Annotated in this window: 56 protein-coding genes (2 of these 56 only partly in view); 27 read left to right on the forward strand and 29 right to left on the reverse strand. The window is 69.1% G+C overall.

The features are described from left to right. The 3 genes in view from AAFN86_RS09565 to AAFN86_RS09575 are tightly spaced (at most 20 nt apart) and all read right to left on the reverse strand, a layout consistent with a single transcriptional unit that may run on beyond the window. Nucleotides 1–923, reverse strand: the 5' portion of a protein-coding gene (locus AAFN86_RS09565) for an ABC transporter substrate-binding protein (protein WP_347543073.1). Its footprint begins 85 nt before the window's first position; only the first 923 of its 1,008 coding nucleotides appear in the window; it begins with the start codon at nucleotides 921–923; its stop codon lies beyond the left edge, outside the window. Between the two features lie 20 nt (nucleotides 924–943). Beyond that, the gene (locus AAFN86_RS09570; RefSeq protein WP_347543074.1) at nucleotides 944–1,681 is read right to left on the reverse strand and encodes a class II aldolase/adducin family protein; all 738 of its coding nucleotides are present in this window, start codon (nucleotides 1,679–1,681) and stop codon (nucleotides 944–946) included. Then, nucleotides 1,678–2,478, reverse strand: a complete 801-nt coding sequence (locus AAFN86_RS09575) for an ABC transporter ATP-binding protein (RefSeq protein WP_347543075.1) — start codon at nucleotides 2,476–2,478, stop codon at nucleotides 1,678–1,680. Before AAFN86_RS09575 ends, AAFN86_RS09570 begins: the two co-directional genes overlap by 4 nt. A 102-nt stretch (nucleotides 2,479–2,580) precedes the next feature. Between AAFN86_RS09575 and AAFN86_RS09580 the strand changes: the two genes are divergently transcribed. From AAFN86_RS09580 to AAFN86_RS09615, 8 genes are all read left to right on the forward strand, one after another. Then, nucleotides 2,581–3,294: a GntR family transcriptional regulator gene (locus AAFN86_RS09580; RefSeq protein ID WP_347543076.1), complete on the forward strand. Its 714-nt coding sequence runs from the start codon at nucleotides 2,581–2,583 to the stop codon at nucleotides 3,292–3,294. Between the two features lie 54 nt (nucleotides 3,295–3,348). After that, complete coding sequence (locus AAFN86_RS09585) at nucleotides 3,349–4,131, forward strand: SDR family oxidoreductase (protein WP_347543077.1); 783 nt, start codon at nucleotides 3,349–3,351, stop codon at nucleotides 4,129–4,131. Continuing rightward, the gene (locus AAFN86_RS09590; protein ID WP_347543078.1) at nucleotides 4,131–5,258 is read left to right on the forward strand and encodes a pyridoxal phosphate-dependent aminotransferase; all 1,128 of its coding nucleotides are present in this window, start codon (nucleotides 4,131–4,133) and stop codon (nucleotides 5,256–5,258) included. Before AAFN86_RS09585 ends, AAFN86_RS09590 begins: the two co-directional genes overlap by 1 nt. 11 nt (nucleotides 5,259–5,269) lie before the next feature. Next, a complete protein-coding gene (locus tag AAFN86_RS09595) occupies nucleotides 5,270–6,151 on the forward strand; it encodes an alpha/beta hydrolase (RefSeq protein WP_347543079.1) in 882 nt (293 codons plus the stop codon). Beyond that, nucleotides 6,148–7,353 (forward strand): hydantoinase/carbamoylase family amidase, encoded by a 1,206-nt coding sequence (locus AAFN86_RS09600; protein ID WP_347543080.1) that lies wholly within the window; start codon nucleotides 6,148–6,150, stop codon nucleotides 7,351–7,353. Before AAFN86_RS09595 ends, AAFN86_RS09600 begins: the two co-directional genes overlap by 4 nt. Next, nucleotides 7,350–8,264, forward strand: coding sequence for a cupin domain-containing protein (locus tag AAFN86_RS09605; RefSeq protein WP_347543081.1), 915 nt, complete (start codon nucleotides 7,350–7,352; stop codon nucleotides 8,262–8,264). Before AAFN86_RS09600 ends, AAFN86_RS09605 begins: the two co-directional genes overlap by 4 nt. A 57-nt stretch (nucleotides 8,265–8,321) precedes the next feature. Continuing rightward, complete coding sequence (locus AAFN86_RS09610) at nucleotides 8,322–9,287, forward strand: tripartite tricarboxylate transporter substrate binding protein (RefSeq protein ID WP_347543082.1); 966 nt, start codon at nucleotides 8,322–8,324, stop codon at nucleotides 9,285–9,287. 209 nt (nucleotides 9,288–9,496) lie between these two features. Continuing rightward, nucleotides 9,497–11,083, forward strand: coding sequence for an ABC transporter substrate-binding protein (locus AAFN86_RS09615; protein WP_347543083.1), 1,587 nt, complete (start codon nucleotides 9,497–9,499; stop codon nucleotides 11,081–11,083). A 413-nt stretch (nucleotides 11,084–11,496) separates the two neighbouring features. Here AAFN86_RS09615 and AAFN86_RS09620 read toward each other — a convergent pair whose 3' ends face one another. From AAFN86_RS09620 to AAFN86_RS09630, 3 genes are all read right to left on the reverse strand, one after another. Beyond that, nucleotides 11,497–12,318 carry a methyltransferase domain-containing protein gene (locus AAFN86_RS09620; RefSeq protein WP_347543084.1) on the reverse strand — a complete coding sequence of 274 codons (822 nt, stop codon included), beginning with the start codon at nucleotides 12,316–12,318 and terminating at the stop codon, nucleotides 11,497–11,499. A 177-nt stretch (nucleotides 12,319–12,495) separates the two neighbouring features. Continuing rightward, on the reverse strand, nucleotides 12,496–14,109 hold the full coding sequence (locus AAFN86_RS09625; RefSeq protein ID WP_347543085.1) for an MBL fold metallo-hydrolase: 1,614 nt from the start codon (nucleotides 14,107–14,109) through the stop codon (nucleotides 12,496–12,498). A gap of 6 nt (nucleotides 14,110–14,115) precedes the next feature. Then, the gene (locus tag AAFN86_RS09630) at nucleotides 14,116–14,877 is read right to left on the reverse strand and encodes a glucose 1-dehydrogenase (RefSeq protein WP_347543086.1); all 762 of its coding nucleotides are present in this window, start codon (nucleotides 14,875–14,877) and stop codon (nucleotides 14,116–14,118) included. Between the two features lie 217 nt (nucleotides 14,878–15,094). On the opposite strand from AAFN86_RS09630, the gene AAFN86_RS09635 reads away from it, so the two are divergent. The 4 genes from AAFN86_RS09635 (at nucleotide 15,095) to acdA (ending at nucleotide 19,156) form a co-directional block, all read left to right on the forward strand. Next, nucleotides 15,095–15,847, forward strand: a complete 753-nt coding sequence (locus AAFN86_RS09635; protein ID WP_347543087.1) for a helix-turn-helix domain-containing protein — start codon at nucleotides 15,095–15,097, stop codon at nucleotides 15,845–15,847. Between the two features lie 374 nt (nucleotides 15,848–16,221). Beyond that, nucleotides 16,222–17,127 (forward strand): hydrogen peroxide-inducible genes activator, encoded by a 906-nt coding sequence (locus AAFN86_RS09640; RefSeq protein ID WP_347543088.1) that lies wholly within the window; start codon nucleotides 16,222–16,224, stop codon nucleotides 17,125–17,127. Nucleotides 17,128–17,159: 32 nt separating this feature from the next. Then, a complete protein-coding gene (locus AAFN86_RS09645; RefSeq protein ID WP_347543089.1) occupies nucleotides 17,160–17,933 on the forward strand; it encodes a DUF533 domain-containing protein in 774 nt (257 codons plus the stop codon). A gap of 5 nt (nucleotides 17,934–17,938) precedes the next feature. Continuing rightward, nucleotides 17,939–19,156 (forward strand): 3-sulfinopropanoyl-CoA desulfinase, encoded by a 1,218-nt coding sequence (acdA, locus tag AAFN86_RS09650; RefSeq protein WP_347543090.1) that lies wholly within the window; start codon nucleotides 17,939–17,941, stop codon nucleotides 19,154–19,156. A gap of 162 nt (nucleotides 19,157–19,318) precedes the next feature. On the opposite strand, the gene AAFN86_RS09655 is transcribed toward acdA, so the two are convergent. From AAFN86_RS09655 to AAFN86_RS09665, 3 genes are all read right to left on the reverse strand, one after another. Further along, a complete protein-coding gene (locus AAFN86_RS09655; RefSeq protein ID WP_347543091.1) occupies nucleotides 19,319–19,450 on the reverse strand; it encodes a hypothetical protein in 132 nt (43 codons plus the stop codon). Between the two features lie 252 nt (nucleotides 19,451–19,702). Next, complete coding sequence (locus tag AAFN86_RS09660; protein ID WP_347543092.1) at nucleotides 19,703–20,215, reverse strand: hypothetical protein; 513 nt, start codon at nucleotides 20,213–20,215, stop codon at nucleotides 19,703–19,705. 199 nt (nucleotides 20,216–20,414) lie between these two features. Continuing rightward, complete coding sequence (locus AAFN86_RS09665) at nucleotides 20,415–21,944, reverse strand: hypothetical protein (protein WP_347543093.1); 1,530 nt, start codon at nucleotides 21,942–21,944, stop codon at nucleotides 20,415–20,417. A 366-nt stretch (nucleotides 21,945–22,310) separates the two neighbouring features. Between AAFN86_RS09665 and ykgO the strand changes: the two genes are divergently transcribed. Further along, nucleotides 22,311–22,436, forward strand: coding sequence for a type B 50S ribosomal protein L36 (gene ykgO, locus AAFN86_RS09670; RefSeq protein WP_188966940.1), 126 nt, complete (start codon nucleotides 22,311–22,313; stop codon nucleotides 22,434–22,436). Between the two features lie 70 nt (nucleotides 22,437–22,506). Here the strand turns inward: ykgO and AAFN86_RS09675 are convergent, their stop codons facing one another. Beyond that, nucleotides 22,507–22,884 (reverse strand): hypothetical protein, encoded by a 378-nt coding sequence (locus tag AAFN86_RS09675; RefSeq protein WP_347543094.1) that lies wholly within the window; start codon nucleotides 22,882–22,884, stop codon nucleotides 22,507–22,509. 142 nt (nucleotides 22,885–23,026) lie between these two features. Between AAFN86_RS09675 and AAFN86_RS09680 the strand changes: the two genes are divergently transcribed. From AAFN86_RS09680 to AAFN86_RS09690, 3 genes are all read left to right on the forward strand, one after another. Next, nucleotides 23,027–24,475, forward strand: a complete 1,449-nt coding sequence (locus AAFN86_RS09680; protein ID WP_347543095.1) for an FAD-linked oxidase C-terminal domain-containing protein — start codon at nucleotides 23,027–23,029, stop codon at nucleotides 24,473–24,475. Between the two features lie 73 nt (nucleotides 24,476–24,548). Next, nucleotides 24,549–25,727 (forward strand): glycolate oxidase subunit GlcE, encoded by a 1,179-nt coding sequence (gene glcE / locus AAFN86_RS09685; protein WP_347543096.1) that lies wholly within the window; start codon nucleotides 24,549–24,551, stop codon nucleotides 25,725–25,727. A gap of 57 nt (nucleotides 25,728–25,784) precedes the next feature. After that, on the forward strand, nucleotides 25,785–26,423 hold the full coding sequence (locus AAFN86_RS09690; protein ID WP_347543097.1) for a hypothetical protein: 639 nt from the start codon (nucleotides 25,785–25,787) through the stop codon (nucleotides 26,421–26,423). Nucleotides 26,424–26,981: 558 nt separating this feature from the next. On the opposite strand, the gene AAFN86_RS09695 is transcribed toward AAFN86_RS09690, so the two are convergent. Next, entirely contained in the window at nucleotides 26,982–27,338 is a 357-nt protein-coding gene (locus AAFN86_RS09695; RefSeq protein ID WP_347543098.1) for a hypothetical protein, read from the reverse strand. 130 nt (nucleotides 27,339–27,468) lie between these two features. Here AAFN86_RS09695 and AAFN86_RS09700 point away from each other — a divergent pair, with 130 nt between their 5' ends. Then, nucleotides 27,469–28,542, forward strand: a complete 1,074-nt coding sequence (locus tag AAFN86_RS09700; protein WP_347543099.1) for a tartrate dehydrogenase — start codon at nucleotides 27,469–27,471, stop codon at nucleotides 28,540–28,542. 147 nt (nucleotides 28,543–28,689) lie between these two features. Beyond that, complete coding sequence (locus tag AAFN86_RS09705) at nucleotides 28,690–28,929, forward strand: hypothetical protein (RefSeq protein ID WP_347543100.1); 240 nt, start codon at nucleotides 28,690–28,692, stop codon at nucleotides 28,927–28,929. Between the two features lie 260 nt (nucleotides 28,930–29,189). Here the strand turns inward: AAFN86_RS09705 and AAFN86_RS09710 are convergent, their stop codons facing one another. Together AAFN86_RS09710 and AAFN86_RS09715 are read right to left on the reverse strand one after the other, a co-directional pair. Further along, entirely contained in the window at nucleotides 29,190–29,897 is a 708-nt protein-coding gene (locus AAFN86_RS09710; protein ID WP_347543101.1) for an amino acid racemase, read from the reverse strand. After that, nucleotides 29,894–30,655: a sulfite exporter TauE/SafE family protein gene (locus AAFN86_RS09715; RefSeq protein ID WP_347543102.1), complete on the reverse strand. Its 762-nt coding sequence runs from the start codon at nucleotides 30,653–30,655 to the stop codon at nucleotides 29,894–29,896. The genes AAFN86_RS09710 and AAFN86_RS09715 overlap by 4 nt, the downstream gene beginning before the upstream one ends. A gap of 74 nt (nucleotides 30,656–30,729) precedes the next feature. On the opposite strand from AAFN86_RS09715, the gene AAFN86_RS09720 reads away from it, so the two are divergent. After that, nucleotides 30,730–31,560 carry a sulfite exporter TauE/SafE family protein gene (locus AAFN86_RS09720; protein WP_347543103.1) on the forward strand — a complete coding sequence of 277 codons (831 nt, stop codon included), beginning with the start codon at nucleotides 30,730–30,732 and terminating at the stop codon, nucleotides 31,558–31,560. Here AAFN86_RS09720 and AAFN86_RS09725 read toward each other — a convergent pair. The 6 genes from AAFN86_RS09725 to AAFN86_RS09750 form a co-directional block, all read right to left on the reverse strand. Then, nucleotides 31,553–32,410 (reverse strand): PHB depolymerase family esterase, encoded by an 858-nt coding sequence (locus tag AAFN86_RS09725; RefSeq protein ID WP_347543104.1) that lies wholly within the window; start codon nucleotides 32,408–32,410, stop codon nucleotides 31,553–31,555. The two genes, AAFN86_RS09720 and AAFN86_RS09725, sit on opposite strands and share 8 nt — an antisense overlap. Before the next feature lie 138 nt (nucleotides 32,411–32,548). Next, a complete protein-coding gene (locus tag AAFN86_RS09730; protein WP_347543105.1) occupies nucleotides 32,549–34,177 on the reverse strand; it encodes a long-chain-fatty-acid--CoA ligase in 1,629 nt (542 codons plus the stop codon). Between the two features lie 77 nt (nucleotides 34,178–34,254). Continuing rightward, on the reverse strand, nucleotides 34,255–35,430 hold the full coding sequence (locus AAFN86_RS09735; RefSeq protein ID WP_347543106.1) for an MFS transporter: 1,176 nt from the start codon (nucleotides 35,428–35,430) through the stop codon (nucleotides 34,255–34,257). 18 nt (nucleotides 35,431–35,448) lie between these two features. After that, a complete protein-coding gene (locus tag AAFN86_RS09740; protein WP_347543107.1) occupies nucleotides 35,449–38,520 on the reverse strand; it encodes an efflux RND transporter permease subunit in 3,072 nt (1,023 codons plus the stop codon). Nucleotides 38,521–38,532: 12 nt separating this feature from the next. Next, entirely contained in the window at nucleotides 38,533–39,615 is a 1,083-nt protein-coding gene (locus AAFN86_RS09745) for an efflux RND transporter periplasmic adaptor subunit (protein ID WP_347543108.1), read from the reverse strand. A 65-nt stretch (nucleotides 39,616–39,680) separates the two neighbouring features. Further along, a complete protein-coding gene (locus AAFN86_RS09750) occupies nucleotides 39,681–40,313 on the reverse strand; it encodes a TetR/AcrR family transcriptional regulator (protein ID WP_347543109.1) in 633 nt (210 codons plus the stop codon). A gap of 175 nt (nucleotides 40,314–40,488) precedes the next feature. Here AAFN86_RS09750 and AAFN86_RS09755 point away from each other — a divergent pair, with 175 nt between their 5' ends. Both AAFN86_RS09755 and AAFN86_RS09760 read left to right on the forward strand, forming a co-directional pair. After that, on the forward strand, nucleotides 40,489–40,905 hold the full coding sequence (locus tag AAFN86_RS09755; protein ID WP_347543110.1) for a rhodanese-like domain-containing protein: 417 nt from the start codon (nucleotides 40,489–40,491) through the stop codon (nucleotides 40,903–40,905). 42 nt (nucleotides 40,906–40,947) lie between these two features. Next, a complete protein-coding gene (locus tag AAFN86_RS09760) occupies nucleotides 40,948–41,415 on the forward strand; it encodes a DUF3237 domain-containing protein (RefSeq protein ID WP_347543111.1) in 468 nt (155 codons plus the stop codon). Nucleotides 41,416–41,504: 89 nt separating this feature from the next. On the opposite strand, the gene AAFN86_RS09765 is transcribed toward AAFN86_RS09760, so the two are convergent. The 3 genes from AAFN86_RS09765 to AAFN86_RS09775 all read right to left on the reverse strand — a co-directional run bounded on the left by AAFN86_RS09765 (nucleotide 41,505) and on the right by AAFN86_RS09775 (nucleotide 43,891). After that, nucleotides 41,505–42,464 (reverse strand): tripartite tricarboxylate transporter substrate binding protein, encoded by a 960-nt coding sequence (locus tag AAFN86_RS09765; protein ID WP_347543112.1) that lies wholly within the window; start codon nucleotides 42,462–42,464, stop codon nucleotides 41,505–41,507. Between the two features lie 65 nt (nucleotides 42,465–42,529). Continuing rightward, a complete protein-coding gene (locus AAFN86_RS09770; RefSeq protein WP_347543113.1) occupies nucleotides 42,530–43,204 on the reverse strand; it encodes an amino acid ABC transporter permease in 675 nt (224 codons plus the stop codon). Between the two features lie 6 nt (nucleotides 43,205–43,210). Beyond that, a complete protein-coding gene (locus AAFN86_RS09775) occupies nucleotides 43,211–43,891 on the reverse strand; it encodes an amino acid ABC transporter permease (RefSeq protein ID WP_347543114.1) in 681 nt (226 codons plus the stop codon). 65 nt (nucleotides 43,892–43,956) lie between these two features. Here AAFN86_RS09775 and AAFN86_RS09780 point away from each other — a divergent pair, with 65 nt between their 5' ends. Beyond that, on the forward strand, nucleotides 43,957–44,541 hold the full coding sequence (locus AAFN86_RS09780) for a hypothetical protein (protein ID WP_347543115.1): 585 nt from the start codon (nucleotides 43,957–43,959) through the stop codon (nucleotides 44,539–44,541). Between the two features lie 41 nt (nucleotides 44,542–44,582). Here AAFN86_RS09780 and AAFN86_RS09785 read toward each other — a convergent pair whose 3' ends face one another. Together AAFN86_RS09785 and AAFN86_RS09790 are read right to left on the reverse strand one after the other, a co-directional pair. Beyond that, nucleotides 44,583–45,323: an amino acid ABC transporter ATP-binding protein gene (locus tag AAFN86_RS09785; protein WP_347543116.1), complete on the reverse strand. Its 741-nt coding sequence runs from the start codon at nucleotides 45,321–45,323 to the stop codon at nucleotides 44,583–44,585. Beyond that, nucleotides 45,323–46,162 carry a transporter substrate-binding domain-containing protein gene (locus tag AAFN86_RS09790; protein WP_347543117.1) on the reverse strand — a complete coding sequence of 280 codons (840 nt, stop codon included), beginning with the start codon at nucleotides 46,160–46,162 and terminating at the stop codon, nucleotides 45,323–45,325. The genes AAFN86_RS09785 and AAFN86_RS09790 overlap by 1 nt, the downstream gene beginning before the upstream one ends. A gap of 150 nt (nucleotides 46,163–46,312) precedes the next feature. Here AAFN86_RS09790 and AAFN86_RS09795 point away from each other — a divergent pair, with 150 nt between their 5' ends. After that, a complete protein-coding gene (locus AAFN86_RS09795) occupies nucleotides 46,313–46,507 on the forward strand; it encodes a hypothetical protein (RefSeq protein WP_347543118.1) in 195 nt (64 codons plus the stop codon). A 155-nt stretch (nucleotides 46,508–46,662) separates the two neighbouring features. Next, nucleotides 46,663–47,841 carry a mandelate racemase/muconate lactonizing enzyme family protein gene (locus tag AAFN86_RS09800; RefSeq protein WP_347543119.1) on the forward strand — a complete coding sequence of 393 codons (1,179 nt, stop codon included), beginning with the start codon at nucleotides 46,663–46,665 and terminating at the stop codon, nucleotides 47,839–47,841. 416 nt (nucleotides 47,842–48,257) lie between these two features. Here the strand turns inward: AAFN86_RS09800 and AAFN86_RS09805 are convergent, their stop codons facing one another. The 5 genes from AAFN86_RS09805 to AAFN86_RS09825 form a co-directional block, all read right to left on the reverse strand. Next, a complete protein-coding gene (locus AAFN86_RS09805; RefSeq protein WP_347543120.1) occupies nucleotides 48,258–48,929 on the reverse strand; it encodes an NUDIX hydrolase in 672 nt (223 codons plus the stop codon). After that, the gene (locus AAFN86_RS09810) at nucleotides 48,922–49,734 is read right to left on the reverse strand and encodes a nitroreductase family protein (RefSeq protein WP_347543121.1); all 813 of its coding nucleotides are present in this window, start codon (nucleotides 49,732–49,734) and stop codon (nucleotides 48,922–48,924) included. The genes AAFN86_RS09805 and AAFN86_RS09810 overlap by 8 nt, the downstream gene beginning before the upstream one ends. A gap of 21 nt (nucleotides 49,735–49,755) precedes the next feature. Beyond that, a complete protein-coding gene (locus AAFN86_RS09815; RefSeq protein ID WP_347543122.1) occupies nucleotides 49,756–51,807 on the reverse strand; it encodes an acetate--CoA ligase family protein in 2,052 nt (683 codons plus the stop codon). A gap of 13 nt (nucleotides 51,808–51,820) precedes the next feature. Continuing rightward, complete coding sequence (locus AAFN86_RS09820) at nucleotides 51,821–52,243, reverse strand: hypothetical protein (RefSeq protein ID WP_347543123.1); 423 nt, start codon at nucleotides 52,241–52,243, stop codon at nucleotides 51,821–51,823. A gap of 311 nt (nucleotides 52,244–52,554) precedes the next feature. Continuing rightward, nucleotides 52,555–53,469 carry an SDR family NAD(P)-dependent oxidoreductase gene (locus AAFN86_RS09825; protein ID WP_347543124.1) on the reverse strand — a complete coding sequence of 305 codons (915 nt, stop codon included), beginning with the start codon at nucleotides 53,467–53,469 and terminating at the stop codon, nucleotides 52,555–52,557. Nucleotides 53,470–53,593: 124 nt separating this feature from the next. Between AAFN86_RS09825 and AAFN86_RS09830 the strand changes: the two genes are divergently transcribed. The 3 genes in view from AAFN86_RS09830 to AAFN86_RS09840 are tightly spaced (at most 49 nt apart) and all read left to right on the forward strand, a layout consistent with a single transcriptional unit that may run on beyond the window. Next, a complete protein-coding gene (locus AAFN86_RS09830) occupies nucleotides 53,594–54,361 on the forward strand; it encodes an ABC transporter ATP-binding protein (RefSeq protein WP_347543125.1) in 768 nt (255 codons plus the stop codon). Then, nucleotides 54,351–55,118: an ABC transporter permease gene (locus AAFN86_RS09835; RefSeq protein WP_347543126.1), complete on the forward strand. Its 768-nt coding sequence runs from the start codon at nucleotides 54,351–54,353 to the stop codon at nucleotides 55,116–55,118. Before AAFN86_RS09830 ends, AAFN86_RS09835 begins: the two co-directional genes overlap by 11 nt. 49 nt (nucleotides 55,119–55,167) lie before the next feature. Beyond that, nucleotides 55,168–55,412, forward strand: the start of a protein-coding gene (locus AAFN86_RS09840; protein WP_347543127.1) for an ABC transporter substrate-binding protein. The gene runs 715 nt beyond the window's last position; the window shows 245 of its 960 coding nt (coding positions 1–245); the start codon lies at nucleotides 55,168–55,170; the stop codon falls past the right edge of the window.

Consider the following 55,412-nt stretch of genomic DNA (forward strand, 5'->3'; position numbering starts at 1 on the left):
TCATTGCGAAGAAAGAAGTCATGCGCCTTCTGGATGGTCGGCATGTCGATCCAGAACAGGCCGTTGGTCGCGGCGGGCCCGGCGACCATCAGCTTGCCGGCTTCCTCCAGCATGAATTCCTGATGCGGGCGGGCCAGCGTGGGTGCGACGGCCATCACCGTGTCGACGCCGAGCTTCTGGTCGCGCAGCGCATCGCGCCAGCCGCGGATGGACGCCTGCATGAAGGCCTTGACCATGTCCGGCTTGTCGCGAGCGGTCTGCTCGCTGACGATGACGGTGTCACGCGGGAAGGTGATGCCGTGGTCGTCGGGGACGAAGCTCCGCAGCTTGTCGCGGCCCATGCGCGTCATCAGCGTGTAAAATTCATTGTAGCGCGTGGCGGTGACGACATCGATCTGCCCGTCCACGAAGGGCGTCACGCTGACCTGCTGCGGCTGCATGGTGAAGTCGCCCGGCCGCAGCCCGGCCTGGGCCAGCATGCCCAGCAGCACGAAGTTCGCCCCCGTGTACCAGGTGGTGATGGTCTTGCCCCGGAAATCCGCCAGCGTGCGGATCGGCCCATCGGCGCGCGCGACGAAGACGAAGGGCGTCTGCTGGTGCATCACGCCGGTGCAGACGATGGGCAGGTTGCGCTCGCGCGCGGCAAACACGCTGTCCGTGCCGCCCGACAGACCGAAGGTGTCGGCGCCGGAGGCGACCAGGTTCTCGGTCAGCAGGTTCGGCCCGCCGGGGTTGATCGTCAGGTCGATCCCGGCCTCGCGGTAATAGCCCTTCTGCACGGCGACGTAGAAGCCGGCGAACTGCGTCTGGGTCAGCCATTTCAACCGCAGCGTGGCGCGCGTCAACGTCTGCGCGCCGGCGCGGGGAATGGCGGGCAGGGCGAGCGCCGCCCCGAGGCCGGTCAGAAGAAGTCGCCTGTTCATGGTGGTGGCTCCTTGGGGTGTCATGCGCGGTAGGATGGATCTTCGCGGTCGAGCAGGCGCAGGAAGCCCGGCCATTCGCGCTCGCCTGGAATCTTGATGTCGCCCTTGAGGTCCCAGAACTGCCGCGCGGCATGTTCGCAGACCTCATGAGGCGGCGCGATGATCGGCACGCCGGAGGCCTGCATCATCAGCTGAATCTTTGCCGCGCGCTCGAAATAGTATTGCAGCATGAAGGCCTCGCCCGGCGTGCGACCCAGCGTCAGCATGCCGTGGTTGCGCATCAGCATCACCGGATGATCGGCGAAATCGGCGATCAGCCGCTGCTGCTCGTCGAGATCGATCGCGACGCCCTCGTAATCGTGAAAGGCCTGGCGGTTGTAGAAGCGCATGGCGAATTGGCTGAGCGGCAGCAGCCCGTCCTTCTGCGCCGAGACGGCAAGCGCCGCATCCGAATGCGTGTGCAGCACGCAGGCGGCATCCTCGCGCGACTTGTGCAGCGCGCCATGGATGACGAAGGCGGCGACGTTCACGTCATGCGGGCTGTTCGACAGCTTGCGACCGTCAATGTCGATCTTCACCAGGGATGACGCCGTGATCTCCGCGAACATCAGCCCATATGGGTTGAGCAGGAAGGCGCCGGGTTCGCCCGGCACGCGCAGCGAGATGTGGTTGTAGATCACATCATCCATGCCGAGCCGTGCGACCAGCCGGTAGCAGGCGGCGAGGCTGATGCGGGCTTCCGCCTCGGCAGGGGTCATGCGGCGGTCTCCGCGACGAAGGATTTCATGGCTTCCTCCTCGATCGCATCGAGCACTTCGCGCTTGATGGCGGTGAATTCGGGGGAGGTGACGAGTTCGGCCTTGCGTGGCCGCGGCAGGTCCACCTTGCGCATCAGCTTCACGCGGCCGGGCCGCGCGGTCATCACCAGCACGCGGTCGCCGAGGAAGATCGCCTCATCCACGTCATGGGTGATGAACAGGATGGTGCGGCGATGGCGCTGCCAGATGTCGAGCAGCCAGCGCTGCATCATGCTGCGCGTCAGCGCGTCGAGCGCACCGAAGGGCTCGTCCAGCAGCATCAATTCCCGTTCGAACAGGAAGGTGCGCATGAGTGCGACGCGTTGACGCATGCCGCCGGAGAGTTGATGCGGATACTGCTTCTCGAACCCCGCCAGGCCGAATTCCGGCAGCATGGCGCGGGCTTCGGCGCGCATCGCGGCGCGGTTCGCGCCTTCGATCTCGCGTGCCAGGATCGCGTTGTCCACCACGTTGCGCCAGGGAAGCAGCAGGTCCCGCTGCGGCATGAAGGACACGCGGCCGAGCAGTTCCTTCGCGTGGCAGCCATTCCCCTTGAAGCGCAGGATGCCGCCGTCGTCGGGTTCTTCCAGGCCGGCCACGATGTTGAACAGCGTGGATTTCCCGCAGCCGCTGGGGCCGACCACGGTGACGAACTCGCCCGGTTCGACATCCATGGCGAAGCCGTCCAGCGCCTGCACGGCGCCGAAGCGTTTGCCGATCGACTGCATTTCCAGCAGCGCTGTGGTGGTGGTCTGCAAAGCCCCGCCTTCCGTCCTTGCATTCATACTGGCGGCTGGCCGTGGGTTGTGGAATACATAAATAGCAGTATGTGCACACAAGATTGGTCCGTAGGAATACAGATGCGCGGAAAACAGGCAGCCGGGCGTGCAGATTGGCCAGAAAAGGGGCGCGCCTCCGCCCGCATCGAGACCTTCCCCGCCACTCTCGCCAACACGCTGCACCGCCGCCTGGAAACCGAGATCGTCGCCGGCCGCATCGAGCCCGGCAGCCGCCTGGACGAGCAGGAGATCGCCGAGCGCTACGGCTGTTCCCGCACCCCGGTGCGCGAGGCCTTCCGCCTGCTTGCCGCCGATCGCCTGGTGGAATTGCGGGGACGCCAGGGTGCTGCTGTGCGGTCCATCGGCGCCCAGACGCTGATCGAGATGTTTCAGGTGATGGGCGAACTCGAGGGACTCTGCGCCCGCCTCGCCGCGCGGCGTGTCACCCAGGCGCAATCCCAGGCACTGCAAGCCATCCATGCGCGCCTGGTCGCCGCCGCCGGCGACAGCGTGGACGTGTTCTACGACATCAACGCCGAATTCCACGAAGCCATCTATGAGGCCGCCAACAACGCCTTCCTGGCCGATGAGACGCGCCGCCTGCGCAACCGCGTCGCTGCCTATCGCCGTCGCGTCACGCATATGCCGACGCGCGTCGAGGATACGATTCGCGAGCATGAGGAGATCATGGAGGCAATCCTCGCCCATGATCCGGAGGCCGCGCACCGGGCCATGCGGGCGCATCTGACCCTGCTGGGCGAGAACCTGCTGGACCTGATCGCCGGGCTCGGCTGATCTCTGGTATGCGGATTGCCTATCCGACGTATACATAACTCTGCGGAGATTCCCTTGCAGCTCGACCTCACCGGCAAGACCGCCCTGATCACCGGGGCTTCCAAGGGCATCGGCCTCGGCTGTGCGGAGGTGCTGGCCGAGGAGGGCTGCAACCTGCACCTCGCCGCCCGCAACGGCCCGGCGATGGAGGAAGCCGCCGCGCGGCTGCGCGCGGATCACGGGGTTCGCGTCACCGTGCATGCGCTCGACCTCGGCTCGACGCCGGCGATGGAAGCCCTCGCCGAGGCGGCGGGCGAATCCGACATCCTGATCAACAATGCCGGCGACATTCCCGCCGGCCCGCTGGACAGCGTGACGGACGAGGCGATCCGCCGCGGCTTCGACCTCAAGGTCTTTGGCTACATCACCCTGACACGCTGCTTCTATCCGCGGATGAAGGCGAAGGGCGGCGGCGTCATCATCAACGTCATCGGCAATTCCGGCGAGAACTGGGACGCGGCGTATTTCGCCGGCTCCACCGGCAATGCCGCGCTGATGTCCTTCTCCAAGGCGATCGGCGGGCGCAGCCTGGATGACGGCATCCGCGTCGTCGGCATCAATCCGGGTCCGGTCGCCACCGACCGCATGCTGAAGATCATGCGCATCAAGGCGCGCGACATGCTCGGCGACGAATCCCGCTGGGAGGAGCTGTACGCCAAATACCCCGGCAAGCGCCCCGCCACAGTGCGCGAGACGGCCGATCTCTGCGCCTTCATGGCGTCCCCGCGCGCCGGCTACATCACCGGCACGGTGGTGACCATCGATGGCGGCATCGCCGCGCGGGGTTCGGTGATCTGATGTCCGGCGCTCTGGTCCGCAACCGCTACTTTGACACGCTGACGGCCACGCCCGGCCTGGCCTGGATGGGCCAGAACACCAACCACATCCCGGCCCATCCGGCAGTGTTGGCGGCGATGCATGCCTCGATCGACGCCGCCGAATTCAACGCCTATGCGCCGCCGCTGGGCTTCGAAGCCCTGCGCGCCGCGATCGTCGCTGATCTCGGCGTGACTGGCGCCGAAGCGCTCGTCACCGAAGGCGGCGTCAACGCGCTCGCCTTAGTCTGTCGCGCGCGCTGCCGCCCGGGCACCACCTTCGTCACCACCGACCCGACCTGGAAATGGCCCTGCCTGTTTGCCCGCCAGGCGGGAGCGGAGGTGATCGAGATCCCGATCTACGACCCCGCCTGCGATTTCCGCCTGACGCCCGACGCGCTCCGCGCCGCCTGCGACGCGCGCACCGCCATCATCTACATCGTCGATCCCAACAACCCGCTCGGGATCCGCTACACGCGGGAGGAGATCGCCGCCTTCGCCGCCATCGCGAAGGAATTCGGTGCGCTGTTCGTGCATGACTGCACCTATCGCGACTTCGCCGATGGCCACCATCCCGCGCTGCTGGAAGCCCCCGACAACGCGGTCGTCTCGGTGTCCTTCTCCAAATGGCTTGGCCTCGCGGGGCTGCGCATCGGCGCGCTGGTCGCCCCCGCCGCAATGCTGGAGGATTTCGCCGCCCAATCCACCGGCGTGCTGGGTGCGAGCGTCATCGCGCAGCGTGCCGCACTGGCGGGGCTCGCGGTGAAGCCCGAATGGATGGCGACCGTCCGCGCCACGACGCGCGCCAACAACGCGCTGATCCGTGACGCCGCACTCGCCATCCCCGGCTTCTCCGTCCCGGTCTGGCCCTCCCACGGCAATTTCATCGTCATCGAGACCGGCGGACTGCAGCCCGAAGCCCTGGTCGAGGCCGCGAACCGCGAGGGCATCATGATCCGCCAGGGCGCCTATCACACCGCGCGCTTCGGGCATCGCTTCGTCAAGGTCAGCACTTCCGTCCCGCGCGACTGGGCGGAAAAGCTCGCCGACCGCCTGCCCGTCCTGGTCGAGACGGCGCGCAGCCTGAACGACCTGCCGCCGCAATTCTGAAGGACCGCATCATGCCGCGCATCACCACGCCGGACGGCATCGCCCTGCATTATGAGGAAGCGGGCGAGGGCGTGCCCATCCTCTTCATTCACGAATTCGGCGGCAATCACGCGAGTTGGGAACCGCAGATGCGGCATTTCAGCCGCCGCCATCGCTGCATCACCTATGCCGCGCGCGGCTATCCGCCATCGGACGTGCCGGCCGACGTCGAGCAGTATTCCCAGGCCATCGCGGTGGCCGACGCCATCGCCGTGCTGGATGCGCTGAAGATCTCCAAGGCGCATATCGTCGGCCTGTCCATGGGCGGCTTCGCCACGGTGCATTTCGGCCTGCGCCACCCGGACCGCGCGCTGTCGCTGACCGTCGCCGGCGCCGGCTATGGCTGCGAGAAGGAATTCGAGGAGTATTTCCGCGGCGTGTCGCGCGAAGTTGCCGACCGCTTCGAGAAGGACGGCGCCCGCGCCTTCGCCCCCATCTATGCCGAAGGCGCGAGCCGCGTGCAGTTCCAGGACAAGGACCCGCGCGGCTGGCGCGAATTCGCCGATCGCCTGGCGACGCATTCCGACATCGGCGCCGCGCTGACCATGCGCGGCGTGCAGGTACGCCGGCCGTCCTTCTGGGACCTCGAAGCCGAACTCAAGGCCATGGAGGTGCCCACGCTGGTGATCGTCGGCGATGAGGACGACCACTGCTTGCAACCGGGCATCTTCCTCAAGAAGACCATCCCGGCCTGCGGCCTGTCGGTCTTCCCCAAGACCGGCCACACGCTGAACCTGGAGGAACCCGACGCCTTCAACGCCCTGCTCGCGTCCTTCATCGCCCAGGTCGAGGCCGGCCGCTGGCGCAAGCGCGACCCCCGCGCGCTGCCCGGCCAGATCATGCGCACGACATGAGCGAAAGCCGCCTCTGGCAACGCCTGATGCGCCTGGCCGAGATCGGTGCGCGCGGCGATGGCGGCGTCGATCGACAGGCGCTCAGCCCCGGCGAGATCGACGCCTGGCGTCTGCTGCTGTCCTGGGCGACCGAGGCCGGGCTGGAGCCGTCCACCGACGCTGCCGGCAACCTGTTCCTGACCAGGCCGGGCCGTGACCGCGCCCTGCCGCCGGGGCTGATCGGCAGCCATATCGACACCCAGCCCACCGGCGGCAAGTTCGACGGCGCCTTCGGCGTGCTCGCGGCGCTGGAAGCTGCGACGACCCTGCCCACCCCGGCCCGCGACCTGACGGTCGTCGCCTGGATGAACGAGGAAGGCAGCCGCTTCGCCCCGGGCATGATGGGCTCGGAGGCCTTCGCCGACGTGCGGGACCTCGCCACCATCCGCGCCGCACGCGATGCGGCGGGCATCAGCGTCGGGGACGCGCTCGATGCGCTGCACGCCGCCTTCCCCGACATGCCGCGCCGCCCGCTCGGCTTCGCGCCGGCCTTCTATATCGAGCCGCATATCGAACAGGGACCCGTGCTTGAAGCGCAGGGCATCCCGCTCGGCATCGTCACCGGCATCCAGGGCAAGATCACCTGGGAGGTCGTGATCGACGGCGAGGAAGGCCATGCCGGCACGCTCGACATGGACCGCCGCCGCGATGCGGTGATGGCCTTCGCGCGCATCGCCACGCGGATGCAGCGCGATGTGGGCGAGGCCGATCCGATCGTGAAGTTCACCATCGGCCGGGTGACGGTGCAGCCCAATGCGCCATCCGTCGTCGCCGGGCGCGTGGTCTTCCGCATCGACCTGCGCCATCCGGATAACGCCGCGCTGCAGGCCCATGCCGCGCGGCTGGAAGCCGCGGCACTGGCCGAGGCACCACCCTGCGCCGTGACCGTCACGCGCCTCGTCGATGCGCCCTCCAACGATTTCGATGCGGGCCTGCGCGACCGGCTTGCGGCGGCGGCGGCACGGCTCGGCCTGCCCGCCATGCCGATCCTCTCCGCGGCCGGGCATGATGCGCGGCACCTCGCGCCGCTCTGCCCCGCCGCGATGATCTTCATTCCCTGCCGCGAGGGCATCAGCCACTCGCCCGAGGAATGGGCCGAGCCCGATGATGTGCAAGCCGGCGCCGCGCTGCTCGCCGCCGTGGTCGAGGAACTGACGACATGACCGACATGGCCGACCTGCCCGTGCAACACGCGCAGGCACCGGGTAGCGCCGCCGCGGCGCGAGCGCGTTTCTTCAATTCGGGCAACGCCTTCAACATCAAGCTGCCGGCCGTGCCGGCGGCGGATTTCGCCGCCCAGGCCGCCGCCGCCTTCGAACCTAGTGCGCCCACCGGCATCATCGCCTGCGACCAGTCGGCTGCGATCGGCTGCGCCTTCCCCGCGACCAGCCCGCTGATGCTCGCCCGCTACGCCGTGATCCGCGCGGGGGAGACGCTCGCCCTCGACACCCACGCCACCGGGCTGATCGGCTGCGTGCTGCGCGGCGCCGGCACGGCGCCCGGCTTCGCCTGGGGCGCGGGCGACATCTTCCTGCTGCCCGGCGGCGCGCAGCCTTTGGCCGCCACCGAGGATGCCGTGCTCTGGCTGGTCGGCAACGAGCCGCTGCTCGCTTTCGAAGGCCTGCGCGAAGGCCCCGCGCCGCTTGCCCCGGTGCACTACGCGGCGGCGGAGATCGAACGCCAACTCGCCATCATCGGCGCCTGCACCACCAATGCGGCGACCTCGGGCCTGGCCGTCATCTTCTCATCGGACGGGCTGGAGGCGTGGCGCAACATCACGCCGAGCATGACGCTCTCGCTCAACACCCTGCCGCCGGGCGAGCACCAGCGCGCGCACCGGCACAATTCCGCGGCGATCACCCTGGTCCTGCAAGGCGAGCACTGCCATTCCATGGTCAGCGGCGAGCCGCGCCCGTGGAGCCTCGGCAACACCCTCGTCACGCCGGCCGGCGACCCGCATTCACACCACAATGCCGGCCGGGTGCAGGCGCGCTTCCTCATCGTCCAGGATGGCGGGCTGCATTACCACGCGCGCACCATGGGGTTCGAATTCCTCGAAGCCGCGCCGGGCTGACCCGCGTCTGGCCCCGCCCTTGCTGGGGGTTCCGCGCCTTTGCGCCGGGAGCCCAGCATGCAGCGCCGTTCCGTCCTTGCCCTCGCCACCACCTGCCTCGGCGCGCCGCATCTGGCGCGTGCGCAGGCAGGCACGATCCGCCTCATCGTGCCCTTCGCACCTGGCGGCGCCTCCGATGTCACCGCGCGGATCATCCAGCCGGGCCTCGCCGCCGGCCTCGGCCGCAGCATCGTCATCGAGAACCGCGCCGGCGCATCAGGCGCGGTCGGCACCCGCGTGCTGGTGGCCGCACCGCCCGATGGCAGCGTGATCGGCATCTCCAACACATCCCCCAACGGCATCGTGCCGCTGGCGATGACGCCCAAGCCTTATGACGGCGACGCCGACTTCACCCATATCGCCATGGTCGCCGACACGCCGACGGTGATGCTGCTGCCGGGCAACAGCCCGTTCACCAGCTTCACGCAACTCCGCGAGGTCGCGCGCAGCCGTCCCAACGGGGTCAGCTACGGCAGTTCGGGTGCAGGCGGCATGCAGCATCTGCAGGGGGAGATGATGGCGAAGTTGTCCGGCGGCACCTGGGTCCACGTCCCCTATCGCGGCACCGGCCCCGGCCTGCAGGCGACCATCGCGGGGGAGGTGGATTGCTTCCTCACGCCGCTCGCCGGTACCACCGGCGCCATTGAAGCAGGGCAGGTCAAGGCGATCGCCGTCTCGACACCCGAACCATTCGCCCCGCTGCCAGGCGTGCCGACCTATCGCGCGCTCGGTCTGCCGGACCTCACGGTGTCCTCCTGGACCGGCATTTCCGGCCCGCGCGGCATGCCGCAGGCAGTCGCCGCCGAGATGCATGCAGCGATGCAGAAGGTGCTCGCCGATCCCGATACCGAACGGCGCCTGGTCGTGGCGGGGCTCTATCCGCTCGGGCGTCCTGTCTCCTCGGCCGAATACCAGCAGGTCCACATCGACTTCGCGCGCGTCTGGGGCCCGGTGGTGCGGGAGGCGCGGATCACCATCGACTGATGCCGGCCTGTCTGTCGGCTCGCTCGATGTCAGCGCTTCGTCCCGCGCGCCGCGGGCAAGCGTCTCCGACGAGACGCAGCACTCGCGGGCTTCCCCCTTGAGCCGGGACGGGCAGGGGGCGCAGGCTGCATCCCACGACGCCTGCCCGAGGACCCCGCCAGACCCGGTGCGCCGACCACATCCGCACCCCGCGAGAGGAACCCACCGCCATGCAGCGACGCACCCTGATCCGATCCGCTGGCGGCCTCGCCGCGACCCTCGCCGGGCCGCGCCTGCTGCGCGCGCAATCGGCCACCACGCTGCGCTTCACCCCACAGCAGGACCTGGTGACGCTCGATCCCGTCACCACCACCGCCTATGTCTCGCGCAACCATGGCTACATGGTCTTCGACACGCTCTACGGCATGGATTCCGCGTATCAGGCGACGCCGCAGATGGTCGATGGCCACCGCATCGAGGATGACGGCAAGCTGTGGACCCTGACGCTGCGCGACGGCCTGCTGTTCCATGACGGGGAGCGCGTGCTCGCACGCGATTGCGTCGCCTCGATCCGTCGCTGGGCGCGGCGCGACCCCTTTGGCACCACGCTGATGGAAGCGACCGACGAGCTTTCAGCGCCGGACGACCGCACCATCCGCTTCCGCCTGAAGCAGCCCTTCCCGCTGCTGCCGATCGCGTTGGGCAAGGCTTCGGTGCCGGTCTGCGCCATGATGCCGGAACGCCTCGCCAACACCGATCCATTCCGCCAGGTGCCGGAGCTGATCGGCAGCGGCCCCTTCCGCTTCGTCGAGAGCGAGCGCGTGCCCGGCTCGCAGATCGTCTATGCGAAGTTCGACAGCTACGTGCCGCGGCGGGACGGGCCGGGCGGCTGGACCTCCGGCCCCAAGGTCGTGCATTTCGACCGCGTCGAATGGAAGGTTCTGCCCGACCAGGCCACTGCCACCAACGCGCTGGTGCAGGGTGAGCAGGATTGGCAGGAATACGCCTATCACGACCTGCTGCCGCAGCTGCGCCGCGCGCGCGGCGTGACGGTGCGCGTGCTGGACCCCTCGGGCTTCGTCGGCATGGTGCGGATGAACCACCTGCAGCCGCCCTTCGACAATCCCGCCATCCGCCGCGCGCTGTGGGGGGCGATCGACCAGACCGCCTGCATGCAGTCGCTGGTGGGCGACGATGCAAGCCTCTACCACGTCCCCTGCGGCTTCTTCGGCCCAGGCACACCGATGGCCTCGGAAGCCGGGCTCGAACCGCTGAAGGGCCCGCGCGACTACGACCGCGTGAAGCAGGCGCTGCGCGCCGCCGGGTATCGCGACGAGAAGGTGGTGTTCATGATCCCCTCCACCTCCGCCCCCAACGCCGCGATGGGCGCGGTGATCGAGGACCAGTTCCGCAAGGCCGGCCTGAACGTCGAGATCTATTCGGTCGAGTTCAACGCCATGCTCCAGCGCCGCAACCGCAAGGGTCCGGTCAGCGACGGCGGCTGGTCCGCCTTCATGACCAACTGGGCCGGCACCGATTGGCTGAACCCGGCCGGTCACATCGCGCTGCGCGGCAATGGGGAGGCAGGCTATGCCGGCTGGGCCACCATGCCGCGCATCGAGGAACTGCGCGACGCCTGGTTCCGTGCGCCCGACCTCGCGGCGCAGCAGGCGGTCTGCCGCGACATCCAGATCGAGGCGATGCGCGAGGTGCCGTATTACCCGACCGGGCAGTATCTCCAGCCCACCGCCTTTCGCAGCAACCTGACCGGCATCCAGGAAGGCTTCGCGACGTTCTGGAGCGTGCGGCGCGGGTGAGCGGGAGGGGGGGCAGGCGACGCCCCGTGCGCGCGAGGATTGGAGGGGCGCTGCCCCTCCAAGCCACCCCGCCAGGGACCAACGGGTCCCTGGACCGCGGGATTCTTGCCGGTTTGATTGGACGGTAACCCTGTTTGGGCAGGTGCCACGACTTTCGTGTGGGGGATGATGCGTCGTGCCCGGGCTCTGGACCCTGTCCGCGCATAAAGCCCACAGCGCGCTTTCCGCTTTGGGCCGGCCCCAATGCCAGGCGCCAGGTTTCCGAGGTCCAGGAGACCGTTGCCCCCTGGCGAGGCCAGGCTTGAACAGCGGCCTTTTCGGCTGGCGTGTCCGTGTCTAGTGGATAAAGGCTAACGCTTGGTGCCCATGCTCAAGTTCGGCGAAGTGCTACAAGCCGACATTCGCGCCAGCTCCTACGCACGACCACTACCGATCAGCATCTCGACGCTCATGCGCAGCTTGCCGTTTGACTCGTACCGCAACAGACGCGAACGCACTTCCTCGCGCACAGTGTGGCGGTCCTTGGCGCCAAGCCGCAAATAGGCCTGCGGTATGGAGCCGATACCGGCTTCTATCGACTCCCAATAATCCTCGAAATTCTCGAAACTGTCATCGCGCGATGTGCGCTCAACGTGGACGTCGCGGAAGCCTGTGCCGACAAGCATAGCTTCCAGCCGTTTCGGATCATGCAGCGCAAACGAGAGAAACAAAACGTGGCGTAGTTCCGGCAGGAAGCGGCTGAGGACGTCCGCAAGATTACCCCACATGGGTGCGCGATCCGGGGTGGAGATCACACATATCGCCACCCTACCGCCCGCGCGTAGAACCCGTCGGAATTCCCCCACGCCCCGAGCTGGATCCGGAAAGAATTGCAAGCCCAGCTGGCAAACGACGGCGTCGAAGCTGGCGTCGCGGAACGGCAATGCTTGGCCATCGGCCGCGACCGGTACAAACGGCGACCCGTACAACCCAGCACGTGCGCTCGTAAGCATCTCGGGCGAGATGTCCGCACCGACCACGACGCCCTCGGTGCCGACAAGCGGAAGCGCAATCCGCGCGGCCTCGCCTGTTCCGGTGGAGACGTCGAGAACGCGGCACTTTGGTCCCACTCCGGCGGCAGCGAGCACCGCCGGAATAAAGAGCCTCGACCATCGTCCGGTCCAACGTTCGTATGCCGAAGCATTGACCGCCTTACCCGGTGCGGCATGGAAACCGGCCCCGAACGTCGTGCTCATTGCTGTCGCCACCCCACGTCAGAAGACGCCTGCAGTTCGGATAGAACCAGCAACTGAATGATAGCACACCCCGCCCGGTAGGACGTCACTGCGCTGCGGGATTTTCGATGCGCACTATGCCTGTTGTCGGTCAGAACCCGCCTTAGGTGCCGGGTACCAAGCGTTCGATTTTATCCACTACCGACCGCTGCGCCGATTGGACTCCAGCGCCTGCCGCAGCGCCGCCATCAGCCGCTCCCGCGCCGCCGGATCGGTGCTGCGGTCGATCGCGTCCTCGATCCCCAGCAGCAGGGCCGCGCGCGCATTGTGCCAGTCGGGGCGTCCGGCCGCCTCGGGGTTGGCGCGTCGCCGCGGCGCATCCTGGCGCACCGGTGCGGCAGCCTTCGGCAGCAGGAAGCGTTCGTCGAGCACCGGCATCAGCACCTGCGCGGCGCCAGCCTGGCGCTCGCCTTCCACGCGACGCGCCAGCGCGTCCATCGCGGGTTCCTCGCCATGGACCAGGAAGACCCCGCCGGTCACCGGCCCGCGCGCCTTCAGCCAGGCCAGAAGTTCCGTCGCATCGGCATGGCCGGAATAATCGCGAATCTCGCGGATCTGCGCGGCGACGCGGATGGTGTCGCCCTGGATGCGCACCTCGCGCCGCCCGTCCTGCAGCAGGCGCCCCAGCGTGGCTTCCGCCTGGTATCCGGTCAGCAGCACCGTCGCCTCCGGCGACCACAACCATTGCTTGAGGTGGTGGCGGATGCGCCCGGCATCGCACATGCCCGATCCGGCGATGATGATGTGGAAGCCGGTGACCGAGGCGATGCGGCGCGATGCCTCGCCGGTCTCGGTGAAGTTCAGCAGCGGGGACCGCAGGGCGCGCTTCACCGAACGCCCATCCTCGAGCACCGCGGCGTGTTCGAGGAAGACTTCGGTGGCGCGGATCGCGAGCGGGCTGTCCACGAAGATCGGCGCCTGCGGGATGCGCCCGGCCTGCATCAGCGTCACCAGGTCCCAGCAGATCTCCTGCGTGCGCTCGACCGCGAAGGCGGGGATCAGCAGCGCGCCGTCGGGCTTCACCGCTTCGTTCACCAGCGTGGCGAGGCGCTCGCGGCGCGTGGCCTGGTCGACGCAGGGCTTGTCCTCGTCGCCATAGGTGGATTCGACGAAGACGTGGTCCAGCGCCTCTGGCCCTTCCGGGTCGCGATGGAACACCGCGCAGTCGGGGCCGAGATCGCCCGACACCAGCACGCGCAGCGGCGGCGCCCCCGCCTCGGTGAATTCCAGTTCGATCGAGGCCGAGCCGAGCATGTGCCCGGCATTCCACCAGCGTGCGCGCAGGCCTGGCAATTCGTCGAAGGACAGCCAGCGATCCATCGGCACCGAAGCGAAGGCGCGGATGGCGGCGACCGCATCGGCGGCGGTGTAGATGGGTTCGACCGGCGCGCGTCCGCGCCGGCGGTTGCGGCGGTTGAGGTGATCGACCTCCATCTCCTGCACATGGCCCGAATCCGGCAGCATGACGGCGCACAGATCGACGGTCGGCGCGGTGGCGTGGATGCGGCCCCGGAAGCCTTCCTTCACCAGCTTCGGCAGCAGGCCGGAATGGTCGATATGCGCGTGGGTCAGCAGCACCGCGTCGATCTCGCGGGGGTTGTAGGGGAAGGGCTCCCAGTTCAGCGCCTTGAGCGTCTTGGGTCCCTGGAACATGCCGCAATCGACCAGGAAGCGGGTCTTGCCGGTTTCGAACAGCAGCGACAGGCCGGTGACGGTGCGGGCTGCGCCGCAGGCGCGAACGGTGACAGGCATGTGCTTCTACTCTGCCGTGACGCCGCCATCGACCGGCAAGGCGATGCCGGTGATGCCGGAGGATGCCGCCGAGAGCAGGAACACCGTCGGCCCGGCGATGTCCTCCGGTTCCATGATGCGGCCGAGCGGAATGCGCGCCCGCGTCGCCGCGACGAATTTCTCGTCCGCCATCAGGTCGGCCGCGAGCGGCGTATTCACCAACCCCGGGCAGACCGCATTCACCCGGATGCCCTTCGGCCCGAGTTCCAGCGCCATCGCCCGCGTCAGCCCCATCACCGCATGCTTGGTCGCGGCATAGAGGCTGCGGTTGCGCGACCCCACCAGCCCGGCGACCGAGGCCATGTTGACGATCGACCCGCCGCGCCCGGCCGCCACCATGCCGCGCGCGACCGCCTGCGCGACGATCGCCGCACCTTTCACATTCAACGCGAGGACGCGGTCCATCTCCGCCTCGGAGGCGTCGAGGAAGGGTTCGCGCGTCACGCTGCCGGCATTGTTGACCAGCCCGTCCAGCACCCCCGCTGCCGCCACGGCGTTGCGGATCGCCGCCGGGTCGGCCGCGTCGAAGGGCAGCACTTCGGCCACCCCGCCCGCGGCTGCGATCTCCGCCGCCGCCTCATCGAGCCCTGCCCGACGCCGCGCGGCGAGCACCACCGTCGCACCGCTTGCCGCAGCCGCCAGCGCAACGGCCCGACCGATCCCCATCGAGGCGCCGGTGACGAGGATCCTTTTGCCATCGAGACGGAAAGCGGGCGTGGCCTGGCTCATGGCTGAATTCCTCGGAACGAAGCGAACCAGCAGTGTCCGCACGCCACGCCGCGGCGCAAGCCGCGCGGCAGTTCCAACATGGCGCCTTCGCGCAGTATGTGGCATATATTCGTTAGTTCTTGATCTACCTCAACGGTGCGGGGACACTGACAAGCGTGGTCACCAGACCATGGGTAGCCCGCGGCCAATGAACCGCCGAGCCAGGTGAACGGGTAACATGCATCCTCTCGACAGTACCCGCGCGCTGATGGACGGCCTTGGCGGGGAAGCTGACGTCTGCCTGAAGTGCGGATCCCGCTCGATCGGGCTGTGCGCCCCGCTCGATATTGCCGCCCTCGACGACATGGCCGGGGAGAGCGAGCGACACACACTCGACCCGCGTGAGGCGGTGTTCCACCAGGGCGATCCGGCCCGCTACGTCTATACCCTGACCGAAGGCATGGCGCGGCTGACCCGCGTCCTTCCCGATGGTCGCCAGGCGGTGATCGGCTTCCGCTTCGCCGGCGACATCCTTGGCTTCACCCCCGCCACCGAATACGCCTTCGGCGCGGAGATGCTGACGCGCGGCACCGTCTGCCGGCTCGACCGTCGGCGGCTCGAACAGCTGTTCCGCCGCTACCCGGTGCTGGAGCGCCGCTTCCTCGACCTCTGCATCAAGGAACTCGCGGCGAGCCAGGACCATATCCTCGCTTTGGGCCGCTTCAGCGCCGAGGAACGGGTCGCCGCCTTCCTCGTCTCGCTGGCCGAGGCGCAGGAGCGTCGCAAGCATGTTGGCCCGGTCTTCGACCTGCCGGCGACGCGCGCCGATATCGGCGAGTTCCTGGGTCTGACGCTGGAAACCGTCAGTCGTGCCATCTCCTCCTTTCGCAAGCGCGGCTGGATTCGGCTGCATGGCCATTCGGGCCTCGAACTGTTGGACCGCCAGTCGCTGATCGGCCTGGGCAGCGGCGAAGGCTCCGACGCGGCCTGAGGCGAAGCCTCAGGCTGAGTCTTTTTTGATCCCTCAGACGGCGGGCGGCCGGCATCCGCCGGCCTTGCCTTCGCGCCGTGTTCGGGCGTGCCCTGGATGGCTTGCGGGTTGGGCGCGGTCGCGCTGTGCGCTCCCGGATCGAGGCATGGCCTCGATCCGCATGCCTGTTTGACCATCGGAGGCGAGCGGCTGGCAGTCACGGGTCTCGCCTTGATGCCGTGGGCTGGTGCGCGGGCGGTTTGGGTGCGGCCGCGCCGTGCGCTCCTGGGTGTTGAATGGTTGCGCTTTGCGTGCGACCTTCGCTTCCGGCGCGCATGGCCGCCCTGCATTCCCGCCCCTGGCGGATCGCGCGTTCGGCGTAATGTTCATCGCCGATGACCTCCCTGCCCAGTCCCCAACAACTCCGCTACCTCGTCGCCCTGGCCGAGCACGGCCATTTCGGCCGCGCCGCCACCGCCTGCGCTGTGACCCAATCCACCCTGTCCTCGGGCATCTTCGCCCTGGAACGTCAACTCGACGCCGCCTTGCTGGAACGCACTGGCGGCAAGCGCCCGGTCTTCACCCCGCTCGGCCGTGAATTGGTCGGCCGCGCCCGCACCGCGCTTGCCGCCCTGACCGCGCTGGTCGAGACGGTGGACACCGCCCGCGATCCGCTCACCGGCCCGCTGCGCCTGGGCACCATCCCCACCATCGGCCCCTTCCTGCTGCCCCGCCTGATGCCCCGCCTGCGCGACACCTTCCCCCGCCTGCGCCTGTGGCTGCGGGAGGACATCACCGATCGCCTGGTCGAATCCCTCGATGGCGGCAGGTTGGACCTCCTTCTCCTCGCCTTGCCTTGCGACTGCGGCGACATCGAATCGGTGACCATCGCGGAGGATCCCTTCCACGTCGCCATGCCCCCCACCCACGCCCTCGCGCAGATGACCGAGATCCTCCCCGCATCGCTGGCCGGCGAACGCCTCATGCTGCTGGAAGACGGCCACTGCCTGCGCGACCACGCCTTGTCCGCCTGCGGCCTGCCCGGTGCCGCGACCTCCGAGGAATTCGCCGCCACCTCCCTGCACACCCTCGTGCAGATGGTCGGCGGTGGCCTCGGCCTCACGCTGCTGCCCGGCATCGCCGTCACCGGCGGTGTCACCGCCGGGGCGAATGTGGCCACCCGCCCGCTCGTCGGCGCCTTCGGCCGCCGCATCGCGCTCGCCTGGCGCGCCCGCAGCCCGCGTGCCGAGGAATTCCGCGCCCTCGTCCCGGCCATTGCAGCGGCCCTGCACGGATCGTAAGCAGGAACCGACTCGCAGAAGGGATCGGGCCGATGGCGCAATTCGACCTCGGCGGCGTGCTCGGTGCGGTGCTCGGCGGCGGCCGCCCAACCCGCGGGCGCGGCGGCAACCAGCAACTCGGCCGCGCGCTGGCGATGCTGGCCGGCGTCGCCATCGAGGCGATGACCAAGGCCCAGCAAGCCCCATCGCCGGCGCCGCCACCCCCGCAGCGCGGGCGCACCGGCAAGCCACAAGCCGATGCCTGGGACAGCCCGGCCCCCTCGCAATCCGCCCCGACCCGCAAACCCGCGCCGATCCGATCCAGCGTCCCGTCCGCCGGCGGCCCCTGGGGCAACACGCCGGCGCCCGCGCCAGGCTCCTCAGGCCGCTGGTCCGGAACGCCCGGCGCCAAGCCGACCACCGGCGACGCCTGGAACCCTGTCCCGGGCACCCCCGCGCCCCCGCCCATCGCCGCGGAGGACCGCGAAGCCCTGCTCATGCTCCGCGCCATGATCGCGGCCGCGAAAGCCGACGGGCAGATCGACTCCGACGAACGCGCCCGCATCGCCGACCAGCTCGACGCCGCCGGCCTCACACCCGCCGGCCGCGACGCCGTGCTCGCGGAATTCGGCCGCGACGCCACACCGCAAGCCCTGGCGCGCGAGGCATCCGATCCTATGCTGGCCGCGCAACTCTACGCCGCCGCCGTCGCCGGCACGGCGACCATCGAAGGCGCCGAACGCGCCTGGCTCGACGACTTCGCCCGCGCGCTCAAACTCGACCGCGCGGCCACCGAAGCCATCGAACGCCGTATCCGGGGAGCCTGACGACCATGACCGACCTGACCGACGCCGAAGTCCGCCTGCGCGACCGCGCCCGCGAAGTGGCCCGCGAAGCCGCCGCCCAGGCCGCCGCCACCGACAAATCCGAGCAATACCCCTGGCCCATGGTCGCCCGCATGCAGCAGGCCGGCTTCACCGGCCTGACCATCCCCAAGGAATGGGGCGGCCCCGGCCTGTCGTATTTCGACGCGGTGCTGGTGATCGAGGAATTCTCCAAGGCATGCGCCGTCTGCGGCCGCATCGCCGTAGAAGCCAACATGGGCGCGGTCGGCGCCATCATGGCCTTCGGCACCCCCAGCCAGAAGAAACTCGCCGCCGAGCTGGTGCTGGCCGGCGACAAACCCGCCATCCTGATCACCGAACCCGAGGCTGGGTCCGCCGCCACCTCCATGACCACCCGCGCGACCCGCCGCGGCAATGACTGGGTGATCGACGGCGACAAGACCTGGATCACCGGCGGCGGCGTGTCCCGCCTGCACCTGGTCTTCGCCCGGGCCTTCGAGGACGGCGAGGAGAAAGGCATCGGCGGCTTCATCGTCGCCCGCACCGGGGACACCATGCCCGACGGCATGACCGCCGAGCGCATCCCCTCCATGGGCCTGCGCGGCATGCCCGAAGCCAACATCGCCATGCGCGGCCTGGTGGTGCCGGATTCGATGGTGCTGCGCCCGCCCGGCGGCTGGGCCCGCGGCTTCGGCCGGCTGATGGATGCCTATAACGGCCAGCGCGTCGGCGCCGGCACCGTGGCGCTCGGCCTGGCGGCCGGCGCCTTCGATCACGCGCTGGCCCGCGCCCAAACCCGCCAGCAATTCGGCCGCCCCATCGCGGAATTCCAGGGGCTGGCCTGGATGCTGGCGGATATGTCTATCGAGTTGGAAGCGTCCCGCGCGCTGATTTGGCGCGCGGCGCGGTCCGCCGGCCCCAACGGCTTTCCCGACCGGCTCGCGGCGGCCCAGGCGAAGGTGATGGCCGCCGACATGGCCATCCGCGTGACCAACAACGCGCTGCAGGTGTGGGGCGCGGCGGGGTATTCGCGGGAGAACCCGATGGAACGGTATGTCCGCGACGCACGCATGTTCGCGATCGCGGGCGGGACGGCGCAGGTGCTGCGGACGCAGGTGGCGGAGCAGATCCTGGGGCGGAAACTGCCGCAGACGAGGGATGGGTTTGTAAGGTTGGAGGAGAAGGCGCAGGTGGCGGCGGAGTGACGCGGTCGGCTTAGATTGCGACGGTCGGCGACGGAGAGGGGCGCCGCCCCTCTCCGAACCTCACCCCGCCAAAGGCCCGAGGCCTTTGGAAACCGATTTCTGGTATCGACCGCGGGGCAGCGCCGCCGCTGAACGCGGGCCGCCAACTGGACCGCCTGACACTCATGCACCGCCATTGGCGTTGTTGTAGGCGCTTGGCGGCAGGTTGACGCCCCTCGGGCGAGAACCGGATGTTGCATCGCTGCACGCCACCAGGCAGAGCAACAGCTGGATCAGTACAGCGAAGCGGAACATCCATCGGTTTCCCTGCTGCATGCGGCGCCTGGTCCACGGCGCGGGGGCGAGGCGCAGCCGCGGTCCCGTCGCCGATTGAAGGCTTCAAGGCGCCACCGATCCGGCCGGCGACGCCCTCGGATTCGCTAAACCGGCGATCATGCGGCAGACGGATAGCAGGCCGCCGCATGACGGGGCGTCCTGACGACGCCTCCGGTTCCGCGGCAAGCATCGCTCGAGCAGAGCGCGATCAGGTGGAATTACCCGACCGCGTCAGGGCCCCGGCGACGAACCGCGATACAAACCGGCCAGTGCAGGCCCGGCGTTGCGGATCCTGGGTGGCTGCGAGAGGCGCTGCACCGTCGCCTCAGGGCCGGCCCGGAAGATGTCACGCGGCAAGGCCGCCGCGACGCCCGGTCGATTGTTTGCTTCAAGGGCCGCCGCCGCGGCGATCAGCCCATCGATCACGCCCTGCGCGGGCGCGGATGTGGGAATATTGAGGGCGGCACGACCTTCGTTGCGCGCTTGGACCAACTGGGTGATGGCCGTCGGGGAGGCAGTCCGCCAGACAGGGTCGGTCGGCACATTCGCCGCGAGGAACTCGATATCGGCAATGGCGCGTGCCGCAGCGGCAGGCTTGTTCGCTTCAGGACGCCGGAAGAAGTTGGAAGCCTCCTGGCCTGCGCGGCGAATAGGGTCCGTCGTAACGGAGTCGGGGGTGGGGCCGGGCATCGTGGGCGGGGGCTCGGCCGGCGTGCAGGCAGCGACAGCGACGATACCGACCAACATCGATCTCCGGTTCATGGCGCTTCATCCTATGTTTCTTATATTGTCACAGTATGGCCTCCCGCAGTCCGTAGGATTGATGTGCGTCAAACGGGCATATCGAACCATCAAGCCTGGCGAAGGCGTGTTCTCAGAACCGGACTCAACAGTCCCTACGGCCGGGCGAGACTGCGGACGACGAGTTGGATAGCGGCGAGGTCTAGGAAGGCGGCGGCGGCATGGTCGGGACGCGATCGAGCTTCACAGGCGGCCGGTCCGGCGCAAGCCTCAGCGTGAGGAAGGTCGCCGCACCGATCGCAACCAGCGCGCCCGCCAGGATGAGGAAGGCCACCCCATAGGCCCGCGCCGTCGCGCGAGGCTTGGCCGGTGGCAGGAACCGGTCGGGCGAAGCCGGGACATTGGCGACCGCCCATTTGAGCCGCGTTTCGAGTTCGTCGACGGGTCCGGATTCGGTGCTGTCCTCGACCACATACCGATCCGTGGCCAGGTCGACCTCCACCACCATCCGGGCGCCGCGGCGATACGAATGCAGGGTGAGGCGGACCACCGCGCCGCGCGGAAATTCAACCGTTGCATCCCAATCCGTTCGCCACAGGTCAATCACGCGGCGGCCCGTCGCGAGTTCCGTCACGCGCGGTGGATGGACCCAGTAGCCGTTCGACCACTCCATCGCTTCGAATTCGACCATCATGGAACCATCGGGCGCCATGCGGCGGGCGATACTCCTGTTGGCCACAGCGAGGCTCTCGCGATGCGCCTCCGCCGCGGCCCCGGCGAGGTCGGCCAGCGGCCGCTCCGCCCCCGGCCGCGCGACATCCCGGAAGCTGCGGCGCGTCGGGCTGATATGGAACAGCGTCTGCTGACGGTTCTGTTCCAGAAGCAGGAGGAGGCTTCCATCCCGCTGCGGCACGACACGGCTGTCCTCCCAGTCCTTGCCATCGAACAGCAGCGTCCCTGTCCTCGCGTCGTTCAGCGTCGCCGTCGGGGCAACGGCGTCACGGCGGCCGCCGATCAGCTCGCCATCGCTGTGCGTGTAGCGCAGCGATCCATCGGTCGACCTGCCTTCAGGGGCGTCGGCCGGGACCACCCAGCGATAGAACCCCCAGACGCTGGCCGACAGCTCGGCCGCGGCAAAGCGTGTCGCCGTCCGGCCGTCATCGACCGAGTAGATGGTGAAGCTGTCCATCTGCGTGGGATGCGCAGGGTGCGGCAGAGCCACCGCCGGACGTGCTTCCGGCCGCCACGGCAGGGCCCAGATGTCGAGACCATCCAGCACCAACCCGTCATTCGCGGTACCGACATGCGCCGCCACCCAACCTGACGGCGGCTGAAGGCTGAAAGCGTTGCCGTCAGGCCTGGGCGATGGGGACGGTGCGGCCGATGGTCCCCGCGCCGGCACCGGGAGCGCCGGAGGCGCTGCCACCACGGTTGGTGTCTGGCGCCGTTTCCGCAACGCGCCGCCCGTGACAAAGCCGGCGAGGCAGGCCAGCAGCCACGGCACGGCCAGGAAGGACCCGATGAGCAGCAGCGCATGGACGAGCTTGCCCATATCGTCCTGCGTCGGGCTGCCCGCGGCTTCGACCAGGCCGAGTACGAGCAGCACCGCCGCCGGGCTGAGCATCCATAGGACCAGTGCCGCAACACGCCAGCGCTTCGGCAACCACAGGGCAATCATCGCCGGGACGCCGACGGCCAGTACGAGTGACAGGAGGTTCAGCGCGGCATTCATTGCGACCTAGGCCTCCACGCATAGCCGATCTGGCGATGCTCCCGATGAGCAGCGTCCGCTTTGCCCTTCACCGTGTTGCTACGGCCGCGATGCGTGGCGGCTTCCTTCCGATGGCGATTCTCGCCCGGGGTGAGCATCATGGAAAGGAAAAAAATCCTTGATACGCCGGCGCGATGTGAACACACTCAAATCTTGCTCTTTGACAACATGCATCCGCCCGCCAGGTTCTGCGCTGCCCCGACCGCAATTTGTCCAAAACCGACATTCCCGCCCGATAAAAACCTGAAAACCTAAAGTGCCACCCCCTCGCCGAGGTTGACGCCTGCCTCACCCCCCCCTAGAAGCGCCCCCTCACGAGGTAAGACCATGAAGATCCGCAATTCCCTGAAGACCGCCAAGACCCGCGACAAGAACTGCGTCGTCGTGCGCCGCCGTGGCCGCGTCTACGTGATCAACAAGAAGAATCCCCGCCTGAAGGCCCGCCAGGGCTGAACCCCGCGCCGGGGGCCACCCCCGGCACGGTTCACGCGAGTGGACAGAAGGGGGCTCACGCCCCCTTTCTCTATTTTCCGGTGCTGCCGCCGCCCGGCGTCAGCGTCTCGCTGCCCACGCCACCGCCTGCGCCCTGCGTCCAGGTGCCCAGCAGCCGCCCATCCGGCTGCACGGCATAGGCAACGACGCCCGTTTCCCGCCCGGCGACATATCCCACCACCAGAAGCGGCCCTTCCGGGATCAGCAGCCCCAGCCCGGTTGCGGTATCGCCGGCCACGTTCCAGGTCACCCGCCAGGTATTCGCCCCGGCCGACACCATCTGCAGCGTCCCGGTATACCGCTGCCCATCCGGCGTCTGCCCCGCCACGGCATAACTGCCCTGCCGCTGCGCCAGCGCCGGCGAGGCCAGCCCCGCGACCATCGCCGCGGCCAGAATGAACCGTCTCATGCACGCACCCTCCGCGCCGGCCACCACGCCCGCGCCACAGGCACAGTGAACGCCCCCGCACCACCCGCGCAACGTCCCAGCCGATCCCGCTTGCCCCGCCGCCGCGCGATGCGCATCTTCCGCGCATCGGAGGACCGCCGCCGTGATCGCCCAGCCAGCCCCCAAGCCCGAGATCCTCGCCCGCCGCGCCGAGATCGTCGCCGCCCTCTCCACCATCGTCCCCGGCGATGGCGTGATCAGCGACCCCACCCGCCTCAAGCCCTATGAGACGGATGGCCTCGCCGCCTACCGCCAGGTTCCGCTCGCCGTCGTGTTGCCGCGCACCACGGACCAGGTCGCCGCCATCCTGCGCTACTGCCACGAGAACGGCGTGCGAATCGTCCCGCGCGGCGCCGGCACCTCACTGTCCGGTGGCGCCCTGCCGCTCGCCGATGCCGTCGTCATCGGCCTGATGCGCATGAACCGCATCCTGGAGATCGACCTCGACGACCGCCTGGCCGTGGTCGAGGCCGGCGTCACCAATATCGGCATCACCAACGCCGTCGCCGGTGATGGATTCTTCTATGCGCCGGACCCGTCATCCCAACTCGCCTGCATGATCGGCGGCAATGTGATGATGAATTCCGGCGGCGCGCATTGCCTGAAATACGGCGTCACCGCGAACAACCTGCTCGGCCTGAAGTTCGTGACCATCGAAGGCGAGGTCATCACCATCGGCGGCGCCCATCTCGATGCCGCCGGCTATGACTGGCTCGGCCTGATCACGGGGTCCGAGGGCCAGCTCGGCCTCGTCACCGAGGTCACCGTCCGCATCCTCCGCGGCCCCGAGGGTGCCCGCGCCATGCTCGCCGCCTTCAACGGCACCGAGATCGCGGGTGCGGCCGTCGATGCCATCATCGGTTCCGGCATCATCCCCGTGGCCCTCGAATTCATGGACAAGCCCTGCATCCACGCCTGCGAGGCCTTCGCCCATGCCGGCTACCCGTTGGACGCTGAGGCGATGCTCATCATCGAGGTCGAGGGCAGCACCGCCGAGCAGGACGACCTGCTGAACCGCATCAAGGCGATCTGCGAACGCTTCGACCCGATCAGCCTGAAGGTCGCCGAATCCGCCGAGCAATCCCTCGCCATCTGGAAAGGCCGCAAGGGTGCCTTCGGTGCCGTCGGCCGCATCAGCCCTGACTACCTCTGCATGGACGGCACCATCCCGACCAGCGAACTGCCCTTCGTGCTCAAGCGCATCGGCGAACTCAGCACGCAATACGGCCTTGGCGTCGCCAACGTCTTCCATGCCGGTGACGGCAATCTCCACCCGCTCATCATGTTCGACGCCAATGACGCCGAATCCTTCCGCAAGGCCGAACACTTCGGCGCCGATATCTTGAAGCTCTGTGTCGAAGTCGGTGGCTGCCTCACCGGCGAACACGGTGTCGGCGTCGAAAAGCGCGACCTGATGACGGTGCAGTTCACCGCCCGCGAGCTCGACCAGCAACGCGCCATCAAGACGGCCTTCGACCCGCAATGGCTGCTCAACCCGTCCAAAGTCTTCCCGCTGCAAGGCGACCTGCTGCCGCCCCTGGCCGCCGAATGACCACCGCCCGCCGCCGCCCCGCCCCTGGCCACCGCCCTCTCGCCGCCCCGCAGCCTTCGCCCCGGAGCGTCGCGTGACCGCCGGCACCACCCTGGCCCCGCCCGACGAAGCCGGCCTCGCCACCGCCATCGCCGCCGCGCATGCCGCGAACGAACCCCTGTCCATCGAAGGCCATGGTTCCAAGCGAGGCCTGCTCCGGCCCGTCCAGGCCGCGCGCACCGTCTCCACCCGCAACCTGACCGGCATCACGCTGTACCGCCCGTCGGAACTCATCGTCGCCGCTCGCGCCGGCACCCCGATCCCCGAGATCGAGGCCGCCCTCGCCGAGAAGGGCCAGCACCTCATCGCCGAACCGCCCGACACGCGGGCGATCTTCGGCGCTGACGAACCCGCCACCCTCGGCGGTATCATTGCCGCCAACCTGTCCGGTCCGCGCCGCATCGCCTGGGGCGCGATGCGCGACCACCTGCTCGGCATCCGCTTCGTGAACGGGGCAGGGGAAGTGATGCGCTCCGGCGGCCGCGTGCTGAAGAACGTCACCGGCCTCGACCTCTGCAAACTGCTCGCCGGCTCCTACGGCACCCTCGGCGTGATGACCGAGATCACGCTGAAGGTCCTTCCCGCCCCCGAGGCGACTGCGACCCTGCTGTTCCAGGTGCCCGACACGGCCACCGGCGTGCGGGTCCTCTCGGCCGGCCTCGGCAGCCCGTTCAGCGTCACCGGTGCAGCGCTGCTGCCCGGCACGCCAAACCTCGCCGCGTTGCGGCTGGAGGACTTCGCCGCCTCCGTCACCTACCGCGCCGCGCGGCTGCGGGAATCCCTCGCCACCTTCGGCTCACCCACCCTGTTGGAAGGCGACCCGTCTCGCGGCTTCTGGCGTGAGGTGCGCGACGCCACCCCGCTCGCCGCCCACCCCGAGGAAGCGGTCTGGCGCGTATCCGTTCGCCCCTCCGCCGCGCCTGCCGTGGTGCGGGCCGCCGATGCGCTGGGTGGTCGTGCATTGCTCGACTGGGGCGGCGGCCTGGTCTGGGTGGCCGCGCCGGCCAGCGCCGCGGCGCATGATGCTCTGGTCGCCGCGGCGTCCATCTCCGGCGGCACCTGCACGCTGTTTCGTGCGCCCGAGGCGCTGCGACTCTCAGTCGCGGTGCTGCCCCCGGAACCCGCGCCGCTTGCCGCCATCGCGCGGCGCGTGAAGGCCGCGCTCGATCCGGCGGGCATCCTCAACCCGGGTCGGATACGCGCGGGCGTCTGAATGTCGGGCCGCGGCGGTAGCGACGCGGCCTCCCCGGCGTGCAATACTGGACCGGTCATGCAACCGCCCACGCGTCTCCCGCGCCGCGTCGTGTTCCGGGCGCTGGCGCCAACGCTGGCGCTGGTCACGGCGGGCGCGGCGCAGGCCCAGGCCATCGCCGACCACATCGACATCACGACAGTGGCAGTCGAAGGCCGCAGCGCCGAGCAATGCGCCGGGCGTACCGAGCGCCTCGCCGCACAATCGCGCAAGCTCTCGCTCGCCACCACGCCGCCATACGACCTGACGGATGGGCTGCGCACCTTCTACGACCACGTGCTGCGGCTCGATGCCAATGGAGAACTGTCGTCGACCGCGCAGCTCAGCACCGTCTACATCACCGGCTACACGGCCTCCGGCGATCGGCTGCGTCGTGCCGTGACACCCTTCATTCGCGTCGAGGTTTCACGCCCCGTCGGCACGCCGGCCGACGCGGCGTCGCGCATTTCGATCTCCTGGCTGTGGATGCAGCGCATGGTGCAGAACCACGATCCGGCCGGCCGGCTGATCGAGCGGCCCCAACTGCATCGCTTCGACTTCGTGGGTGAGGTTGTCACCACCTACGGCACCTGGGGGCACGCCATCGCGCCATGCCGGGCAGGGACAGATCGGCTGTGGTTCGGGGCGGTGGCGGTCTGGACCTATCTGCCGCCGTGAATCGGCGGCGCGTCGATGGCTCCGTGGCAGGTGTACGGGGGCGCCAACTGATGCACGCAAAGATTGGAGGGGCGCCGCCCCTCCAAGCCACCCCGCCAGGGACCAACGGGTCCCTGGACCGCGGGATTTCGGGCCGTTTGCATGGGCGGTGGCGCCGTTATGGAACGGTGCTCGGGGTGACACTGCGGTTGCCCTCACGGCCAAGCATCAAAGGGCTTTCATACCGACGGCACGAGTCATTGACTCGTGCCGAGGCCGCAAAGGCGGCCCGCCGGTAGTCCGGCGTCTGAGGGCACGCCGAAGCCGATACCAACGGGCGAAGAATTCGGCCGTTGGTATCAGTGGCGCAAGACGTCTGAAGTCGATGCCGGGTGCTGGGCGGGGGCTGTTCCATCGGGGTCACGCGCGCTTCGAGTCCAGAAGCAGGTTTCGGCGGGCGGACAAGGGCGCCACTGTCACGGCATTCCAATGGGACAAAGGCCTTTTGTGGGATGAGTCAGGGAAGGGCTCGGCCCTCTCGGCGCCGTCCCGCAGGATGACGATCGATGGCGGTCGGCATCAGCCGGCTTCCCGCACCGCAAACTGCGCCTTGCCTTCGGCTTCAAGCTGCGCGCGCCGCGCATTGACCTGGCCTTGCACCGTATCGCGGTCGGACCGGCTGTAGCGATAGCGCCGGCAGCCCTTGTTCCAATCCGCCACCGCGGTGTTGAAGGCCTGCACCTGGCCCTGCTTGGCGCCGCGCATGTCGGGGCGGGCGGCCTCGATGCGGATGTCGTTGAACATGCACCAGCGGAGTTCGGCCTGGGTCAGGCTGCGCGTGCCGTCATGGTCCGGCGGCCTGGTCTCGGTGAAGTCCTCGCTGCAGGCGGCCAGGGCAAGGCCCAGGGCCAGGAAGGCGGCGCCGCGAAGAAGCATGACAGGGGTTTTCCATCCCTCGTGTGACGACTCCGGAACAGCGTATCACGACCGCAACATTGTCATGCCGTGACCTTGCGCTCCGCCCGCGCACCCTTAGGGTGCGCGCCCAGACGTGAGGAGGCGCCCAATGGCCCAGCGCAAGCATCGCATCGCCGTCATTCCCGGCGATGGCATCGGCAAGGAAACCACGCCCGAGGGCCTGCGCGTGCTGGATGCCGCGGCGCGGCGCTTCGGATTCGAGCTGGACCTCACGCATTACGACTGGTCCTGCGAGACCTACGTCCAGACCGGCAAGATGATGCCCGATGACGGCATGGACCGGCTGCGCGACAGCGACTCGATCTTCCTGGGCGCGGTGGGCTGGCCGGGGGTGCCGGACCATGTCTCCCTGTGGGGCCTGCTGATCCCGATCCGCCGGCAGTTCGACCAGTATGTCAGCCTGCGGCCGTGCAAGCTGCTGCCCGGTTCGAAGTCGCCGCTCGCCAATCGCGGGCCGGAGGACATCGACTTCTACGTCGTGCGGGAAAATACCGAGGGCGAGTATTCCTCGGTCGGCGGACGGATGTTCCCCGGCACGGACCGGGAATTCGTCTCCCAGCAATCGGTGCTGACGCGCATCGGCTGCGACCGCATCATGAAGTACGCCTTCGAACTGGCGATGACGCGCAAGCGGCGGAAGGTGACCTCCGCCACCAAGTCCAACGGCATCACCTTCACCATGCCGTATTGGGACGAACGTTTCGCCGAGATGGCGAAGAACTACCCCGAGGTGACGACCGACCAGTTCCATATCGACATCCTCTGCGCCCATTTCGTGCAGCACCCGGATTGGTTCGACGTTGTGGTGGGCTCGAACCTGTTCGGCGACATCCTGTCCGACCTCGGCCCTGCGGTGGCGGGTTCGATCGGCATCGCGGCGAGTGCGAACATCAACCCGGAGAAGACCTATCCGTCGATGTTCGAGCCGGTGCACGGCTCCGCGCCCGACATCGCCGGCAAGTTCATCGCCAACCCGATCGGCCAGATCTGGTCGGGGGCGATGATGCTGGAGCATCTGGGCGAGAAGGACGCCGCCGCCGCCATCGTGTCGACTATCGAGAAGCTGCTGGCCGAGGGTGGCCCGCGCACCCGTGACATGGGCGGCCAGGCCGGGACGGTCGATGTGGGCCGCGCCATCGCCGAGGCGGTCGCCCGCGGCTGACGAAAGGAGGAGCACATCACGGAATTGTCGTGATGCGTTCCACGGCTTGAATGGCCGCGGTGCTGACGCTAATCTGGGGCAGCATTTGAGAACGATTCTCAACTGCGTTTGCGAATGATTATCAATCGACGCCGCGAGGTATCAACCATGGCCGGTGATTTCAGCCACATCGCGCGACGCTGCGAACGGGCGGTGGTGACCGCCTATCGCGAGCTGCGCGAACAGGGTTCGGCTGATTTCAGTGCCTTCGGTGCCTGCACCGCGCTGTATCGCATTCATCATCCGGAATCCTCGGTCAACGAGGCGCGGCGGCTGGTCGCGGAATGGATCGACCACCACGTGGTCCGCGGCGACAGCGGGCCGACCGATGGGTGCGACTGCGATTGAGATGGTAGCCGGAAAGGGGCTTTGCCCCTCTCCGGACCTCACCCCACCAAAGGCTTAAGGCCTTTGGAAACCATCACTTGGCGTTCGGCAGGGATGTCGTTCTTCACTGGGGAACGTGCCCGGCGCGCGGCGCGTAGATCCTCAACGCGCTGAGCACAGCGAGCGCACTCCTGTCTGCCATGCGCCAAATCCTCGCGGTCCAGAGGCCCGCAGGCCCCTGGCGGGGTGGTTTGGAGGGGCAAGGCCCCTCCATCCCCCATTCACCCCGCCGGCTTCGCCCAGGCGATCGCCGCCCGCGCCAGCGCATCGATCGTATCCGCCACCGGAAATGGCAGTGCCGGCCCTGCTGCGATGCCGAGCGGAATTTCGGTGCACCCCAGCACCACGGCGCGGCCACCGCGCTCGATCAGGCGACGCGCGATCTCCGCCAGCGGCGCGTAGGATTCCGAGACGCGGTTCGCCTTCACCAGGTCGATCGCCGGCATCACGATCCGCGTCATCTCCTCCTCGGTCGGCAGCAGGCAGTCGTAGCCGCGCGTCGCCAGCCGGTCCTGGTACAGTCGCATCGCCAATGTGCCGGTTGTCGCCATCAACCCGATCGGCCCGGCGGGCGCGTGCAGGCGGAGCAGTTCGTCGCCCGCGGCATGCACGATGTGCAGGATCGGCAGGCGGGTTGCGGCCTGCATCGGCTCGAACCAGCCATGGGCGGTGTTGCAGGGGATGGCGATGGCGCCGCAGCCGGCCGCTTCAAGCCCGCGTATGCCGCGCAGAAGCCAGGGCAGCGGGTCCTCACCGCCTGACAGCCGCGCCGCGGTGCGGTCGGGCACGCGCGGGTCGGACCACAGGATGGCGGGGATGTGCTCCTGGTCGCGGTCGGCCGGCGTCAGCAGCGTCAGCCGTTGCATGAAGGTGGCGCCGGCGAGTGGCCCCATGCCGCCCAACACGCCCAGCACCCGCGCAGCCGTCATGCGAAAACCCCGTCCCAGGTAAGTTTCACGCCCGTCACCAGCAGCAAAGCGTAGAGCACCCGGTAGAACAGCGCATCGGGCACATGCTTCTGCAGCCAGATGCCAAGATACACCCCGGCCGGGGCCAGCGGCAGCAGCACCAGGGCGGTCGAAAGGTTCGCCACCGACAGGTTCCCCAGCAGGAAATAGGGGATCAGCTTCACGTAGTTGACGATGCCGAAGAACACGACGGAGGTCGCAGCCATCACCTGTCGTTCGAGCCGGCGCGGATACATGTAGATCGCCAGCGGCGGCGACCCGGCATGGGCGATGGTGCTGGTGAAGCCTGACGCGGCGGCGCAGATGGCGCCCTTCACCGGGTCGTGCGGGGCGGCCGGGGGCGGCTGCCGGTGGCGTGCGAGCCACAGCGTGCGCCCCAGGAAGACCAGCGTGGTCAGCCCGACCATTGCCTTGATGGCGTGGTCCGAAAACAGGGTGAAGGTGAACCCGCCCGCCAGGATGCCCACGAGCGCCCCGGGCACCAGCACGCGCATCTCCCGCTTGTCCCACTTGCCCCACCAGGCGCGCAGCCCTGAGATATCCATCGCGCAGAGCAGCGGCAAGGCGATGCCGGCGGCGACCGGGGCCGGCACCGACAGCGCCATCAGCGGCATCATCATGTTGCCCGCGCCACCAGCGAAGCCGCCCTTGCTGATGCCGGTGATCAGCACCGCCGGGATGGCCAGGACGTAGAACCAGGGATCGATGATGAAGGGCAAGGCGGGGTGACGCTGAAAGGGTCAGCGTGTATGCCGCATTTTCCTTCCCTCGCCCATCCCGGACGGCGCACGCCATGGAACATCTGAACGACCCGCTCTGGCTTCTTGGCCTGGCCGCCGCGATGGCGGCGACAGGACTGGTCTCGGGCACGCTGGCCGGGCTGCTGGGGGTGGGTGGCGGCATCGTCATCGTGCCGCTGCTGTTCAGCGTGTTCCCGCTGTTCGGCATCCCCGAGACCATCCAGATGAAGCTGGCGGTGGCGACGTCGCTCGCCACCATCATCCCCACCTCGATCCAGTCGGCGCGCAAGCATTATGCGAAGGGTGCGATGGATGTGGCGCTGCTGAGGTCGATCTGGCCGTCCATGCTGGCCGGTGTCGCGCTCGGCACCTTTCTCGCCGTCTATGTGAAGGGGGAAGGGCTGACGGCGGTGTTCGCCGTGGTGGCGCTGATGGTCGCGCTGAACATGGGCTTCACCGGCGTCGAGTTCAAAATCACCGATTCCGTGCCGGAAGGCCCGCCGCGCGCGGCGCTGGGCATCGGCATCGGCTCGGTCAGCGCGATGATGGGCATCGGCGGCGGGACGCTGGGCGTGCCGCTGCTGTCGATGTTCGGCGCGCCCATCCGCTCGGCGGTGGCGACGGCATCGGCCTTCGGGTTGATCATCTCCATCCCGGCCACGATCGGCTTCGTCCTGGGTGGCTGGAACGACCCGCTGAGGCCGCCCTGGTCGCTCGGCTACGTCAACCTGATCGGCTTCGCCCTGATCGCGCCGACCTCGATCCTGGCGACGCCCTGGGGCGTGCACCTGGCGCACACCATTCCGCCGTTGTGGCTGAAGCGGGCCTTCGCGGTGTTCCTGTTCGTCACCAGCATCAAGATGTTCTGGTCGCTGGTCACCTGAGGGCGGCGAAGAAGCGCCAGATCTCGCGCGTCGCGTCGGGGGCGGGGGGGCCGCCCGGGCCGCCCGGCCAGCCCGCGGCGGCGCCGGGGATCGGCCAGAACACCGCCTGGGCGCCGCCGCAGGCGAAGCGTTCTGGCGGTGCGCCGGCGCGGGCGGGCAGGGCCTCGGCGCCGGCGTGGCAGCCGGTGCCGGACCCCCAGGCCTCGGCATAGCCGCGCGCCGGCACCAGGGCGCGCGCCGGCACGCTCGTGCGTCGCGTGGCGCTGGCCGGGCTGGGCTCGGCGGTGCCGTTGAACAGGATGGCCGGGGCGCGGGGGGTGTTGCGGCAGGGCGAGACGTATTCGCCCGCCACCAGGCCCACCCCGGCCACGAGATCCGGCGCGAAGCAGCCCAGTGCCGCAGCCATGACCGCCCCGCTCGACAGGCCGCCGGCATAGATCCGGCCGCGGTCGATCGGCGTGCGGCGGGCGATGTCCTCGATCACCAGGCGGGCGAAGATGATCTCGCTGCGCGGGTCGCGCAGGACCTGCCACTGGCCGTCCTCGCCTTCCGGGTAGGCGGCGATGAAGCTTGCCTCATCCCCCAGGGCGGAGAAGCGCGACTGCCGTTCAACCTGCGCGCCCTGCCCCCCAGATGCGTGGAAGACCAGCACGACGGGCCGCGCGCCGGACGCGCCGCGCGGCACATGCAGCAGGTAGTGCCGCGTCCGGCCGCCGGCCTCGATGGCGATGCGCTCGGTGCCCGGCAGCGAGTCGATCAGCGCGGGCGCGGCTGGCCGGCGCGGCCTTTCCCGCGCATCGGCGGGCATCGCGAGGACCAGCAGGGCAAACATCAGGAACAGGCGCGGCAAGGCGGACTCCGGCAGGGGGGACGACCACGGCAGATTGCCATGTCGCGGGCCATCCGTGTGCGACGAAGCGCAACCCGGGCGAAGCGCATCGAGACCGTTTGGGAATGCCGGCACCGGCCCGCACCCCCAAACGGTCTCTCAGGCTGCCGGCCTGTGGTCCTTGAACATGTCGCGCAGCTTCATCTTGAGGATCTTGCCCGTCGCGGTATGCGGGATCTCGTCCACCACGACCAGGTCGTCGGGCAGCCACCACTTGGCGACCTTGTCAGCGAGGAAGTCGCGCATCTGCGTGAGGTTCGGCGACAGCACGCCCGGCTTCATCACCAGGATGAGCAGCGGCCGCTCATCCCATTTCGGGTCCTTCATGGACACCACCGCGGCCTCCGCCACGCCGGGATAGCCGACCGCGGCGTTCTCGAGCGCGATGGAGGAGATCCATTCGCCGCCGGACTTGATCACGTCCTTCGAGCGGTCGGTGATCTCCATGTAGCCGTTCTCATCCAGGGTCGCGACGTCGCCGGTGTCGAAGAAGCCGTCGGCGTCGAGCACCTCCTCCTCCTCGCGCCGGAAATACCGCCGCGTGATGGCCGGGCCCTTCACCTTCAGGCGGCCGAAGGTGGTGCCGTCCCAGGGCAGCGGCCTGTTGTCGTCATCGGTGATCTTCATCTCGACGGTGTAGGGCGGCGTGCCCTGCTTGGCCTGCAGGCGCAGCATGTCGTCGCCGGTCAGATGCGCGACCTCCGGCTTCACCGCGAACAGCGTGCCGACGGGGGACAACTCGGTCATCCCCCAGGCATGGATGACGCGCACGCCGTATTTCTCCTGATACGCCTTGGTGATGGCGGGCGGGCAGGCGGACCCGCCGATCGCCACGCGGTTCATCGTATCGATGCGCGCGCCGGTCGATTCCAGATGCTGCAGCAGCATCATCCACACCGTCGGCACGGCGGCGGAGAAGGTGACGCGCTCGCGCTCGATCACCTCATGCACCGAGGCGCCGTCGAGCTTCGCCCCCGGCATGATCATCGCCGCACCGACCATCGGCGCACACAGCGCCAACGACCAGCCATTGGCATGGAACATCGGCACCACGGGCATGATGCGGTCGCCGGCCGACACGCCGAAGCAATCCACCTGCGTGCAGACCATGGCGTGCAGCACGTTGGAGCGATGCGAATAGACCACGCCCTTGGGGTCGCCCGTGGTGCCCGAGGTGTAGCAGATGCCCGCGGCGTCGTTCTCATCCACCCGCAGCCAGGCGAAGTCGCCATCGACCTCGGCGATCCAATCCTCATAGGCGACGGCGTTGCGCAGGGTGGTCTGCGGCATGTGCGCCGCATCGGTCAGGATGACGAAGCGCTCGACCAGCGGCAGCCTGTCCGCCAGCGCCTGGATCATTGGCACGAAGGTCAGGTCGAGCATCAGGATGCGCGACCCGGCATGGTTCATGATCCAGGCGATCTGCTCAGGGAACAGCCGCGGATTGACGGTGTGATAGACCGCGCCCGCGCCGGCGATGCCGTACCAGGCTTCGAGGTGCCGCCAGGTGTTCCAGGCGAGCGTGGCGACACGGTCGCCGGGCCGGATGCCGTCCTTCACCAGGCGTTGCGACACCCGCAGGGCACGGCCCCGGATCGTCGCATAGTCGGTGCGGTGGAAGGGGCCTTCCACGGATCGGCTGACGACATCGCGCTTCGCATGCTGGATCGCGGCGTGGTCCAGCACCGTATGCATCAGCAGCGGCCAATCCTGCATCAGGCCAAGCATGGCGAATCCTTCCCCAACCGGCCCATCCTTCGCGGCGGGCCTTCGTCAGGGGCAGGCTACACCCAATCCGGGGGGCGTCAGGAAGGGGCGCGACGCATCAGGTGTCGCGCCAGCAGCACCGCCGGGACCGCCGCCACGGCGCCGGCCACCCCCGCCCCGGCCAGCCCCAGCATCGCGATGCCCAGCCCGCCCGCCGCCGCGCCGCCCGCCTGGCCCAGGAAGATCGACGACGCGTTGCAGGCCATCACGAAGCCTCGTGCCTCCGGCGCCAGCATCGCGAGCCGCGAGGCCACGACCGGCGACTGCGCGAACAGGCAGCCCGCCGAGACCAGCACCGCCACCGCCTGCAACGGCAAGGCGAGCCCGCTGCCATCGGCCATGCCGGCCAGCAGCACGGTGTAGAGCAGGTTCGCCGCCAGCACGCCCGCCGGCAGCAGCAGCGCCGCCCGCCCGGCGCGGTCGGCCAGCCGCGCACCGATCGGCAACCCGGCGAGCGCGGCGACGCCGACCAGCGCCTGCATCGCGCCCACCCCGCTGCCCGTCAGGCCGGAGATGCGGTTGCTGACCGGCCCGATATAGGCCGCCACGGCGAAGACCGCGGTGAAGGTGACGAAGTTCAGCGCGAGGCTCGGCGCCACGCCGGGGATGCGCAGCGCAGCCATCCCGCCGGCCACGCCGCCGCGATCGCCCGGCACGCGCGGCACCAGCAGGCGGATGGCGGTGGCCGCGCAGATCGCGATGGCCGCGGCGAAGGCGAAGCAGCCGCGCCAGCCGAAGACCTGCCCGACCACCGCGCCAAGAGGGATGCCGAGCAGGAAGGCCGCCGTCGTCCCGCCGATCACGATCGCCACGGCCTGGCCGCGCCGTTCGGGCGCTGCCAGCGCGAAGGCCGCGGCCGTGGCCGCCGGGATGACGCCACCCGCCGCGATCCCGGCCGCGGCCCGCAACCCGAGCAGCGCGGGGAAGGAACTGACCAGCACGATCAGCAGGTTCACCGCGGCGAGCACCAGCAGCGAGCCGACCATGACGGTGCGGCGTTCGAACCGGCCCAGCAGCGCCGCGACCAAGGGCGCGGACAGGCCGAAGGTCAGCGCGAAGGCTGTGGCGAGCTGGCCTGCCTGGGACACCGGCACATCAAGATCCGCCGCCAATTCGCTGAGCAGCGCGGCGAAGACAAAGGATTGCGTGGCCGTGGCGAAGGACGCCGCCGCCAGGACGGGGATGCGCGAGGCAGCGGCGGAGGCGGCGGTCATCGTGATGGAGATGGGGGCTTACTCGGCCGGTGCCAGGGCCATGCCGTGCCGGGCCCCCGCGCGGCGCCGCCAGGGCAGCGCCAGGGCATACATGGCGGGCACCACCAGCAGCGTCGCGACGGTGGCGAGCGACAGCCCGCCGATCATCGCGATTGCCATCGGCCCCCAGAACACCGACAGCGTCAGCGGCACGAAGGCCAGCACGGCGGCGAGCGCGGTCAGGAGTACAGGACGCGTGCGGCGCACCGTGCTCTCGATGATGGCGGTGCGCAGATCGTGCCCGGCTTCGAGATCCTGGCGCACCTGGTCGACCAGGATCTGCGTGTTGCGCATCACCATCCCGGCCAGCGCGATGACGCCGAGCAGGGCGACGAAGCCGAAGGGCGCGCCCATCGCCAGCAGCGCGAAGGCAGCACCCGGGATGCCGAGCGGGGCGGTGACGAAGACCAGCGCCGTGCGCCCGAAATGGCGCAGCTGCGCCATCAGCAGCACCAGCATCGCCGCGATCATGATGGGAAACAGCGCGAAGAGCGCGGCATTCGCCTTGCCGGATTCCTCGGTCGCGCCACCGGTTTCGATGCGCAGCCCGACCGGCAGGGCGTCGATGACGGGGCGCAGCCGCGCGGCGACCGCAGCCGAGACGTCGGGCCCCTGGAGGCCGGTTGCGACATCCGCGCGGACGGTGATGTAGGCCTCGCGGTTGCGGCGGAACAGGATGGGTTCCTCGGCATCCGGCACCAGGCGGGCGACCTGGGACAGCGGCACCGGCCCGGCGGGCGTGGCGAGCGACAGGTCGGCCAGCGTCTCCGTCGTCAGGCGTTCATTGGCGGGCGCGCGCAGCACGACATCGACCAGGCGGTTGCCCTCGCGATACTGCGTCGCCGTAGCACCCGTCAGCAGCAATTGCAGGGAGGTCGCGACCTGCGCGGGAGACAGGCCGAGTTCCGCGACGCGGGCGCGATCGAGTTCCAGCCGCAGCGACGGCGCGCGCTCGCCCCAGGACAGCGAGGCATCGCGCGTGCCGGGCGTGGCACGCATCACGGCGAGCACATCCTCGGCGGCGCGGCGCAGCGCGGCGGGGTCGTCGCCATGGATGCGGAACTGCACCGGGTAGCCGACCGGCGGGCCGAAATCGAGCCGCGAGACGCGCACCCGCGCCTCCGGCACCAGACCATCCTGCACCAGCGTCATCAGGCGCTCGCGCAGGCGTTCACGCGCGGGGATGTCGCGCGCCTGCACCACCAGCTTGGCAAAGGCCTCGTTCGGCAGATCCGGGTTCAGCGCGAGGAAGAAGCGCGGGCTGCCCTGGCCGAGATAGGTGGTGACCAGACGCGCATCGTCGTCGCCTTCCAGCGCCTGTTCGACACGCCGTGCGGCGTCGAGCGTCGCGGCGAAGCTCGCGCCCTGGCGCAGGTTGATATCCACCAGCAATTCAAGCCGCGCGGAGGTCGGGAAGAACTGCTTGCGCACCGCGCCCATCGCCGCGAAGCCGGCGACCATCACCAGCAGCGTCGCGCCGATGACGATGAGCCGGTGCGATACCGACCAGCCGACGACGCGCCGCAGCGCGCGGTATCCGCGCCCGTCATAGGCGTGGTGGTGGCCGCCGGGCTTGGGCGTCGGCAGCAGCTTCACGCCGAGCCAGGGCGTGAACAGCACCGCGACGAACCAGGATGCGACCAGCGCGAAGCCGACCACCCAGAAGATGCCGCCGGCATATTCGCCGGCCGATGACCGCGCGAAGCCAACCGGCAGGAAGCCCGCCACGGTGACCAGCGTGCCCGACAGCATCGGCCCGGCGGTGGAGGTCCAGGCGAAGGTGGCCGCCTTGGCGCGCGACCAGCCTTCCTCGAGCTTCACCACCATGGTCTCGATGGCGATGATCGCATCATCCACCAGCAGCCCGAGCGAGAGGATCAGCGCGCCGAGGGTGACGCGTTCCAGCTCCATCCCGGTCGCAAGCATCACCAGGAAGACGATGGCGAGCGTCAGCGGCACCGACAGCGCGACGATGATCCCCGCGCGGAAACCCAGCGAGAGGAAGGAGATCACCATCACCACGCCCAGCGCGGCGACGAATTTCAGCAGGAACTCCGCCACGCTCTCCTGCACGACATGTGCCTGGTCGACGATCGGCGCGACGGTGATGCCGAGCGGCGTGACGCGCTGCTGCGCCTGCATCGCCGCCGCGAGATCGGCGCCCAGCGTCAGCACGTTCACGCCTGGCTGCTTGCCGACGGCGATCAGCACAGCCGGCTGCCCGCCCTGGCGGATGCCGGTCGAGGCCGGGTCGGCATAGCCGCGCGACACCTCGGCGATGTCGCCCAGGCGCAGGGAACGGCCGGCGGCCGCGACCGGCACCTCGCGGATCGCGGCGAGGCCGTCGAAGCCGCCATCGACCCGCAGATGCATCCGGGTCGCGCTGCCTTCCACGACGCCGGCGGGCGCGACCGGATTGTGCCGCGCCAGCGCATCGATGATGGCCTGCGGTTGCACGCCGAGCGAGGCAAGGCGCGCATGCGCCACCTCGATGTGGATGCGCTGCGCCTGCTCGCCGAAGATCTTCACCTTGTCCACGCCGGGCACGCGCAGCAGGCGGGCGCGGATCGCCTCTGCCTGGCGGATCAGCTCGGCATTCTCCGCACCGGTCACGGCATAGATCGCCGACCAGACGTCGGAATATTCGTCGTCGAAGAAGGGGCCGAGCACGCCGGCCGGCAGCGTCTGGCGGATGTCGCCGACCTTCTTGCGCACCTGGTACCACAGGCCCTGGACCTCGCGCGGCGGCGTGGTGTCGCGCAGCACCACGGTCATCACCGCCTGGCCGGGGCGGGTGAAGGTCTCGACGCGGTCGAGAAATGCCAAATCCTGCAACCGGCTCTCGATGGGGTCGGCGACCTGGCGCTGCATCTCCTCGGCGGTCGCCCCCGGCCACTGCGCGGTGACGACCATGACCTTGAGCGTGAAGCCCGGATCCTCGGCGCGACCGAGGCGGAGATAGGCGAAGGCGCCGGCCGCGCCGAGCATGATGATGAGAAAGAAGGTCAGCGCGCCATTGCGGACGCCCCAATCGGACAGGTTGAAGCCCATGGCGGCATGTCCTCAGCGCAACGTGGCGGCGGCGCGGGTCTGCACCACCCGCACGGCACTGCCGGGGTCGAGCAGTTGCGGGCCGAGGGCGACGATCTTGTCGCCTTCCGCAAGCGCGCCGCGCAGGGCGACCTGCGCCTCGCCCAGCCGTGCCACTTCGACCGGCACGGCGACGACGCGGCTGCCCTCCACCTTCCACACCATCGGCCCCTGGCCGCGGTCATGCAGCGCGGAGGCCGGCAGCAGCGCGACCGGCGTGGTTTCGGCACGCAGCCGCACCGTGCCGGTCATGCCGAGCGCGGCCCAGCCTGGTGCATCCGGCAAGGTGAAGCGCACGGCGTAAGTGCGCAGGGTGGCATCGGCCTGGGGGGCGACCTCGCGCAGCCGGGCGGCGATGGGCTCGTCCGGCCTGGCCCAGAGCCGTGCGTCGGCCCGCGCGGCAGCGAGGTCGGGCAGGGCCCCCTCGGGCACCTGCACCAGCAATTCGCGCTCGGCCGGGTCGGCCATGCGCATCACCACCTGGCCCTCGCCGACCACCTGACCGACTTCGGCCAGCACAGCGGTGACGACGCCATCCGAGGGGGCGCGCAGGATGGTGTGGTCCAGCCGGTTGCGCGCAAGTTCCAGCGCGGCGCGGGCGGAGGCGACGCGTTCCTCCGCACCGCGGGCGGTGGTCTGGCGCTGTTCGTCGAAGGCGGCGGCGACATGGCCGGCGGCGAGCAGGGTGCGGGAGCGGGCGGCCTCGGCCAGCGCGCGGCGGGCCTCGGCCTCGGCGGCGGCGAGGTCGGCCTCCGCGCCGCGGACGGACAGCGCGATATCAGCGGGATCGATGCGGGCGAGGTCCTGCCCCGCCGTCACCGTGGCGCCGAGATCAACCAGCCGGGCGGCGATGCGGCCATTGGCGCGAAAGGCGATGTCGGCTTCCCGCCGGGCGCGGACCACGCCGGCAAAGGCGCGGGGCTGTTCGGCCGGTGCGAAGTGGATTTCGGCGACCTGGATGGGCTTCGGGGCCTCCGGCACCGCGGCCTGGGGACCGGAATCGCGGCAGCCGGCGAGCAGGGCGAGGGCAGCAAGGGCGGGGAAGGGGACGCGCATGGCGGATCTCCGGGGGCAACCCAGGATATCCATCGTGTATGACGAAAGTCAACAATCATCAGTGATCAGGAATCAGGCCTCAGTCCCTTGATCAGCAGGTCGAGCATGGATTCCAGCTCGCCCGCCATCCGCACCTCATCCGTCATGTTCTTGGCGAGGCTTTCCGCGATCAGCACCGGATGCATCCAGCACAGCGTCGCCTGCTTGATCATCCGCGCCGTCGCGGCCGGGTCGAGGGCGGCGAATTCGCCCCGTGCGGCACCATCCGCCAGCACCCGGCCGAGCGCGCCTTCGATGCGCGTGATGAAGGCGGCGATCACGCCCCAATGTTCGGACATGGCGGCGGTGACCATGTCGTGCATGCGCTTCTCCGTGAAGAACAGCGCCATGTGGCGGGCATGGAGCAGGCGCATCATGGTGCGCAGCCGGTCGGCGGCGGCGCCGGGTCCATCGGCGATGTCCTCGAGGTCGCCGGCGACGCCTTCCAGCAACCGCTCGGCGATCGCCTCGTTGATCGCGCTTTTCGAGGCGAAGAAGCGATAGACATTGGCCGGGGACATGCCGAGCTCGCGGGCGATGTCGGCGACCGCGGTCTTCTGGTAGCCCATCGAGCGGAACAGCGCCTCGGCCGCTTCCAGGATGCGCTGGCGCGCGATGGCGGCGCGGTCTTCCTGGGTGCCGGGATTGGAGCGATTCATGCGCTGAAAGATTCCGTCAGTCGTCAGCGACACTCTACGGCGTGCTGATCCGCGATGGAAGCAATCTGCCGCCATGGCTGCCTTTCGCGCTGATCGGCCATGCCGCCGCGGTGCTTGCCCTTGCTGCGGCGCCGTACCACTTTTGGAGCATGATTGAGTCGCAAGGAGCCGCATCGTGGCAGGCGTTCCGGATATCGGCCCCAAGGAGACCTGGCAGTTCCTCTCCGAGGATCCGCAATGCGCGCTGGTGGATGTGCGCACCGACGCGGAATGGAATTTCGTCGGGCTGCCGGACCTCGCCGCCATCGGCAAGCAGCCGGTGCTGATCCCGTGGCAGGTCTATCCGACCATGCAGGTGAATGGGCATTTCGCCGACCAGTTGCACAAGGCGGGGCTGACCCCGCTGCACAAGATCTTCTTCATCTGCCGGTCGGGCGCGCGGTCGCTGGCCGCCGGCCAGGCCGCGCAGGCCGCCGGTTTCCCGCACGCCTTCAACGTCGCCGATGGCTTCGAGGGGCCAGTGGACGGCGACGGCCATCGCGGCCATGTCGCCGGTTGGAAGGCGGACGGGCTGCCCTGGCGGCAGCGCTGAAGCGCGGGCATTCTCCCGCCATCATCCGATGGGGAGAACGCCGTGACGACCTTGCCGCTGCAATCCGAGTTCCTGTTCCGCCTCGCGCTGTCGGCCGGTGCGCCGCAGATGGCCGGCACGGCGACCAATGGCGAGCTGCGCATCATCCCGGTAACGGGCGGGACTGCCGAGGGCCCGCGTTTCACCGGTGAGCTGGTGCCCGGCACCGCCGCCGACTGGCTGCGCGTCTTCCCCGACGGCACGGCGCATATGGATGTGCGGCTGACGTTGAAATCGACCTCGGGCGCCATCGTGTACATGCACTACACCGGCGTGCGCCATGGTCCGGCCGAGGTGCTGGCGCGCATGAACAGCGGCCAGCCGACCGATCCCTCGGAATATTACTTCCGCACGGCCATTCGCTTCGAGACGGGGTCGGAGGAATTCGCCTGGATGAATTCGATCATCGCGGTTGGCGTCGGCCAGCGCCCGCCGTCGGGCCCGACCTACGACGTTTACGCCATCGGCTGAATGGGCTCCGGCTGCCGGGCGGTTCCTGCCCTGGTGACAGCCAGAAAAAGGAGGGGGTACGGGGGAGTTCTCTCCCCCGCCCTTTCTTCCTACCGCGGCACATCCAGCCTTTGCAGGATCGGCCGCCACTGATCGTCGGACCGCTTCAGGAAGGTCGCGAAATCATCCGGCGTCCCGCCGGCGAGGAACTGCCCTTCGGTGGTCAGCCGTTCCCGGATGCGCGCATCCTGAAGGGCCTCGTTCGCCGCCGCGTTCAACCGCTGCACTGCATCGGCGGGCGTGCGGGCCGGGGCGAGCATGCCGAACCAGGACAGCACGTCGAGTCCCGGTGCGAATTCGGCGATGGAGGGCACCTCGGGCGTGGACTCGACCTTGCGAGCACTGGTCCAGGCGATCAGCCGGCCCTGGTTGTTGCGATGGACGGGCTGCGCGGTGCCGCCGGCGACGATCAGCATGTCGAGATCGCCGGCCAGGAAGGCTGCGAGCTGCGCGGAATCACCGCGATAGGTCACGTCCTGCATGGTGATGCCGAGCCGTTCCATCACCATCAGCATGGCGACGTTGGTCAGGGTCGTCGGCCCGTTGGTGCCGTAGGTCATGATCCCCGGCCGCGCCTTGGCCGCCGCCACCCAGGCGGGCACGTCGACCGGTCCGCCGTTCAGCCTGGTGATGATGCCGAACGGGAATGTCGTCGCCAGCATCACGGGCGCGAAATCGTCCACCTTGTAGGGCAGGTTCGGCACGATGACCGGGTTGATGGTGAGCGTGGTGCCGGCGGCCATCAGCAGCGTCAGCCCGTCGGGCCGGGCGCGCGCGACGTATTCCGCACCGATCACGGTGTTGGCGCCGGGGCGATTTTCCACCTGCACGGTCTGGTTGAGCAGCGTGGTCATGCGCTCGGCGAGCAGACGGGTGACGATGTCGGTGCTGCCGCCGGGGGCGAAGGGGACGATGATGGTGACGGGGCGGGCGGCGCCCTGCGCGAAGGCGGGCGCGGGGAGGGCGGCGAGCGCGGCGAGAAGCGGCCGGCGCCGGATGGTGATGGTCATGGCGGCATGTCCTGGACGATGGGGCGGCCGCGCTCTGCCGGCGCGGTCGGTGCATCATCGCGCGATCAGCGGCGGCCCGCCAGTTGCCGGTTCTCCAGCCGCGACAGCACGCGCACCACGGGCCAGAGCAGGATGAAATAAACCACGGCAGCCGCCATGATCGGCGTGGCGTTGTAGGTGACGGACTGCGCCTGGCGTGCCTGGAACAGCAATTCCGGCAACGCGACGACCGAGGCGATCGAGGTGAGCTTCACCACCTCCAGCGTGTTGGAGATCAGGTCCGGCAGCACATTCCGCACGGCCTGGGGCAGCACGACATAGGCCATGGTCTGGCCGCGGGTGAGGCCGGTGGAGCGTGCGGCTTCGAGCTGGCCGCGCGGTACGCTCTCGATGCCCGCGCGCAGGATCTCCCCGTAATACGACCCGGTGTTGAGCAGGAAGCCGATCGCCACCGCCCCCCAAGGGCCGACATCGACGCCGATGAAGGGCAGGCCGGCGAAGATGAAGATCAGCAGCACCAGCGGCGGCAGGGCGCGGAAGGTATCCACCCAGACGCGCAACGGCCACTTCACCCACGGGCTGCGGATGGTGGACAGCACGGCGATGACGATGCCGCCGGCGATGCCTAGCGGGACCACCAGCAGCGATAGCAGCAGCGTTGCCTTCAGCCCCTGCCACAGGATCGGCCAGGCTTCGGTGACAATCTGCCAGTTGAAGAAGGTGTCGAGGAACATGTCCATGGCGCGCTATCGCTTCCACGCGAAGCGCGTCTCGATCCAACGGCCGAGCACGACGACGGGCAGGAACAGCACCAGATAGGCGATGGCGCCGAGCGTCAGCGGCGACGGGTTGAAGGAAAACGACACCCCCGCATTCGCCGCGCCCAATATGTCCGGCACCGCCACCACGGAAGCGAGCGCCGTGCCCTTGGTGATGGCGATGGTGCGGTTGGTCAGCGGCGGGATGGTGATGCGCAGCGCCTGCGGCAGCACGACATAGGTCAGCGTCTGCACGAAGCCGAGCCCGGTCGAGCGTGCCGCTTCCCACTGCCCCTTCGCGACGGAGGTGATGCCGGCCCAGAAGATCTCCTCGGAGAAGGCCATCAGCACCAGGGTCAACGCCAGCCAGGCGGCGACGAAGCCAGACAGTTCGATCCCCGCATTGGGCAGGCCGAAGAACAGCAGCACGATGATGACCAGCGGCGGCAGGGCGCGGAACAGATCCACCGTGAAGATGATCAGCCAGTTCAGCGGCCGGATGCCGAAGGCGCGCAGCAGCGCCAGCAGCAGCCCCAGTGCCAGCCCCGCCGCGATGATGCACAGCGCGAGCATCACGGTCAGCCAGAAGCCCTCGATGATCTTGGGCAGGTATTGCGCCATGACGCGGGCGTTGAAGAAGCTGTCGGTGAAGCGGTCCCAACTGGTCATGGGGTGCGCCATCCGTGCCAGCCTGCGCTATGATGCGACGACGACCCGAAGAAGGGATGCGCCGGATGCTGCCATGGAAGACCACGACCCTTGCCGCGATCGCGCTGCTGTGTGCCGCCGCCGGCCCGCCGCCGGACGCCGAGCGGCTGGTGCCGGGCGGGCGCGGCGGCTTCGTCAGCGACGGTGCGGAAGGGTGCTGGCTGTGGGCGAGCGGCATCGGCGGCCAGGCGGTGGATCTGACTGCATCCTGGACCGGCCCCTGCCCGGACGGCCCGGCGGAAGGCGAAGGCCGCGGCGTGGTCACCTGGCGCGAGGACGGCCGCGAACGCGCGATGATCTACGAAGGCGCCATGCGGCGCGGCAAGAATGAGGGCGCAGGACGGCTGACCATCACCGCCGGGAAGGAAGTGCGGGTGATGCAGCAAGGCACCTTCCGCGACGACCATTTCGTCTCCGGCCGGGTCGAGATCCCCGCCGCGGGCATCGTGTATGACGGGGGCTGGCTGATGTCCCACCCGAATGGCCGCGGGCGACTGGTGCTGCGCGGCCGCGTCATCGAGGGCAATTGGACCAATGGCTGCCTGCGCGGCCCGCAGGGCTGGTTCGCCTTCACCCGCCCGGCGCAGGAGTGCAACGGCCTCGACACCTGATGTGAGGCGCAGCGCCTCGCCTTCGCAGGCATGGCGCGGCATCAGTGCCGCTCGATCTGGGAGATGAAGGCGCGGGTGCGGTCATGCTTCGGATCGGCGAAGATCTCCCCGGGGATGCCTTCCTCTACGATCACGCCGTCCGCCATGAACACCACGCGGTCGGCCGCCGCCTTGGCGAAGCCCATCTCGTGGCTGACCACGACCATGGTCATGCCGTCCTCGCGCAATTCGCGCATCACCGCCAGCACGCCACCCACCAGTTCGGGGTCGAGCGCGCTGGTCGGTTCGTCGAACAGCATGACACGGGGTTCGAGTGCTATGGCGCGCGCGATCGCCACGCGCTGCTGCTGCCCGCCCGACAATTGCAGCGGATAGTGGTCGGCGCGGTCGCCCAAATGTACGCGGTCCAGCGCCCGGGCCGCCTTCGCCTCGGCCTCCGCGCGGCCCATGCCTTGCACCTTGCGCAGCGCGAGGGCGACATTCCCCAGCGCCGTCATGTGCGGATACAGGTTGAAGGACTGGAACACCATGCCGATGCGCTGGCGCGCCTTGTTGATGTCGGTCTTGGCATCCAACATGTCGATGCCGTCCACCACCACTGAGCCGGAGGACGGGTCCTCCAGCCGGTTCAGGCAGCGCAGCAGCGTCGATTTGCCCGACCCCGAGGGGCCGATCAGGAACACCAGTTCCTTCTCGGCCACCTGCAGATCCACACCCTTCAGGACATGCAGATGCCCGAAATGCTTGTGGATCGCCCGCGCCTCGACGATCGGGGTCGGCATCACCCGCAGGTCGGGTTCTGCGGGGTCGGGTCGAAGCCGGGCAGGTCCGGCACGCCATAGCCGGGGAACTCGATCCGCTCCGCCTGGTCCGGGCCGGGGGCCGAGCCGAACCAGCGCTCGGACAGCCGTGCCACGGTGCCGTCGCGCTTCATGCAGACGATGACGTCCTCGACCTGGTTGCGCAGCGCGCCGGAATCCTGGCGGAACGGCGTGCCCCAGTGGAAGCGCGTGCCAGGCAGCACGTAGTCCGCGACGTATTGCGGCGTGCGCGACGCCGAGTACCGCACCACCGTGTTGCCCGACAGGTTCGCATAGGCGCGGCCCTGGATCACCGCCTGCGCCGCATCGGCCTGGCTGTCGAAGGCGAGCAGCGTCAGGTTCAGCCGTTCCCGGTTGTTGTTGACCCACTGCTCATACGGCGTGCCCTTGTTCACGCTGATCGTCTTGCCGCGGAGGTCCTCCTCGGAACGGATCGGCGGCGTGCCGCGGCGGATGCCGAATTGCAGCTCGGTCCACAGGTAGCCTTCGGTGAACAGCAGCGCCTGGGCGCGTTCCGGCGTCACCGTGGTCGGTGCGCAGAGGAAGTCGTAGCGCCCGGCATTGAGCGCCGGGATCAGGCCCGAGAAGGACGCGCTGTCGATCACGATCTCCCGGCCCATGCGGCGCGCGACCTCACGGAACAGGTCGATCTGGAAGCCCTGCACGCCGCCCTGGAGGTTCGGAAAGGCGTGCGGCGCGAAGGTGCCGTCCACGCCGCAGCGCAGCGGCGGCTGGCCCTGCGCGAAGGCGGGGGCGGCGGCGGCGACGGACAGCAGGGCGGCGGCGATAAGCCTGCGCATTGGGAAGCCTCCTCTGAACTCGGTTTCCGGCGGCACATTTTCAGATGGCTGCCCTGCTGTCCATGCGGGCACTGCCATGAAGTTGCCCTCTGAGGGACCTTCTGCCGCCGCCGCGGGCAGTTTTATTCCGTCATGAACGGAGCGACGCCAATGCCATTCATCCCCGCCTTGCTGATCGGAGCCGGCTTCCTCGGAAACCTGCTGCTCGTCGTGCTGCTGCTCGGCGATGTCACGGCGCCGCTGGCCGCCGCGGCGGTGCTGGCGTTAGGCGGCGGCGCGCTTATCCTCGCCGGGCTGATGTTGATGGAACCGCGACGCGATCATGAGGCCGGCCATCCGCGCTGAATCAGCCCCCCTGATTTGACAGCGTCGGGACCGGCGCGACCAATGGCGTCGATCGAAGCCCTCCGGAGATCGACGATGATAACTGGCCGCGACCGGCTGACCCTTGCGGCGGCATGGATACTGGCGCGCCGCCGGCGTGCAGCGGGGCGCGCGCGATGAGCGGCCTCAGGATCACTGGCGCGGAGGTCTTCGTCGTCCCCGCCGGCGCACAACGCCAGCCTGTCCTGCGCCTGCACACCGATGCCGGCGTCACCGGCGTGGGAGAAGCGGCTGTCGGCTTCGCCATCGGCGCGCTGGGCGCGGCCGGCATGATCGAGGACCTGGTGAACCACCTGATCCTCGGCCAGGACCCCTTCGCGGTCGAGCATCTGTGGCAGGAAATGTACGACCATTCCTTCTGGGCCAAGGGCGGCGGGTCGGTCACCTATGCCGCGATCTCGGCGATCGAGACCGCGTTGCTCGACATCAAGGGCAAGGCGCTGGGTCTGCCGGTCTATGAGCTGATCGGCGGCAAGTGCCGCGACACGCTGCGGACCTACTGCAACGGCTGGTCCTTCACCGCCCGCAGCGCGGACGAATTCGCCGACGCCGCCCGCCGCGTCATCGACCAGGGCTGGACGGCGCTGAAGATGTATCCGCTCGCCAATCCCAAGTCGGCAGGGGACGATTTCACCACCGTGCGCCACGTCTCCGGCCGCCATCTGGAACGTGCCGACGCCGACCTCGCCGTGGCGCGCGTCGCGGCCGTGCGCCGCGCCATCGGGCCCGATGTGGAGCTGATGCTGGACGTGAGCGGGGAGGTGACGCCGGGCGACATGATCCGCCTCGCCCATCGCTTCGCCGAGCACGACATCCTGTTCCTCGAGGAACCCTCCGACGCCATGGATCCGGCCGGCATCCGCCGCGTCCGCGACAACGTCCCGATGCCGATCGCGGCAGGCGAGCGCGTCACCAGCCGCTACGGCTTCCGCCAGCTGTTCGAGCATGAGGCGGTGGATATCGCGCAGCCGGACCTCGGCAATACCGGCGGCATACTGGAGACGAAGAAGATCGCGGCGATGGCCGAGGCGTTCAACGTCCGTGTCGCGCCGCATATCTGCGGCGGGCCGGTGCTGAATGCCGCCGGGCTGCAACTCAGCGCGTCATTGCCGAGCGTGCTGATCCAGGAACTGTATCCGTTCCGGCACCCGGATCACTTCGCCTATGTGGATCGCGCGCCGGAACTGGATGTGCGCGACGGCATGCTCGCGGTGCGCGATGAGCCGGGGCTCGGCATCGCGCTGCGGGATGAGGTGGTGGCGCGGCACCGGCGCGCGGTGTGCGGCAGGGTGTGATGGGAAGGGATGGAGGGGCGCCGCCCCTCCAGACCACCCCGCCAGGGGGCTACGGCCCCCTGGACCGCGGGGACTTGGCGCCGAGCGGCGCGGGCAGCATCAATGCCCGGATCCGGCTGTCATGCCCAAGGCAATCGTCATGGCTGGGACCGCGCATCGCACCTGGTATGAAGTGGAGGTTTCCAACGACCTTGGATCATGATGACCGTAGGGTGCGAATGCACCGGAAGCCCGAGTAGGGCGGCCAAACAATAGGGCGGAGCGGGATTGGTGGACGAATGTGAACCAATCACACTCCATGCCTTTGGTGGGGGGGTGCGGAGGGGGCGAAGCCCAATCCGGTTTACGCACCGCGATCCTGTCCCGGCACGTCTGCGGCAACGCCCCTCTGGTTCGTCCCGATCAGACCATGCGCCTCACCGTTCCAGGTGCCGGTTGTCCATGCCCCGGAACACGATCAGCGCCCGTGACGCGCGCCTGCGTGGCGACATCTCAAGCCAGTCGAGGAATTCCAGCAGAACCTTGCCGGTGATGTCCGCCACGCGATGGCGATGCGCCTGTTCGGGCGTGAACCAGCCCAGGCGTTCCAACTCCCCCGAACCGGCGATCTCGCCATGCACCGCCTCGGCCGGAGCGCACAGGAAGCGGGCATTGAAGCGGATCGGCCGTCCGCCCGGCGTGACCGCGCGGCAGACATAGTGCAGCGCGCCGAGATCGGCCGCGACATCGTCGCCGCGCCGCTCCCCGAGCACGAGCCCCGTCTCCTCGAACAATTCGCGGACGGCGGCGATGCCAATGGCGCGCGCCCGCGCCGGCGTCGCGCGGCGTTCCAGCATGCCGCGTGTCGCGGGCAGCAGTTCCTTGACTGCAGGCTGGCGATGATCGTCGGGGTCCACCCGCCCGCCTGGGAATACCATCACATCCGGCATGAAGCGGTGCTTGGCGTGGCGCTGGCCCATGAGCACTTCCGGGCCCTGCGGGCCGACGCGCCAGACGATCAGGCTGGCGGCGTCGCGCGGGCGGACAATACGGCGCGCATGGCCTTCCGCATCGGCGCCGCCGGGATTGTCCGCCTTCGGGTCAGTCAAGCGCGAAGCCCCGCAGCCGCAACCAGGCGCGGAAGCCGAAGCGTTCCGGCACCGACAATTGCCGCGCCGAATTCTCCGACCAGGTGCAGCCTTCCGGGGCGGCGCCATGGATCTCCGGATAGCGCGGCTTCTGCTTCGGGCGCAGCGCGTCATAGGCCGTCAACGCTGCGGGCAGGTCGCTATCGTCATAGGTCTCGCGATGGATGACGACGGAAGGTGGCAGGCGCGGCGTCGGCTCATTGCGCGCTTCCGGCCAGCCGAGCGTGAGGCCGGCGACGGGATAGACACCCTCCGGCAGGCCAAAGATCGGACCGACCTTTTCGATATGGCTGCGGACATAGGAAATCGGGCAGGTCCCCAGCCCCGCCGCATCGGCGGCGGCGATCGCCATGCCCATCGCCAGCGCCGCATCGACCGCGGTGTTGAGGAAGGTATCCATGTTGTTGTTCGCATGCGCCCGACCGTGCCGCGCGCAGGCCTGCTGGCCGCGCCGCATGTCGCCGCAGAACAGCAGCAGCACCGGCGCGTCCTTGATCCATGGCATGGTGCCGATCCAGTCGGCCACCTTCGCGATCTTCGCCGCGTCGCGCGTGACGATGATGGAGAATTGCTGCAGGTCGGATTTCGACGGCGCCGACTGTGCCGCCGCCAGCACGGTGTCGAGCAGCGGGTCGGCGACGCCTTCCGCCCGGTAGCGCCGCGTCACCCGGCGGTCGAGCAGGGCGGCCAGGGCCGGCGGGATCTCCGCCGGGGGGTCAAAGGGCAGGGCGCCGTAGCGCGCGCGGATCAGGTCGGCGGGTGTCATCGGCGTATCCTGCGCTTCCGTTCAGGCCCGCACCACCCAGGCATCGGCGACGGTCACGCCCTGGCCCTCGGCATGGATGATCAGCGGGTTGATCTCGGCTTCCGCAACCTCCGCCACCGCGGCGAGGCGCGATACGGCCACGATCGCCCTGGTCAGCGCATCGAGGTCGCCTTTCGGCAGCCCGCGCCAGCCGGCGAGCGGCTTCAGCCCCTTCACCTCCTCGATCATGACGCGGGCCTCAGCCTCGCTGACCGGGGCGGACCGCAAGGCGATGTCGTGATGCAGTTCCGCCATAACGCCACCGGCGCCCACCAGCACGATGGGGCCGGTTTCGGGGTCGCGGCGGAAGCCGAGGATGGCCTCGGCAAGACCCTTGGCCATCGGCTGCACCAGGAAGCCCGTGATGGTCGCCTGCGGGGCCTTCGCCGTCACGCGGGCCAGCATCTCCGTCGCCGCCGTCCTCAGCGCGACAGCATCGGGGATGTTCAGCATCACCCCGCCGACCTCCGTCTTGTGGGCGAGGTCGGGGGAGAGGATCTTCAATGCGACCGGGTAGCGCATGCCCTCCGGCACCGCCTCCGGCGTCGCCATCACGGCGGTTGCGCCGGGCAGTCCGAGCGCGGCGAAAAGCGCGCGGGCATCCGCTTCATCCGGCCGCGCCGGCAGGCTGTGCACGACGGCCGCCGCCACAGGCACGGCGCGCGGCGCCTGCCAGTCGAAGAAGGCGCGGATCACGTCGGCGCAGGATTCCGGCGTCCGGAAGGCGGGGATGCCGGCCTCGCCCAGCATGCGCAGGGACACATCCGCCTGCGGCACCAGGAAGGCGGCGATCGGCTTGCCGACCCCGGATTTCGCCGCGCCCAGGATGCCGGCGACCGCGTCATGCGGCCGGAACTGCGCCGACGATCCGACCACCGACAATGCGAGGTCCGTATCCGGATCGGCCGCCAGCGCGGTCAGCGCCGCCTGCACCTTGTCCGCCCGCGTCCCCGCCAGCGTCACGTCGATCATCCGGCCGTGATGCGGCAGGCCGGCGGCCTTCAGGCCCGCCACGGCCGTCTCGTTGGGCGCGCGCGTCTCGATGCCTGCGACGCCGAGTGCGTCGACGGCCATCGCCCCGCCGCCGCCGGTCGTCGTCATCACCGACACGGCGCGCTTGGGTGCTGCGATCGGCTTGCGGCCGATGAACAGGGCGGGTGCTTCCAGCAGCGCCTCGATCATCGTGACACGGGCGATGCCGTTGGCGCGAAAGAAGGCGTCGGCGGCGGCATCGGATCCTGCCAGCGCGCCCGTGTGGCTGTTGGCGAGTTCCGCCCCGAAGGATGACCGGCCGAGCTTGTAGGCGATGATCGGCTTGCCGGCGGCATGCGCGCGCCGCGCGGCCTCCTCCAGGAGGTCGGCGCGGCGGATGGCTTCGAGGAACAGTAGGATGGCATCCACCTGCGGATCATCCACCAGCAGCCCGGCGATCTCGCTGGCCGTCAGGTCGGCCTCGTTGCCGGTGCTGATCAGATGGGAGAAGCCGAGGCCCCGCGCCGCCCCGCGTGCCATGATGGCACCCAGCATCGAGCCGGACTGCGACACCAACGCAAGGCGCCCGGCGGGCAGGCTTTCCGCCTCCAGCGCCGCATTCACCGAACAGGCGGTGCGCGCGTTCAGGTTGATCAGCCCCATCGAATTAGGCCCGAGGATGCGCACCCCGGCAGACTTCGCCGTGGCCAGCAGGCGTTCCTGCCGTGCGATGCCTTCGGGCCCGGCCTCGGCGAAGCCATCCGCCAGGATGCAGGCGACCGGGATGCCCTTGGCGGCGACATCGTTGATGACGCCTTCGACATGCTCGGTCGCCAGCAGCAGATAGGCCAGGTCGACCGGGCCCGGGATGGCGGCGATCGACGGGTAGGATTTCTCGCCGAGGATCGTCTCGGCGCGCGGGTTCACCGGATACAGATCCCCATCAAAGCCGTGCTTGCGCAGATAGACCTGCGCGCGCGCCGTCAGCCGCGTGGCGTCGGCGGAAGCGCCGACCAGCGCGATGCGGCGGGGATTGAGCAGGGCAGGGGCCAGGGCGGTCATGGATCGGTCCGGTTCAGCGCGGCCCCTGGGCGACACAGCCTTCTGGGGGCTGCGCGGGCGGGGCGACATGGATGGCAAGGAAGGCGGGTGTTGGTGCATCGGCCGGCAGCAGGTCCAGGTCGATGTCGTGCAGGGTGATGCCACCCTCGGCGATGCGGTCGCGCGTCGCGGCCCGGGCCAGCAATTCGCGCGTCGGGCGCAGCACCGCGGCGCGGCTGCCCGGTGCGAGGCCCGGAAGGCCGCCGAACACCACCACGGCATCGGGGCGCACCCAGGGGGTGGCGGCGGGCAGCCGGTCGAGATGCCGCGCGACCGGGGCGAATACGCAGGCGGCGTCGCGCAGCGGTGCCTCCAGCGCGGCGGTCGGTGGCATGCGCTGGACTGCGTCCAGCACCACCGGTGGGACGTTCCCGGCCGCCGACGGCCTGACGGTCACGAAGGCGTCCTGTGACGCGGCAGGCCAGGCGATGGCGCAGAACGCCAGCGCCATGGCCCACCGGGCAGTCACAGGCACGACCCGTCAATGCGCCCCTGCGGCCCGATGCGGGGCATCGGGCCGGGAGCGCACAGCGCGACCGCGCCCCAACCGACCGCCGTCGCAAGTGCGCCGGTGCATGGCGCGCCAGCCAAGCGCGCGAATGCGCGCGCCCGGCGCTTGAGGGCACGATCAGCCAAGCGCGCGGATGCGCGCGCCGGCGATTGCGGCAGACAACGGCTTCGGCGGACCATGAAATGGACCGCGATCCCTCAGATCGGATCCCAGGAGAACACGTCGCCCGACCGCTCGAGCTTCGAGAAGGCCTGCGACAAGGACGGTAGCGCGTATTCCGCGATCGCCTCCGGCGTCCAGCCTTCCGAACGATGCACCGACTTGACCGGCCGGATCTGGCTGTAGACGAACAGTTCGTTCATGCGCGGGGAGAAGATCTGCCCGGTCACGTCCTTCGCCGCATCGGAGGCCAGGAACACCGCGAGCGGCGCGTTCTTGTCGGGCGTCATCTGCATGATGCGCTCGACGCGGCGCTTCTGCTCCGGCGTCTCCGCCGGGATGGTGCCGGTCATGCGCGACCAGGCGAAGGGCGCGATGCAGTTCGAGCGCACGCCGAAACGCGACATGTCGAGCGCGATGGACTTCGACAGCCCTGCGATGCCGAGCTTCGCCGCCGAGTAGTTCGCCTGCCCGAAATTGCCGATCAGGCCGGAGGTCGAGGACATGTGGACATAGGCGCCGGACTGCTGCGCGCGGTAATGCGTCGCCGCGGCGCGGGAGACATAGAAGGACCCGTTGAGGTGGACGGCGATCACCGCGTCCCATTCCTCGGGCGTCATGCGGTGGAAGATCTGGTCGCGCAGGATGCCGGCATTGTTCACGACGATGTCGATACGGCCGAAATGATCCATCGCGGCCTGCACGATCTTCTGCGCGGAGGCCCAGGTCGCGACGCTGTCGGGGGAAATCTCCGCCGAGCCGCCGTTCTGCGTGATGATCGCCTTGGTCTGCTGGGCCGGCGTCGCATCCTGGCCTTCACCCGACACCGAGGCGCCGACGTCGTTGATGATGACCTTGGCCCCCTGGCCGGCCATCATGATCGCGATCTCGCGCCCGATGCCGTTGCCGGCCCCCGTGACGATCGCGACCTTGCCCTCGAGCATGTTCGGCATAACGGCGTTCCCTCCTAGGTCCTTAGCCTCCTAACCTTCTAGACCCGCCCCCGCGGGCCGTGAAGCCGGGTTGCCCGGATGCCGGCCGGCCCTAACATGGGCGGGTCGGGCAAAAGGGGCTGTCGTGTCGCTGGTATCGCTGCAAGGCGTGGGCAAGACCTATCGTGGCCGGACCGGCGCGTGGGAGGCGGTGCGCGATTTCTCGCTCGACCTCGCCGATGGCGAGTTCTTCTGCCTGCTCGGCACGTCGGGCTGCGGCAAGACCACGGTGCTGAACATGGTGGCGGGATTCGAGCAGCCCACGGCCGGGCGCATCCTGCTGGACGGCGCCCCGGTCGAACGCCCCGGCGCCGATCGGGGCGTGGTCTTCCAGGGCCATGACAGCCTGTATGACTGGCTGACCGCGCTCGACAACATAGGCTTTGGGCTGCGCCTGCGCGGCCTGGGCCGCCGGGATCGCCGTGCCAAGGCGGAACACTACCTGCACATGGTCGGTCTGACCGGACAGGGGGCGAAGCACCCGTCGGAGCTCTCGGGCGGCATGAAGCAGCGCATCCAGATCGCCCGTGCCCTGGCCAACGACCCGCGCATGCTGCTGATGGACGAACCCTTCGGCGCGCTGGACGCGATGACGCGGGCCGTGCTGCAGGGCGAGCTGTCGCGCATCTGGGCGGAGACCCGCAAGACCGTGCTGTTCATCACCCATGACATCGAGGAAGCCGTGGCGCTGGCGACGCGCGTCGGCGTGATGAAGCGCGGCCCCGGCGGCACGCTGAAGGCAGTGGTGCCGGTCGATCTGCCATTTCCGCGCGAACGCACCTCGGATGCCTTCATGGCGGCCTTCCGCAGTGTCCACGCCCTGATCCATGATGAGATCCACGGTGCGCATTGAAGGCCGCCTCGCAACCGTCGCCGGCTATGTCGCCGGCTTCGCGCTGCTGTTCCTGGTCTGGCACCTGGCGGCGACGCTGCTGGTGAAATCCGTGCTGTTCCCGCCGCCCGGCCCCGTGCTGGACCGGGCCATCGTGCTGATCGAGGACAACATCCTGCAGGAACAGATCGTCGCGTCGATGCGGCGCATCATGCAGGGTTTCCTGCTGGGCTCGGCAATCGGCATTCCCATAGGCCTCGCCATCGGATCCTTCCGCATCGTGCGCTGGCTGCTGGAGCCGTGGACGGAATTCTTCCGCTTCATCCCCGCCGTCGCGATGATCACCGTCGCGGTGATCTGGTTCGGCATCGGCGAGGAGAGCAAGATCTTCCTGATCGCCTACACCACCGTCTTCGTCGTGGTCATCAGCACGGCGGCGGGCGTCGGCGCGGTGGGGCGGGACAAGATCCGCGCAGCGCAGTGCCTTGGCGCGTCGCGACTGCAGATCTTCGCCCTGGTGGCGCTGCCGGCCACCGTGCCCTACATCCTGACCGGCATGCGGCTCGCGATGGCCAATGCCTTCGTCACCATCGTGGCAGCGGAACTGATCGCGTCCAATGACGGGCTGGGCAAGCTGCTGTGGGATGCGCGATTGTTCATGCAGATCGAGGACATCTTCGTCGCGCTGGTGGCGCTCGGGCTGCTCGGCTTCGCCACCGACCGGGTGTTCCGCTTCCTCATCCGCATCTTCGCCGGGCGGTTCAATGCCACCGTCTGAGCATGCCTTCGGCATGGCATCATCGACCGACCAACTGGGGAGAACCGCAATGAACCGCCGCTCCATCCTGGCACTGCCGGCCGCGGCCGCAGGCGCGTATGTGCTGCCCGCCGCCGGGCAGGCGCCGACGCGCCTCACCATCGCCACCGGCGTGGATCCGTCCTTCGCCGCCTTCTACGTTGCCAAGGAAGGCGGGTTCTTCGAGCGCAACGGGCTTGACGTCACGGTCAATACCGGGCCGTCCGGCTCGGCGATGGTCGCCTTCCTGATCGGCAACCAGATCGCCTCCGCCTA

This window comes from Roseomonas sp. CAU 1739 (assembly GCF_039839775.1).
Classification (GTDB): Bacteria; Pseudomonadota; Alphaproteobacteria; order Acetobacterales; family Acetobacteraceae; genus Neoroseomonas.

Excerpts from the sequence above, each read along its gene's own strand:
- AAFN86_RS09570 (WP_347543074.1), bottom strand. The coding sequence starts at position 1,681 with ATGACCCCTGCCGAGGCGGAAGCCCGCATCAGCCTCGCCGCCTGCTAC.
- AAFN86_RS09580 (WP_347543076.1), top strand. The coding sequence starts at position 2,581 with ATGCGCGGAAAACAGGCAGCCGGGCGTGCAGATTGGCCAGAAAAGGGG.
- AAFN86_RS09590 (WP_347543078.1), top strand. The coding sequence starts at position 4,131 with ATGTCCGGCGCTCTGGTCCGCAACCGCTACTTTGACACGCTGACGGCC.
- AAFN86_RS09595 (WP_347543079.1), top strand. The coding sequence starts at position 5,270 with ATGCCGCGCATCACCACGCCGGACGGCATCGCCCTGCATTATGAGGAA.
- AAFN86_RS09600 (WP_347543080.1), top strand. The coding sequence starts at position 6,148 with ATGAGCGAAAGCCGCCTCTGGCAACGCCTGATGCGCCTGGCCGAGATC.
- AAFN86_RS09605 (WP_347543081.1), top strand. The coding sequence starts at position 7,350 with ATGACCGACATGGCCGACCTGCCCGTGCAACACGCGCAGGCACCGGGT.
- AAFN86_RS09610 (WP_347543082.1), top strand. The coding sequence starts at position 8,322 with ATGCAGCGCCGTTCCGTCCTTGCCCTCGCCACCACCTGCCTCGGCGCG.
- AAFN86_RS09615 (WP_347543083.1), top strand. The coding sequence starts at position 9,497 with ATGCAGCGACGCACCCTGATCCGATCCGCTGGCGGCCTCGCCGCGACC.
- AAFN86_RS09620 (WP_347543084.1), bottom strand. The coding sequence starts at position 12,318 with ATGAGCACGACGTTCGGGGCCGGTTTCCATGCCGCACCGGGTAAGGCG.
- AAFN86_RS09625 (WP_347543085.1), bottom strand. The coding sequence starts at position 14,109 with ATGCCTGTCACCGTTCGCGCCTGCGGCGCAGCCCGCACCGTCACCGGC.
- AAFN86_RS09630 (WP_347543086.1), bottom strand. The coding sequence starts at position 14,877 with ATGAGCCAGGCCACGCCCGCTTTCCGTCTCGATGGCAAAAGGATCCTC.
- AAFN86_RS09635 (WP_347543087.1), top strand. The coding sequence starts at position 15,095 with ATGCATCCTCTCGACAGTACCCGCGCGCTGATGGACGGCCTTGGCGGG.
- AAFN86_RS09640 (WP_347543088.1), top strand. The coding sequence starts at position 16,222 with ATGACCTCCCTGCCCAGTCCCCAACAACTCCGCTACCTCGTCGCCCTG.
- AAFN86_RS09645 (WP_347543089.1), top strand. The coding sequence starts at position 17,160 with ATGGCGCAATTCGACCTCGGCGGCGTGCTCGGTGCGGTGCTCGGCGGC.
- acdA (WP_347543090.1), top strand. The coding sequence starts at position 17,939 with ATGACCGACCTGACCGACGCCGAAGTCCGCCTGCGCGACCGCGCCCGC.
- AAFN86_RS09655 (WP_347543091.1), bottom strand. The coding sequence starts at position 19,450 with ATGTTCCGCTTCGCTGTACTGATCCAGCTGTTGCTCTGCCTGGTGGCG.
- AAFN86_RS09665 (WP_347543093.1), bottom strand. The coding sequence starts at position 21,944 with ATGAATGCCGCGCTGAACCTCCTGTCACTCGTACTGGCCGTCGGCGTC.
- ykgO (WP_188966940.1), top strand. The coding sequence starts at position 22,311 with ATGAAGATCCGCAATTCCCTGAAGACCGCCAAGACCCGCGACAAGAAC.
- AAFN86_RS09675 (WP_347543094.1), bottom strand. The coding sequence starts at position 22,884 with ATGAGACGGTTCATTCTGGCCGCGGCGATGGTCGCGGGGCTGGCCTCG.
- AAFN86_RS09690 (WP_347543097.1), top strand. The coding sequence starts at position 25,785 with ATGCAACCGCCCACGCGTCTCCCGCGCCGCGTCGTGTTCCGGGCGCTG.
- AAFN86_RS09695 (WP_347543098.1), bottom strand. The coding sequence starts at position 27,338 with ATGCTTCTTCGCGGCGCCGCCTTCCTGGCCCTGGGCCTTGCCCTGGCC.
- AAFN86_RS09700 (WP_347543099.1), top strand. The coding sequence starts at position 27,469 with ATGGCCCAGCGCAAGCATCGCATCGCCGTCATTCCCGGCGATGGCATC.
- AAFN86_RS09705 (WP_347543100.1), top strand. The coding sequence starts at position 28,690 with ATGGCCGGTGATTTCAGCCACATCGCGCGACGCTGCGAACGGGCGGTG.
- AAFN86_RS09710 (WP_347543101.1), bottom strand. The coding sequence starts at position 29,897 with ATGACGGCTGCGCGGGTGCTGGGCGTGTTGGGCGGCATGGGGCCACTC.
- AAFN86_RS09720 (WP_347543103.1), top strand. The coding sequence starts at position 30,730 with ATGGAACATCTGAACGACCCGCTCTGGCTTCTTGGCCTGGCCGCCGCG.
- AAFN86_RS09730 (WP_347543105.1), bottom strand. The coding sequence starts at position 34,177 with ATGCTTGGCCTGATGCAGGATTGGCCGCTGCTGATGCATACGGTGCTG.
- AAFN86_RS09735 (WP_347543106.1), bottom strand. The coding sequence starts at position 35,430 with ATGACCGCCGCCTCCGCCGCTGCCTCGCGCATCCCCGTCCTGGCGGCG.
- AAFN86_RS09740 (WP_347543107.1), bottom strand. The coding sequence starts at position 38,520 with ATGGGCTTCAACCTGTCCGATTGGGGCGTCCGCAATGGCGCGCTGACC.
- AAFN86_RS09745 (WP_347543108.1), bottom strand. The coding sequence starts at position 39,615 with ATGCGCGTCCCCTTCCCCGCCCTTGCTGCCCTCGCCCTGCTCGCCGGC.
- AAFN86_RS09750 (WP_347543109.1), bottom strand. The coding sequence starts at position 40,313 with ATGAATCGCTCCAATCCCGGCACCCAGGAAGACCGCGCCGCCATCGCG.
- AAFN86_RS09765 (WP_347543112.1), bottom strand. The coding sequence starts at position 42,464 with ATGACCATCACCATCCGGCGCCGGCCGCTTCTCGCCGCGCTCGCCGCC.
- AAFN86_RS09770 (WP_347543113.1), bottom strand. The coding sequence starts at position 43,204 with ATGGACATGTTCCTCGACACCTTCTTCAACTGGCAGATTGTCACCGAA.
- AAFN86_RS09775 (WP_347543114.1), bottom strand. The coding sequence starts at position 43,891 with ATGACCAGTTGGGACCGCTTCACCGACAGCTTCTTCAACGCCCGCGTC.
- AAFN86_RS09780 (WP_347543115.1), top strand. The coding sequence starts at position 43,957 with ATGCTGCCATGGAAGACCACGACCCTTGCCGCGATCGCGCTGCTGTGT.
- AAFN86_RS09785 (WP_347543116.1), bottom strand. The coding sequence starts at position 45,323 with ATGCCGACCCCGATCGTCGAGGCGCGGGCGATCCACAAGCATTTCGGG.
- AAFN86_RS09790 (WP_347543117.1), bottom strand. The coding sequence starts at position 46,162 with ATGCGCAGGCTTATCGCCGCCGCCCTGCTGTCCGTCGCCGCCGCCGCC.
- AAFN86_RS09795 (WP_347543118.1), top strand. The coding sequence starts at position 46,313 with ATGCCATTCATCCCCGCCTTGCTGATCGGAGCCGGCTTCCTCGGAAAC.
- AAFN86_RS09800 (WP_347543119.1), top strand. The coding sequence starts at position 46,663 with ATGAGCGGCCTCAGGATCACTGGCGCGGAGGTCTTCGTCGTCCCCGCC.
- AAFN86_RS09810 (WP_347543121.1), bottom strand. The coding sequence starts at position 49,734 with ATGACACCCGCCGACCTGATCCGCGCGCGCTACGGCGCCCTGCCCTTT.
- AAFN86_RS09815 (WP_347543122.1), bottom strand. The coding sequence starts at position 51,807 with ATGACCGCCCTGGCCCCTGCCCTGCTCAATCCCCGCCGCATCGCGCTG.
- AAFN86_RS09825 (WP_347543124.1), bottom strand. The coding sequence starts at position 53,469 with ATGCCGAACATGCTCGAGGGCAAGGTCGCGATCGTCACGGGGGCCGGC.